This is a genomic window from Sphingopyxis sp. KK2 (assembly GCF_001990265.1).
Classification (GTDB): domain Bacteria; phylum Pseudomonadota; class Alphaproteobacteria; order Sphingomonadales; family Sphingomonadaceae; genus Sphingopyxis.
Genome location: NZ_LYVN01000005.1, coordinates 1 through 57,671, shown reverse-complemented (window position 1 = coordinate 57,671; position 57,671 = coordinate 1). Strand labels below are relative to the sequence as shown.

The window sequence follows — 57,671 nt, the reverse complement described above, 5'->3', positions numbered from 1 at the left end:
AAACCGATCGAGCGGATGATGCCCGCATTGTCGATCGTGCCGCCGCCCTGCAGCACCGCGCCGAACACGGTGCCCTCGATCAGGCCGGTCTCGCTGTTGCTGATCGACCCGGTCGGGGCCGCGCCCGCGGCGATGCGATCGGGGAAGTCGCTGACCGACACGCCGGTGCCGAGCGCGTTATTGCCGGCGTTGCCGGTGAAGCCCTGGATCGTGCCGCTGTTCTCGACGCTGCCGCCACCGGTGAGCGCGACGCCGCTCCCCGCCTCGCCGCGGATCAGGCCCGAATTGACGACGCTGGTGTCGGCGGCAAGCGGCGCGGGCGGCAGATCCTCACCCTCTTCGTCCTCGCCAAAGAAATAGCTGGTCGTGATGCCGTTCGAGCCGCCGATGATCGTGCCGCCGTTGGTGACGCTCGACCCCGGCTGCGCGATCACGATGCCGCCGCTCGGCCGCTGTCCGGGGGTTCCGAGATCGGTGCCTTCGCCGCGGATCGTGCCTTCGTTCCGGACCACCACCGCGCCATTGTCGGCGTAGACGCCGATGATATCGCCCTCGACTTCTTCATCCTCGGCGACGACGACTTCGAGCGTTTCGGGCTGGTCATTGTGGATGCCGAACGCTTCCTGGGCACCTGCCGGCGCCGCCGCCTGCAAGATCGACAGGCCCGCGATGGCGCTGGTCGCCATCAGGCGCGATTTGGAATATTTCGACATGCTCTGGTCACTCCCGAATGAAATCACATGGCAAGCGGCAGCATCGGTGGAGACCGCATGCTTGCGCTCCACCCGATGATCCCGCTCTTTGCTGCGCCCCCACTGCCAACCGCGCGACCAACCCGCTTGGCGTTGTTTCTGCTTGCTAATTCCCCGGCACGCAGAGCGTCTACCCAATGTTTTTTAGGATGGCGGGCGTCGGCCCTTTGCTTCAGCAACACCCATCCCGACCGCACCGCGAGACCCTGTGCGGCGCCGGGACGCGACGACGGCGGAGTGGGGGCCGTCCGTCGTCGCACCCGTGCCAGCCGATCGAGCTAGGGGCTTATTTTCTAATTGAAAATTGACATTACCGGCTATGCGCGCGACAGCTTTTGGCGGATGTCGCAGCGCTTTTGGCCCGCACGATTCTGGTTCGTCCTGCTGGCGATCGTGCTGGCGGGCCTCTCGCCGTCCGCGGCGGCCGCTGCGGAGGAGATTCCGACGGTCGCGCTCCAGCCCGGACAGGATGCGCCATCGCTCGCGCCCTATGTCCGCTACCGCGTCGGTGACGCGGATCCGCTCAAAACCGCCCCCGCAGACCTGCTCGCCGGCCCGCTCCAGCGCGTCACGGGTTCGACGATTCATTTCGGACCGCCCGGCCGCAAGACCGTTGTTGCGGTGCGCGTGCGCAATATGGGGGAGAATCAGGGAAGCTGGATTTTCACCACCGGGCGCGGTTCGCTGGCCTACTTCCGGCTCTACGAGGTGGCCAACGGTAATCTCGACCTGCTCGTCGACGGCGCCGATCCCGAAGCCGCTGGCGACAATCTCCAGACCTACCAGGCGTTCAGCACCGAATTCGTGCTCGATCCGGGGCAGGAAAAATGGCTGCTGATCGATTTCCTGTCCGAAAACTCGACCTACCTGCCGCTCAAGATCAACAGCTACGGCACCTTCTTCAAGGAACGACGATCGAACATCGCGATGGTGTCGGGCGTCGTGTTCGGCGCCGTCGTGCTGATCCTGCTCAACTTCCTCTTCTTCTCGATCACCGGGCATCGCGAATTTGTCTGGCTGGCGGTGGCGCAGGCCTTTTTCGCGCTCAATACCGTCCATTCGGAGGGCTATTTCACCATCTTCTTCCTCGCCGACCATCCGCTGGTCGGGGTCGCGATCGAGGATATCTTCAAATGCGGTTTCGCCGCGGCGATGGCGCAGTTCGGCCGCAGCTTCATCGACACGCCGACCTATTTCCCGCGGCGCGATATGGCCTTGCGGGTGCTGATCGGCGCCGCGCTGCTGATCATGCTGCTCCAGCCCGCGCTCGCACTCTATCCGCCGGCGTTCCGCCATATGCTCCATATCGGCGGCTGGCTCGTCGCGATCGGCGGCGCGCTGTTCCTCCCCTTCGTCGGCTATGCGGCGATGCGCCGGCTCGGGCGCCAACTCTGGCCGCTGTTCGTCGGCTGGGCCAGCCTCGCGCTGTTCATCGTCTATGCCGCCATCGCCTCGATGGGCGTGTTCCGCTGGCTGCCGATCAACTGGCACCTCGCGGGGCCGGTCGGATTGTTCGAATCGATCATGGTGACGCTCGCGCTCGGGCTCAACCTCAAGAAGATCCAGCAGGACAAGCTCGTCGCTGACGGCAATTACGCCCGCTCGATGGCCGAACGCGTCGCGATGAGCGAGCGCGCCGCGCGGCTCGCGGAGGAAAAGGCCTTCGCGCTTGAAACGGTGAATAGCCAGAATGCGCTGCTCCATGCCTCGGGCCATGACAGCAAGCAGGTCATCCTCGCGCTCAACACCGCGATCGACGTGCTCAGGCGCGGCGACGACCGGGGTGCGAACGCCGACCTCACCGACATGCTGCAAAGCTCGTCGACCTATCTCAGCCAGATCGTCTCGACCACCATGTCGGGCGCCAATATCGTCGGCAGTGACACGCATTTCCTCGCGCTCAGCGCCTTCGACGGCCGCGCCCTCGTCGAACCGTTGCAGATGATGTTCAAGACGCCCTTTGCCGACAAGAAGCTGACGCTGGAAACGCATGTTGCCGGCGACGTCATGATGATTTCCGACAAGCCCTTGTTGATGCGCGTGCTGACGAACCTGCTCTCCAATTGCTATAAATATACTGTGTCCGGCGGGGCGAGTGTGACCCTCAGCCGCGACGACGATCAGGCGGTGATCATGATCGCCGACAGCGGCACGGGCATGGCGTCCGATATCGTCGAGACGCTCAACGGCGACGGCGCGACGCGCCTGCGCGCGAATGAAGGCATCGACGGCAGCGGCTCGGGTTATCGCTCGGCAAGGCGGCTTGTCGAAGCGCTATCGGGTTCGCTCGAAATTACGCACTCCTCGCCAGAAGGGACGACGCTCCGCATCATGTTGCCGCTCGCCTGCGATATGCTGACGCCCTGTACGGCGGACGATATACAGGTGAGGCTGGACAAGCGCCTGCTCCTCGACTTCGACCAGCGCCAGGCCTTCGACCAAGCGCTATCGAGCGCGACGTTCCCGCGCGAGCGCCTCATCGCGCTGACCTATGACGACACGACTGTCACGCGCGGGCGGCTCAGCGACCTCGTCGGGGTGATGATCATCAAGCCGCCCTACCGCGAATTGCTGCAGCACCCGGCGCTTGCGGGGTCAGAGCAGCTTTAACTCCTGCGCGCGCTCGACGATCTTGCGATTGTTGGGGACATCGAGCTTGCGGCGCAATTCGGCGATGTGAAAGGACACCGTCGGCTGCGCGATCGAGAGGCGATAGGCGATCTCCTTGTTGCTCTCGCCCTGCCCCAGATAATGGAGGATCGCCATCTGGCGCGACGACAGCGCGACCGGCGGCTGCTGGAACTTGCCGAGCGCTTCACGCATGTGCGGCGACAGGAAGATATCGCCCGCCAGCGCCGCGTCGCAGGCGGCGATGATCTGGTCGGGCGGATCTGCCTTGCTCACCACCGCGCGCGCACCGAGCTTGAGCGCATAGTCGATCTCATTGAGCAAGGTTTCGCCGGTCAGGATGATCACCGTCATGTCGCGCGACCCGATGATTTCGGCGAGCACGTTGATGCCGCGGACATCGGGCAGGTTGAGATCGAGGATGACGAGGTCGACCGGCTGCGACTGGACAAAGGCATTGACCATCGCCCCGCGATCGAGCGCGCCGACGACGGCGTAGCGCGGATGCCCCGCAAACAGCAGCTTGATCCCGCTCTGCGTGATCGCATGGTCGTCGACGATCAGGATATTATGCTTGATGGTCATCGCGGCGTTCCTTCCCCAACGCATGGAAACCGCATGCCCCACAGCAGGCCATGACCACAACCCGAACAATCTTTGGTTCCCGGCTTACCGCGAGGCCGGGTCGATCGCCGACCGGAACCGCCTATTTCGCGGGCGTGACCTTCAACGGCTTGGCGAAGGGCTTGATCCCGATCTTGGCATAGACCTCATCGGGGAAATAGACGGTGCCGTCCTTGACCACCATCGAGATCGCCTTGATCGCCTTGAAATCCTTCACCGGATCGCCCGAAACGAGCAGGAAGTCGGCGAGCTTGCCGCGCTCGACCGACCCGAGCGATTGTTCCTGCCCCATATAGCGGGCCATCTCGAGCGTATCGCGCGCGAGGACATCGGCGTTGCTCATGCCCAGCTTGGTGAACAGTTCGAGCTCGCGGTGCAGCGTGAACGCGCCGCCGGTGTCGGTGCCGGGGATCAGCATGATCCCGCGCTTGTTCATTTCGGTCAGCGTCGCGATGATCTTGGCATAGGCGGCAACGTAGCGTGCCCGCTCGGCGGGGTTCTCGGCGCCGAACAGCGCCTGTTTCAGCTGGCGCTGTTCGGCCGGCGGCATATGGTCGAAATAGTCGAGCGCGCCGGGATTGGGCTGACCGTCGAGCGCGGTGAGCCCGAGTTCGTGGATCGCGATCGTCGGCTCGTGCGTCACGCCGCGCGCGGCCATCGCGTCGAGCGTCTTGGTCACCTTCGCCGACTGGAGGTCGAGTTCGGGGAAGCGCTGCATCGCCTTGAAGCGGAACAGGGTGCGCGTATCCTCGCCCGGCTGCAGCACCCAGCCGAGCATCAACTGGTTGACATGGGTGATCTCGTCGAAGCCCGCCGCGATCATCGCATCGGCATCGGAAAAAGCCGGAATATGGCCCGCGACGCGCAGCCCCAGCCGGTGCGCCTCCTTGACCACAGCGGGCGCCCATTCGGGCTTCATCGAGTTATAGAGCTTGGCCTGCCAATAGCCGCGCGCGGCATACCAGCGGATATGGTCGATCGCCTCCTGCTCGCTGTGCGCCAGCCGCCCGGTCGCCGAGCTGAAGTCGCTGACCCCCTCGATAAAGCCGCTGCGCGTCACGCGCGGCCCGGCGATCTCTCCGCTCTCGATCCGCTTGACCAACTGGTCGAGCACCGCATTGTCATTGCCCATGTCGCGCACCGAGGTCACCCCCGCGAGCACGTTCATCAGCGCATCCTCCGGCCCCAGATGCGCGTGCATCTCATAGAGGCCGGGGATCAACGACCCGCCTGCCCCGTCGATCTCGGTCTCGCCTGGGGTGGCCGCGCTTCCCGCCGCGACGATCTCGCTGATCCGGTTGCCCGAAAAAACGACGTCACGCGGTTCGCTCATCGCCTTGGCGGCGGGGTCGAAAATCCGCACGTTGCGGATGCGCACCGGCCCGTCGAAGCGATGCGCGGCCTCCTTCTGAAGCCGTGCCAGACGCGCCGAGGCCAGTTCCTCGGACATGTCCTGCAGCGTCTTCGACGCCTCCTGCCCCAGCCCCTTGCGCAGGATGATGAAGCCCGGCGACGGCAGCGCGATCATCTCGCCCTTGGCATCGAGCGTGATGTAGGTCGGCGTCGTCGACAGCCCCGAGAGCTCATAGGTGATCGCCTCGAACGGGCCGTCGGCGCCCGCGATGGTGCGCCGGTCGCGTTCGGCGAGCATCGCGGTGCCGGCCGGGGCGACCGCCATGCTGTGGTCGGGATCGGCGAGCAATGCCTTGGCGAGGATCGCGACGTCGAACGGCGATCCGTTCTGCGTCACATAATAGGCGGGAAGCGCCTTGCCCTTCAGCGACCCCGGCCCGGCAAGGTCGGTCCAGCGCACTTCACCGCCCTTGCGCGCGAAATTCTCCTGCACAGTATTGCCGAAGGTCGTGCGCCCCGAAATCTGCCAGCTGACCGGCGCGCCTTCGGGGTCGAGCGCGACCACCTCCTTGATCGTCGGCCCGCGCCCATTCTGCTTGAAATCATAGTCGACATTGGCTTTGCCCGGCGCGCGCTCGATCGTCAGGTGTCCGATGTCGCGATCCTGCATGTATACGCGATATTCGCTCGTTTGCGCCTGGGCATCGGCAACCATCCAGGGCGCCGACAGCCCCAATAACGAAACCGCGGCAAAGGCACTGGCAAATCGCATATCTCGGCGTCCTTCGATTGAAATGATGGCGGACCTTATCGACTTGCGGTCAAAGCGAAAGCAGATTGTCGATGGCCCCCGCGCCCGGCACTTTTCAGGACTTTGCCGGGCATCCGCCCGGACAGGACCGCAGCAAGGCGCGCCCCGCGGTCATCCCGGTCGTGCGGCCGTCTTCGACCGCCAGCACGCCGTTGACAAACAATTTCCGGACCCCGACGCTCAGCTCGCGCGGATGCAGATAGTCGGCGCGCGGCGCAAATTGCTCGGGATCGAAGACAAGCACGTCGGCGAAATAGCCCGGGCGCAAATAGCCGCGCCGGTCGATCTTGTAGATGTCGGCGGTGCGCCCCGTCGACTGGCGGATGAAGGTCGTAAGGTCGATGACCTTCCGCTCGCGCACATAGCGCAGATATTTTTCGGGGAAGGTCGCGAACATGCGCGGATGGCCGTCGGACCCGTCCGACGAGGTCACCATCCACGGCTGCTTCATCAGCAGGTCGACGTCGGCCTGCGCCATGTTGAACGATGCGACCGACGCGCCGCCGCGTTTCGCTTCGCTGCCTTTCGCCTCGACGCTCTGGCGGATGATGCGCAGCGCGGCATCGCGCGGGTCGAGCTTCCACGTCTCGGCGACCTGCTCCAGCGTCTGGCCGGTCCAGGGAAAGCCCTGCGCGATCAGCAGCAGCGCGCTCGCCCCGCCCCGCCGCCGCAGATTGTCGGCCATCTCCTCGCGAATCCGCGCCAGCGTCGCCGGATCGTCAAGCCGCTTCAGCAGCGCAGCGCCGCCGCCATCGACCGCCCAGCGCGGCAGCAGCGACGCATCGAGGCTCGATCCCGATGCCAGCCAGGGATATTGGTCGGCGGTGACCTCGACCCCCGCCGCACGCGCGGCGTCGATCGCCGCGATCACCGCCCCGGCCTGGCCATGGACGTCGACGCCGAGCGCCTTCAGATGCGCGAAATGGACGGGCATGCCCGCCTGCCGGCCGATCTCGATCGCTTCCTCGACCGATCCGAGCAGCCCGATGTTGTAACTCGATTCGTCGCGCTGGTGGGTGTCGTACAGCCCGCCTCGCTTTGCCGCCTCGCGCGCCACCGCCACGACCTCGTCGGTCCTGGCAAAGCTTTGCGGAGCATAAAAGAGGCCCGTTGAAAGCCCGAGTGCGCCTTCGCACATGCCATTTGCGACCAGCGCCTTCATCCGGTCGAGCTCTGCGGCGCTGGGCGCGCGGGCATCCTGGCCGAGCACGCGCTGGCGCACCGAACCGAAGCCGACGAAAAGCGCGACATTGGTGCCGATCCCCGACCCGGCAAGCTTGGCTGCGTCGGCGGCGACATCGGGCGTTCCCGACCCGTCGACACCGATGACGACGCTGCTCACCCCCTGCGTCAGCCAGGCCGCGTTGACGCGCACCGCCTTGTCGGGCGAGCGGATGAAGCTGTCGGCGTGGGTATGCGGATCGATGAACCCCGGCGCGACGATCATGCCCTTGGCGTCGATCACCCGCGGTGCCGAATAGCCGCCCGCCGGTCCGACATGCACGATCCGGTCGCCGCGGATCGCGACATCGCCGACATAGGGTGCGCCTTCGCCGCCGTCATAGATGGTGCCGCCGCGGATGATGACATCGACCGCCTCGTCGGGCTTTGCCGCCGCGCCCGCCACCCAGAAGGCGCCGACGGCCAGCGCCGCCGTCGCCGACAGCGATGCGATCGTCCAGCGGACATGGCGCGGAGCAGGCGGCAGGGTCATCGGCGAAATCCTTCAACAGCGGCGCCCGGCATAAGGTGCGGACCAGCGCTTCGGCAACGAGAATGGCTCCCCAGTCCATACCGCGTCTAGCCAGCGTTGTTGCACCGCCTATAACCGAATGGCATAGAGAGCCCGACGGCCGCCAATTCGGGCCACGACTGCAAGGCCCCACCGCATGAACCTGCGCCAGATCGAGATCTTCCACGCCGTCTTCCTCCACGGCACCGTCAGCGCCGCGGCGCGGTCGCTCAACGTGTCGCAGCCGTCGGTGACCAAGGTGCTGCGCCACGCCGAACGCTCGATCGGCCTGACCCTGTTCGAACGGTCGAAGGGCCGGCTGATCCCGACGCAGGACGCGCATACCCTGTTCGCCGAAGTGTCGGACATCCAGGACCGCGTGCGCTCGCTGCGCCAGGCGTGCCAGAATTTGCGCCACGGACGCGGCGGGCTGCTTCGCATCTCGGCGCTCCCCTCGCTCGGCCTCGGCGCGATCCCCGAGGCGGTGTCGCGCTTCCTCGGCGAGCATGAGAATGTCATGTTCGACCTCCAGACGCTCCATCACGACGAGATGGTCCGCAAGCTCTACGAGCATGAAACCGACATCGCGATCAGCTTCGAGGTCCCGCTGTCGGCGCCGGTCGCGCACCAGGTCATCGGCGAAGGCGAGCTGGTCGTCATCTATCGCGAGGACGACATGCCCGGCGCGCCGGCGCGCGTGCGGCTCGACGAATTATGCGGGCACAAGGTCATCAGCCCCGCGCAAAGCGGCCCGATCGGCCGGATGCTATCGAGCGAACTCAACCGCCTCGAAGTCGTGCTCGACGAGGTGGTGTCGGCGCGGACCTATTATGTCGCGGCCGCGCTCGTCGGCGCCGGCGTCGGCATGGCGATCGTCGACAATTTCACTGCCCATGCCGCGCTGCCGCCCGGGCTGGTGAGCCGCCCGCTGCAGCCCGCGATCACCTTCGACATCAACGCCGTCTATCTGCAGAACCGTCCGCCATCGCGAACCGCCTCGGCCTTCCTCGAAGTGCTCGCGACCGTGATCGAAGGACTATAGCGCTCGGTTATAGGATAGCGGGCGCTAGATATTGGGGTCGCGCCGCCGGTGAGGATATTGTCGCCCCTTTCTTATCACGCAGGTTCCTGACCCATGATCGAAACGCCCTATCTTCTCTACCTCGGCCATTCGAGCGACCCCGCCGACATCAAGACCTCGCGCGGGCTCGCGGTGTTCCGGCCCGACATCTGCGTCGGCGAATTTCGCCACGACGATTGCCCGCTGACGCTCGACCTGCCGCGCCTCGATTTCGCCGCCGCGCACGCCGCCGGTGCGCGCACGCTGGTGCTCGGCATCGCCAATGCCGGGGGCAAGCTCGGCGAAGCGTTGATCGTCGATGCGCTTGCGGCGATGGAGGCCGGGCTCGACATCGCGTCGGGGCTACACCATCGGCTCAATGCCGAACCGCGGCTGGTCGAAACCGCCGCGCGGCTCGGCCGCCAGCTCCACGATGTCCGCGACCCGCGTCCCGACATTCCGATCGGCAACGGCAAGAAGCGCGCGGGCAAGCGCCTCCTCACCGTCGGCACCGATTGCTCGGTGGGCAAGATGTACACGACGCTCTGCCTCGCGAGCGCGCTCCAGCAGCGCGGCGTGAAGGCCGATTTCCGCGCCACCGGACAGACGGGCATCCTCGTCGCGGGCGACGGCGTCCCCCTCGACGCCGTGGTCGCCGACTTCATCTCGGGCGCGATCGAACAGGTCTCGCCTGCACGCGACGATGGCGGCTGGGACCTGATCGAGGGGCAGGGTTCGCTCTATCACCCCTCCTTTGCGGGCGTCTCGACGGGCCTGCTCCACGGCGCCCAGCCCGATGCGCTCGTGCTGTGCCATGATCCGGTGCGCCCGCATATGCGCGGCCTGCCGCATTATCCGCTGCCCGGCATCGCCCCGACGATCGAGGCCAATCTGGCCGCGGCGCGCCTGACCAACGCCGATGTCCGCGTCGTGGGCATCGCGCTCAACACCTCGGCGATGGCCGAAGCCGATGCGCGCGCGCTGTGCGCCGAGGTCGAGGCCGAATATGGCCTGCCGACGAGCGACCCCTATCGCTTCGGGGTCGAGGCGATCCTCGACCGGCTGCTCGAAACCGAAACGGCCGCACCCAGCGTCGCCGAAACCGCCTGACGCTGCCGATATGACGCGCAGCCTGACGACATTCGGCGAGATTCTGCCGCTCCACACACCCTTTCGCATCTCGCGCGGGGTGAAGACCGCGGCGCAGGTCGTGACCGTCGCGATCGCGCAGGACGGCGTCACCGGGCGCGGCGAATGCGTGCCTTATCCGCGTTACGGCGAAAATGCCGAAAGCACGGTGCTCGCGATCGAGGCGGCGCGCGGCGCGGTCGAAGCGGGCGCGACCCGGCACGATCTGCTCGACCTGATGCCCGCCGGCGCCGCGCGCAATGCGATCGACTGCGCGCTGTGGGACCTCGAACTGCGCCTCGCCGGAAGCGATATCGCGACCGCGCTGGGGCTCGAAAAGCCGTTGCGCCCGATCGTCACCGCGATGACGATCAGCCTCGATACCCCCGATCGTATGGCGGCGGCTGCCGCCGCGCTCGCCGACGCCCCGCTGCTCAAGGTCAAGGTCGACCGCAACGACCCCGCCGCGCAGATCAAGGCCGTCCGCGCCGCGGCGCCGAACCCGAAGATGATCGTCGATCCCAATGAAAGCTGGACCATTGCAGAAGTGCGGGGCCTCCAGGACCTGTTGATCGAACTGCGCATCGACCTGCTCGAACAGCCGCTGCCCGCCGACGCCGACGACGATCTGCGCGGCTTCCGCTCGGCGATCCCGATTGCCGGCGACGAAGCGGTGCATGTCGCCGCCGATTTGGGCACGCTGCCCGACGGCTATGGCGTCGTGAACATCAAGCTCGACAAGACCGGCGGCCTCACCGCCGCGCTCGATCTCGCCCGCGCCGCGCGCGAACGCGGGCTGGGCGTGATGACCGGCTGCATGATCTGTTCGTCGCTGTCGATCGCCCCCGCCTGGGCGATCGCTGCACAAAGCAGCTTCGTCGATCTTGACGGACCGCTCTGGCTTGCCGAGGATCGCGCGGGCGGGGTCCGCGCGGCGCATGGCATCATGTCGCCGCCGCAGCCCGGTTTCTGGGGCGGCCTTTGACGGGATCGGGGCCAAGGGGGGAATGACGACGATGCTTCGCCGCTGGGTCGCGGTGCCGCTATGGCAAAGGGTGCTCGGCGCGCTGGCGATCGGCGTGATGCTGGGGCTCGTCTGGCCCGCCGCCAGCGAAGCCATCGCGATTGTCGGCGAACTTTTCGTCCGGCTGATCCGGATGCTCGTCGTCCCGATCGTCTTCATCAGCATCGCCTCGGGTGTCACCGCGCTCGCCGACCCGCGCAAGCTGGGGTCGGTCGGCGCGCGCACCGTCGGGCTGTTCGCGGCGACGACCTTCTTCGCGGTGTCGATCGGCATCCTCGTGGGCCTGCTGCTCGAACCCGGCAAGGGCGCCGCGCTCGCCGGCGCGGTCCCGCATGCGCTCGGCGACCCCAAGTCGCTCCACGACCAGCTTGTCGGCATCATCCCGACCAACATCGTCCAGTCGCTCGTCGACGGCGACATGCTCGCGATCATCTTCTTCTCGATCCTCTTCGGCTTCGGCGTTATCCTCGCCGGCGACGAGGGAAAGCCGATGGCCGACCTCCTGCAATCGGCGGGCAAGGCGCTGTTCCACGTCGTGCGCATCGTCATGGAAGTCACCCCCTTCGGCGTCCTCGCGCTGATCGCCAAGGCGGTCGCCGATAACGGCGTCGCGGTCTTCGCCAATATCGGCTGGCTCGCGGTCGGGGTCGCTGCCGGGGTGCTGCTCCAGATCCTGATCGTGCATGTGCCGCTGCTCGCCCTCGTCGCGCGGCGGCCGGTTCTGGCCTTCTATCGCACGATCGTCGATGCGCTCGCGGTCGCCTTCTCGACCGCTTCGTCGGCCGCCACCCTGCCCGTCGCGCTGCGCATCGCGCTCGAGGATCTCAAGATCGCCCCCGGCGTCGCCAAGACCGTGCTGCCCATCGGCGCGAGCATCGGCAAGGACGGCACCGCCATGTATGTCGGCCTGCTCAGCATCTTCGCGCTGCAGGCGGTAGGGGTCGAACCCGACCTCCAGATGCTCGCTATCGTCCTGCTCACCGGCGCCCTCGCCGCCTTCGGCACCGCGCCGATCCCGTCGGCCTCGCTGTTCATGCTCGCTGCGGTGCTCTCGGCGGTCGGCGTGTCGGCAGAACAGACCGCGCTCGTCGTCGGCTTCGTCCTGCCCTTCGACCGCCTCCTCGACATGACGCGCACCGTCGCCAGCGCGAGCGCCAACCTCACCGTCACCAGCACCGTCGCGCGCTGGGAAAAGGCGGTCGATGCACCGTCCGCCGAGGCGGAACCGGCGCGATGACGGCAAACGCCGTCCCTGTCGGCGAACGGGACCTCCCAGCCAGGCCCTCCGCACGCCGCCTGTTCGGCCTCTACCTGCTGCTCGGCTTCGCCGCCGGCCTGCCCTTCTACATGTTCAACGCGGTGCTCACGCTGCGCCTGTCGAAGCATGGCGTCGACATCGTCATCATCGGCTTCTTCGCCTGGATCGCGCTGCTCCCGACCTTCAAATTCGCTTGGGCGCCGCTGGTCGAGAAATATGACGTGCCGGGTTTCGCGCGCTTCTGGGGCCGGCGGCGCGGCTGGATCATGCTGTCGCAGCTCGGCATCTTCACCGCGATGGTCGCCATGGCCTTCACATCGAACGACAAGAGCCTGCCGCTCACCGCGCTGTTCGCGATCCTGCTCGCCTTCTGGACGACCACATTGGAGGTCGCCGCCGACGGCTGGCGCATCGAGCTCGCGCCGACGCAGGCCGAACAGGCGCCGATCGTTGCCGCGAACCTGTGGGGCTATCGCAGCGCGATGGTCGCGGCGGGCAGCGGCGCGATCCTCGTCGCGGCGCGCGCCGACTGGACGATCGCCTATCTCGTCATCGCCTTCGCCGCCTTCCTGCCCTTTCCGATCCTCGCCGCGATGCGCCCCGAACAGCCCGGCACGCGCGGCCGCCTGACCTCGCTGGTCGGCGGCACCCTCGCCAGCCTCGCCATCCTGCTCGCGGCGGCGCTCGCCACGGCGGCGGTCGGCTGGCTCCTCCTGTCGGCCGCCGAAAGCGCCGGCATCTCGGCCAGGAGCAACGTCACCCCCGTCGTCCTCGCCATCGCGCTGCTGCCCTTCGTCGCGCTGGCGCTTGCATTGCCGCGCATCAACCGTCTGCCCGCCGCCGCGCTGACCAGCAAGCCGGGCTTCGCCACCGCCTATGTCGAGATTTTCTGGCGCTACGGCTATGCCGTGCTCGCGGTGCTCGCCTTCGTCTCGCTCTATCGCATGGGCGACGTGCTGACGCTGACGCTGTCGCACCCCTTGTGGAACGAGGCAGGCTACAGCCTCGACCAGATCGGGGTCGCCGACGGCGTCGTCGCGCTGTCGGCAAGCATGGCGGGGGTCGCGCTCGGCGGCTGGCTGTCGACGCGGCTGTCGCTCGGCTGGACGCTCGGCATCGGCGCGGTGACAGCTGCGCTCGGCAACTGGATCTATGTCTGGCTGTGGCATAGCGAGCCATCGTCCTTCATCCTCTACACCTCGGTCGCGGTCGACCAGTTCGGCAACGGCTTCGCGGGCGCGGTGTTCGTCATCTATCTCTCGATGCTCGTCAGCCCGACCTATCCGGGCGCGCAATATGCCCTGCTCTCGGGCTTTGCTTTCCTGCTTCCGCGCCTGCTCGCGGGCGCGTCGGGATCGATGCAGACGCAGATCGGCTATGACGGCTTTTTCCTGCTGTCGGGCGCGCTCAGCTTCGCCGCGATCTTCCTGCTGCCCGTCATTGTCCGCGTGAAGGCGCGCGCAACGCCATGACGCTGGCGGCGATCTGCGACGCGGGTTTCGCGCCCGCCCTCGAAGCCGTCGAAAGCGGCCGCATCCCCGGAGCGGCGCTCGGCGTCGTCGATGCCAGCGGCGATCATGCCATACGCTTTATAGGCATGGCCGCGCTCGTCCCCGAGCGCGAGACGCTGACCCGCGACCATTGGTTCGACCTCGCCTCGCTCAGCAAGGTGATCGCGACGACGACGATTATCCTGACCCTCGCCGAACAGGGCCATCTCGACCTCGATCGCCCGCTGACCGACGCGATTCCGGACCTGCGCCAATATGACGTCGCGAACGCCGCCGAGCGACGGCTGACCTTCCGCGACTGCCTGATGCACCGCAGCTTCTTGCCCGCGGTCGAACCCATCTACACCTATGGCGACGATCCGGCGCGGCTGCGCGCTTTCGTCCTCCAGCGCGAATGGCGTCACGGCCCGCCCGTCTATTCGGACATCAACTTCATCCTCCTCGGCATCGCGATCGAACGGCTCACCGGCGCGCCGCTCTCCGCCTGGCCGCTCGGCGAAGGGCTCGGTTTCGGCCCGCCCCCCGGCCCCGCCGTCGCGACCGAAAATTGCAGCTGGCGCGGCCGCGTGATGAAGGGAGAAGTCCACGACGAAAACGCTTTTGCGCTCGGCGGCGCACCGGGTCATGCCGGGCTGTTCGGCACCGTCGACGGCGTGCTGGGCTTCGCCGCCGCGATGCTGCGCGGCGACATGCTGTCGCCCGCGATGATGGCCGAGGTTCGCACCGCGGGCGCGAATCACCGGACCTGCGGCTGGGAACGCGCCTTCGCCGGCTGGCACGGCGGCGACACCTGTTCGGCCGACAGCATCGGCCACACCGGCTTCACCGGCACCGGCCTGTGGCTCGATTTCGAGCGCGGCCTTGCCTGGACCCTGCTCACCAACCGGGTCCACCCGACCCGCCACTTCGACAGCGGCATCGTGGCGCTACGCCCCGCCACGGGCAACGCCCTCATCACCGCATGCGACGAACGGACAGACAGATGAACATGACGATCAAGAGCTTCGCGCCCGCAACGGTTTTGGCCTCCGCCCTCGCGCTGTCGCTTGCCACGGCGCAGGCCCAGACCACCACCACCGCACCGCTGCTCGCCACGGTCGAACACACGCTCGCCACCGGCCCCGAAGGCACGCGCTACGGCCTGCTCGTAACGACGCTCGACGGCGAAGTGCTGCTGTCGATCGCCCCCGACCAGCGCTTCATCCCGGCCTCGAACACCAAGATGTTCACCACCGCCATCGCCTATGCCGAACTGCCCCTGCTTCAGCAGACCGCCAAGGGGACCGGCGTAAGACTCGAAACGGGAACCGGCGGCGCCATCGACGTCATCCTCCACGGTCGCGGCGATGCGGTGCTTTCCAGCGCCGACGACTGCAAGACCGACTGCCTCCAGACGCTCGCCGATGCGGTCGCGGCGAAAACGCGCCACGTCCGCAACATCGTCGGCGACGACAGCTGGTTTCCCGACGAACGCTGGAGCCCGGGGATGAGCTGGAACAATATCCAGTCGCGCTATGGCACCGGCATTTCGGCGCTGACGCTCGACGACAATGAGCTCGTGGTCAGGCTCGCCCCCGGCGCGCCCGGCGCCGCTCCGGCCGTTCAAACCTCGGGCTACTACAGCATCGAAAATCACGTCACGACCGTCGCGGGCAAGGAAGACAAGGTCTCCGCCGACCGCATGCCGAACAGCCGCGTCCTCCGCCTCACCGGCACCATCGGTGCGGAGGCGGCCCCGATGACGCTGCGCTACGGCATCGACGACCCCGCGCATTATGCCGCCTGGCGGATGGGCGAATTGCTGCGCGCACGCGGTGTGAAGGTCGATGGCGATATCGCCGCGCGCCACCGGCCGCTGACCGCCGCCGACGATCCCAAGACGCGCGACGGCGCGCCCGCCGCATGGCCCGCCGAACCCGCGATGCTCGCCGAACTGCCCGCCCCGTCGCTCGCCGAGAATATGATCCGCATCAACAAGGAGAGCCAGAATCTCCACACCGAACTGATGCTGCGCCGCGTGTCGCGCGCCTCGGGCAGCGGCTCGATCGCCGACGGTCAGGCGGTGATGCGCAAGGTGATGGGCGAAGCGGGTCTCCCCGCGACCGGATATTTCTTCGCCGACGGGTCGGGCATGTCGAGCTACAACCGCATTTCGCCGCGCGGCGCTGTTGGCCTGCTGAGCTGGATATCGCGCCAGCCGTGGGCCATGGCCTGGCGCGAGACGCTGCCGATCGCCGGCCGCGACGGCACCTTGCAGAACCGCTTCAAGGGCACGATCCTCGAGGGCAAGCTCTTCGCCAAGACCGGCTCGCTCAACGCCTCGCGCGCGCTCTCGGGCTATCTCACCACGCGCAGCGGCAAGACCCTGATCTTCTCGGTGCTAGCCAACGATATCCCTGACGAACGCGACAGCCAGGCCACCGCCGCCGTCGACCGCGCGCTGGTCGCGATTGCAGAGGCGCTTTAGGCCCCCACCCTAAGCGGGTGTCAGCGTCAGCCGCCCTGCGGCATGGCGGTCGACCGCCGCCTTGCTGTACCAGAGCGGCTGCATCGTCCCCGCCAGCCAGAGCGGGTAGAAGTCGCGGTAACGCGGCGAGCGCGGATCGGCCGACTGGCCGGGCAGCAGCAGGAAGCGGCTGTTGTCCCACGCGCCGACATCGGCGACGAACAAATAGCTCGCGCCGTGCGACACGTCGAAAGTCCGCCGCGCGTTGAAGCCGCGTGCCATCGGCGTGTTCCAGTCGCCGCCCGAACGGCCGCCCATGATCTTCGGAAAGGCTTCCGCGATCTTGCGGTTCGACGCCGCGAGCGGATGCTCGATCGTCACCCGGTGCAGGTCGCCCCAGCGCCAGCTTGCCGGATCGGCCCCGCCGACCTCGACCGCCTTTTTCCACCCCGCGACCAAGGCGCCATCGACCAGCGCATCGCGCGCTGCGGCGGGGTTGTCGCCGAGCCGCTTGTCGAGCGTCGTCAGCATGCGCAACATCTCGGCCAGGTTGAGCGATGTCACCAGGTCGCGCGCGGCGGCGGGCACGACGCGATCGTAAACCGCGGTCGACAGCAAGGGCAGCACCATCTCGTATAGCAAGGCCGCGCCGCTGTCGGCCTCGATCCCGCAATCCCAGCGCTTGAGCAGCGCCGCCGCTTCGACAGCTTCGGCCGAAGGCGCGGCGGGCAGCATCTTGACGAGGGCCCGCGCCGGCAGCGACTGGACGTCATGCTGGAGCGCGATGCTGTCCTCGATCCGGTGCTTGGGCTGCGCGCGCAGCACTTCGGCGCAGCGATCGTAGCGGAAGGGATCGCTCCAACTAAAACTGATGATCCGCTCGCGATACGGATAATCCTTCGGCAGGTTCATCTGGTTGGCCGAGGCGAACCAGCCTCCGGCCGGGTTATAGACGTGCGGCATATCCTCGACCGGCAGGATGCCCGCCCAGTCGAAATCGCCGTCGCCGGGCGCGGGGAACAGCCCGTCGTGCTTCGGCCGACGCGGGGTAAAGCCGATCGTCTGCCAACCGGTGTTTCCGTCGATATCGGCATAATGGAAATTGGTCGGCGAGACGTGCAGCTTGAACGCCTTGCGCAGCGACGCCCAATCGGTCGCCAGGTTGATCGCGATCATCGCAAAGCGCGCATTGGCGCCGGGCAGCATCGCGACGGCGGCAAAGGCGACCGCGCGGTTCCGCGCCGCATCCGCCGACACGATCGGGCGGCCGCCCGCATAGCGCAAAGTCACGCGCTCGGCCGGCGCGCCCTTGACGAGAATCTCGTCCTCGAAGCTCTCGAACGCCTTCCATTCGCCCTTGTGCCAGTAGCGGCCGGGGTCGCCCTCCTTGGTGCGCAGGATGAACAGATCGCTCTGGTCGATGTGGAAATTGGTGCGGCCAAAAGCGAAGCGATCGGTGTGCCCCTGCATGATCCCGGGCAGCCCCGGCGCGCCCGCGCCGATCACGTCGAGCCCCGGAGCCGACAAATGGCACATGTGGCGCGGGCTCGACCGCCCGATGCCGAGGTGCGGGTCGTTGGCGAGGATCGGGCGCCCCGTCGCGGTGCGCGACGGCGCCACCGTCCAGGCGTTGCTGCCGAGCGCAAAACGGTCTTCGCGGCGCGCCTCGGGGTCGAACCAGGCGTCCTGCAGCGGCTCGAAGCCCCCCGGCCGATTGGCAGGGTCGAGCAGGCCGAGGTCGGCCTCGCTCACCGCTGCGGTGTCGAGCCCTTCGGGCACCGTGAACGACCAGGCCGGACGCAGCGGCGCCATCAGCAGGTCGGCGTCGAGCAGCCCGCGCGCGTGGAGCATCGCGCGGCGCACCTCGTCGTCGGCGTCGCCCATGCCGATACCCCGGCCCCGCACCAGGTCGCGGACGTCCCAGCGCAGCGGGCTGATCCCCAAAATGCCATATTCGAGCGGCAGCAACGACGGATCGGCGGCCAGCTCGTCGATGCGCGCGTTGACGCCCGCGACATAGCCCTCGGCGCATTCGCGTACCTCGGGCGGTATGGCCGCGAGCTCGGCGTCGATGTCGCCGCGATAGAGGAAGAGCCGCGCCGCCGTGTCGGCGGCGACGAAGCGCGGGCCGAAAGCCTCGGCCATGCGACCCATGTCGCGGCGACGCTCCATGTCGATCTGGAACAAACGGTCGCGCGCGACCAGATAGCCCTGCCCGAAAAAGGCGTCATATTTCGAAGCCGCGCGGATATGCGGCACGCCCAGCTCGTCCTCGATGACCTCGATCGGCGCCCGCGCGCCCGACAGCCGCGCCGTCGTGGCGCCCTTGACCTGCGGTTTCGCCAGCAGGCTCGCCGGCATCGCGACCAGCGCGGCGGAAGCCAGAAGGAACGCACGGCGCTGGATCAACAGGGCCTCCCCGAAAAATGATGACAAGCCCCGACCCTATCGCAGCGCGGTGCCGCCAACCCATAGCAAGCGGGCCACCGCCTATAACTGCAAGCTATCCGCACCGCATTTTCGGCGATTCCAGCGGTACTATTCCCTCGGGCTATATGTCCATATAGCCGGGTTAGCCGCGAAGCGGTTGACGGTCTGCGGCCACCCTGTAACCTCGCTGTCATGGAACCGGCTGTCCCCGCGCCTTGATATGTGGCGATAGCCGGGCCGGCAGGACGATTATCACCAAAAACATAAGATGGCGGGAAAAATACCCGCCAGGTGACCAGGTGGGACAAAGTGGGCAAGCCAACCCGGCGCAGCATGCCGGGGCACGCACAAGGGCGGCGTGCGGCTGGGCCCTCGGTATAAGGGGACTCTGTAAATGCGTGATTTTGGACAAATTCGCCGGCCGCTGGGCCGCTTCGGCGCCGCCATGACGGCTCTGGCCCTCGTGCACAGCGCACCCGCGCTCGCGCAGGAGGCCGCCGCGCCCGCCGACAGCAGCGAAGCCGCATCCGGCGACCAGATCGTCGTCACCGGTTCGCGCATCGCACGCGACGGGTTCCAGGCGCCGACCCCGGTCATCGTGCTGACGCAGGAAGATATCCAGAACACCTCGCCGTCGAACAATATCGCCGACTTCGTCAACCAGCTGCCGCAACTCGCGGGCTCGACCAAGCCGGCGAACTCGCGCCTCAACATCTCCAACGGTTCGGCGGGCGTCAACGCGCTCAACCTGCGCAATCTCGGTGAGAACCGCGTGCTCGTCCTCATCGACGGTCGCCGCTCGGTCGGGTCGACGATCTTCGGCTGGGTCGACATCAACACGATCCCGCAGGCGCTGATCGAACGCGTCGAGCTGGTCACCGGCGGCGCCTCTTCGGCTTATGGTTCGGACGCCGTCACCGGCGTGGTCAACTTCATCCTCAACAAGAAGCTTGAGGGGCTGCGGATCACCGGCGACATCGGCGTCACCCATGTCGGCGACGGCTTCAACTATTCGGGCAGCATCGCGGGCGGCAAGTCGTTCGCCGACGGTCGCGGCCATGTCGTCTTCAACGCAGAGATCGCGCATCAGGACGGCATTTACGAGGTCGACCCGAAAGATCGGCCGTGGAACCACAAGGGCTATCTGGCCTTTGCCAACCCCGCCTATACCGCAACCAACGGCCAGCCGGCCTTCATCACCTTCTACCAGAACGCCGGCCAGACGAACCAGGCACCCGGCGGCTTCATCACCGGTTCGGCGGGGGCCACCGCCAATTCACTGCGCGGCCTCTATTTCGGTCAGAATGGCCAAGTCATCCCCTATCAATATGGCTCGTTCAACTCGCCGGTTCTCGGCGGCGCGGCGGCGGTCACCCGCACCGTCGGCGGCGACTGGCGTCTCAACGATTCGGGCCGTCGCATCGGCCTTGCGCCGAAGGACGACCGCTACGGCTTCTACGGCCGCGCCAGCTTCGACGTTTCTGACGGCGTCACGCTGTTCGCCGAAGGCTCGTTCAACAAGCAGGAAGTCTTCTTCAACGCCGGTCCGAACCTCGGTTCGGCGACGCTCAACACCACCGGCTGTACGGTTGTCCCGACCCCGATCACCTGTAACGCCTTCGCGCTGCAGACGCTCGGTGCCGCGCGCCTGGCCGGCGTTACCAGCGTCAGCATCACCACGACGGCCGCCGACCTGCCCTTCCGCGGGATCAACAACAAGCGCCAGGTCCAGCGCTATGTCATCGGCGCCGAGGGCGAGTTCGATGCGTTCGGCAAGGCGGCACGCTGGGACATCTACGGTCAATACGGCCGCTCGGACGTGCGCGAACAGCTTCGCAACATCATGCACGTCACTAGGATGGCCAATGCGACGAATGCCGCCTTCGCGCCGGCCGGCAACGCCGGCGGCTATGCCGTCGGGTCGATCCAGTGCCTGATCAACCTCGACGCCGACACCACCAACAACGACCCGAGCTGCGTGCCGCTCAACCGCCTGGGCATCGGTGTCGCCGACCCGGCGGCGATCGACTATGTGCTCGGCGACCCCTATCGCAAGCAGGTGCTCGAACAATATGTCACCGGCGCCAACCTGTCGCTGACCCCCTTCGCCACCTGGGCGGGCGACGTCAGCATCGCGATCGGCGGCGAATATCGCGAGGAAAAGATCCGCGGTACCGTCCCGGCGGAGTTCCAGCCGATCATCAACCCCAACGGGACGACGTCGAACCGCTGGTCGGTCGGCAACTATCTGCCGTTCAAGGGCAGCTATAATGTGAAGGAAGCCTATCTCGAAACGCTGATCCCGCTTGGGTTCGGCCTCGAGTTCAACGGCGCGGTGCGCGCGACCGACTATTCGACCTCGGGCTATGTCACGACGTGGAAACTCGGCGCGACCTGGGCCCCGATCGACGATATCCGCCTGCGCGTGACGCGCTCGCGCGATATCCGCGCACCCAATTTGAACGAACTGTTCCAGGCCGGCACCGCGAACAGCGATTCGGTGCGCAACCCCGCCTTCACCCCGGACCTCGCCAATGGCCCGCAATTCTTCCCCTATTCGGGCCTGACGACGGGCAATCCGGCGCTCCAGCCCGAAAAGGCGGATTCGTGGAACATCGGCGGCGTGGTGACCCCGCGCTTCCTGCCGGGCTTCCAGGCGTCGGTCGATTATTTCCGCATCGATCTCGAGGATGCGATCGACTCGATCAGCGCGCAGGAAGTGGTGAACCGCTGCAACGAAGGCGTTCAGGCCTTCTGCGACGCGATCAGCACCGATCCGGTTCGCTCGACCCCGACCACGCCCTATCTGCTGATCCGTACCCAGCCGTTCAACTATGTGCGCCGGCTGGTGCGCGGCATCGACTTCGACGCCGCCTATCGCATCCCCGTGGGCGAGGCGAGCAGCATCACGCTGAAGGGCACCGCGACCCGTTACATCGAGAATCTGGCAGAAACCGGCATCGCCGGCACGACGCCGGTGAACACGGTGGGCGCGAACGGCGGCCAGGCGAGCACGCCCAAGTGGATCTTCCGCGCCAACCTGAATTACTCGACCCCGAGCTTCTCGGGCACGGTGACCGGCCGCGGCGTCAGCTCGGGCAAATATCTGGCCAATGCGATCGAATGCACCAGCGGGTGCCCGACATCGTCCAGCCAGTTCCCGACCTATGCCGACAACCATGTGAAGGGCACCTTCTACGTCGACCTCAACCTTACGCAGAAGATCAAGGTCGGCACCGCATCGGAAGCCGAACTGTTCTTCAACGTCACCAACCTGTTCGACGCCAACCCGCTTCTCCTGCCCGAAACCGGGCTGGCCGCGAACAGCAGCTTCTCGGATCTGCTCGGACGGACGTACCGCGTCGGCTTCCGCTTCAAGCTCGACTGATCGTCGAAAACGAAAAGACGAACAAGAAAGGGCGGGCCCGCGGGTCCGCCCTTTTTTATGCGGCGTTCCCTTGCGCCTTCCGGGCAAGCCTCAAATCTGTGAGGTGCATGATCGCAACCGGCGATACATAGCAGGCAACGACCCAAGGAGGCATGATGGCACGCTTGTTCGAACCGATCGACGTCGGCGCAATGACCCTCGCCAACCGCATCGTGATTGCGCCGATGTGCCAATATTCGGCCGAAGACGGGCGGATGACCGACTGGCACCTGATGCACCTCGGCCAGCTCGCGATATCGGGCGCGGGCGCGCTGACGATCGAGGCGACGGCGGTGTCGCCCGAAGGCCGCATTTCCTACGCCGATGTCGGGCTTTACGACGATGCGACCGAGGCGGCGATGGCGCGCGTGCTGACGACGATCCGGTCATTTTCGGACATGCCGATCGCGATCCAGCTCGCCCACGCCGGCCGCAAGGCGAGCACGGCAAAGCCTTGGGACGGCGGCGGCCAGATCGCCCCCGATGCCGCGAACGGATGGCAGACCGTGGCACCGTCGGCGATCCCGTTCCTCGACAGCGAAAACCCGCCGGCTGCATTGGATGCGGCCGGACTCGACCGCATTCGCACCGCCTTCACCGACGCCGCCGCCCGCGCGGCGCGGCTTGGTATCGACGCGGTCCAGCTCCACGCCGCGCATGGCTATCTGCTCCACCAATTCCTGTCGCCGCTGTCGAACCGCCGCGACGATTCCTATGGCGGCAGCCTCGAAAACCGGATGCGCTTCCCGCTCGAGGTCTTCGATGCGGTGCGCGCGGCCTTCGCCGGGCCGGTCACCGTCCGCGTATCGGGAACCGATTGGGTCGATGGCGGCTGGACGATCGAGGAAACGGTCGCCTTCGCGCAGGCGCTCGAAGCGCGCGGCGGCGCGGGGATCAACGTGTCGAGCGGCGGGCTGCACCCGGCGCAGCAGATCGCGCTGTCACCGGGCTACCAGGTCCCGCTGGCGCGGCAGGTGAAACAAGCGGTCTCGATGCCGGTCATCGCGGTCGGCCTGATCACCGATGCGGCGCAGGCCGAAGCGATCGTCGCCGATGGCGATGCCGACGCGGTCGCGATCGCGCGCGCTGCGCTCTATGATCCGCGCTGGCCCTGGCACGCCGCCGCGGTACTCGGCGCGACGATCGCGGTGCCGTCGCAATATGAACGCAGTGAACCACGCGAGCATCGCGGCCTGTACCGGATCGAGCGGAGCTGAGGCCGTTAAACGCCCATCATGCCGGCGGTCGTCGCGCCGTCGATCACATAGTCGGCGCCCGAAATAAACGCCGCTTCGTCGCTGGCGAGGAAGGCGACCAGCGCGCTCACCTCATCGAGCTGCGCCATGCGCTTCATCGGCGCCATCCCCTCGAACGCCGCGCGCGCGGCGGCGGGATCGGGCGACCGGTCGATGACGCCGCGAATCATGTCGGTTTCGACCACGCCGGGCAGCACCGCGTTGACGCGGATTTTATATCCCTTGCCCGCGCAGTGGATCGCCGCCGACTTGACGAGCGCGACCACCGCCGCCTTGGTCACCGAATAGGCCGCATAATTGCCCATCGCGCGGTGCGCATTCATCGACGAATTGACGATGATCGATCCTGCCGGCCCGTCGGGATTGCGGGCCATCGCACGGATCGCATGCTGGACGGTCAGCATCACCCCGGTCTGGTTCACCCCGACAATATGGTTCCAGGCGTCGATGTCGATATCCTCGACGCTCGCATCGCCCGCTTCGGTCCCGGCATTGGCGAAGGCGATGTCGAGCCGGCCATATTCGGCCTCGATCTCGGCGGTCAGCGCGGGCCAGGCGGCGGCATCCTCGACCCTGTGGGTGCGAAAGACGGCGCCGGTGCCGGACTCGACCTTCGCGGCAGCCTCGGCGTTCGAGCCAGTGAAGATGACCTTCGCGCCCTCGCCCGCCAGCCGTGCCACCGCCGCCGCGCCGATCCCGCTCGTTCCGCCGGTCACCAAAGCGACCTTGCCTCGCAGTCGTTGCTGCATCGCGCCTCTCCTCTCGCCTGCCCTCTTGCCAGCTTCATGGGCATGGGGAACCTATCATTTGAGCAAGGTGACGCGGCGGGAGCGCCCCCGCATGATGGCACCATAATAGAGGAGAGGACCGACGATGAGCGACAGCGAACATCCGCCCCGCATCAACTGCGTGCTGATCTGCGGCGGCGTGTGGCACGACATGGATTTCGCGCGGCTCGAGCTCTTGAAGCTGCTGGCCGAGGACGAGCGCGTGCGCACGCGGGTGTTCGAGAATTACGACAATATCGACGCGATCGCCGCTGCCGACATCCTGATCACCTACACCTGCGACGTCACGCCGTCGCTGCCGGCGCAGGAAGCGCTCCGCGACTGGCTGGCGAAAGGCGGGCGCTGGTACGCCCTTCACGGCACCAACTCGATTCTGCGTCTACTCGACACCGGCCTGTGGAACGCCCCCCGCTGGGCGCCGCTGATGATGGACCTTCTGGGTTCGCAGTTCATCACGCACCCGGCGATCGAACCCTATACGGTTCGCGTCGTCGACCCCGATCATCAGCTCACCAAAGGCATCGAACCGTTCGAGACCACCGACGAACTCTATCACCTCGAAACACATGGCGACCTGCATGTGCTGCTCGACACCGAATGCACAGGCCCCGGCACCGGCTTCGTTGAAGCTGAAGATGCCCCCGGCACCTACCCCGTCTTCTACATCAAGCGGCATGGCGCAGGCGCAGTACTCTACCTCACCCTCGGCCATTGCCGGGGGCATTACGACCTGCAGCCAATGATGGACTGGTGGCCGACGGTCGACCGCTGCGCCTGGGACCTTCCGGTCTTTTACGACCTGCTGCGTCGCGGGATCGGCTGGATCAAGGAGCGCGAGGCGGCCTAGGCCACCGCCCGCAACCGCCGCCGGTCCTCGCGGATCAGCTCGGCCGCGCGCAGCGCCAGCGCCATCGCGGGCGCATTGGTGTTGCCCGTCACCGTTGACGGCATCACCGAGCAATCGACGACGCGCAGCCCCCCGACGCCGTTGACGCGCAGCCGCGCATCGGTGACCGCGCGATTGTCGCTGCCCATCCGGCAGGTCCCCACTCCGTGCAGCCCGCAGGTCGCGAGGCGGCGGAAGGCGGCGAGGATTTCGGCGTCGCTCTGCACCGCGGCGCCGGGCAGCAGTTCGCTTTCGACCAGATCGGCGAGCGCCGGCTGCGCCATGTAGCGGCGCATCGCGTGGACCGCCGCGATGGCGGTGCGCTCGTCCTCGCGCGTCGACAGCCAGTTGGGCTTGATATCGGCGGGGGCGTCGCTGCCCGGTCCGGTGATATGGATGCTTCCCTCGCTCGTCAGGCGGAGGAGCTGGCCATAGATGGTCATGCCGGGTTTGCGATCGATGCTGTTCAGCGGCACCGGGTGCTTTTCGTCGCCCAGCGCAAAGGTGTAGCCGCCGAGGTAGAGTTGCAGGTCGGGACGCAGGTCGCGGCTGGTGAGGTTGAGGAAGGCGCCGACCTCGAACGGCCCGGTCGCCATGATCCCGCCGCGCGTCAGCATATATTGCGCCATCGCGCGCATCAGTCCGACGCCGAAGAAGCTGCGGTTGCTGCCGACATCGCGCGACAGGCGGTGCGGCATCGAAAAGCCGAGATGCTCGCGCAGCCGCCCGCCGACGTCGGGCGCGTCGATCACGGGTTCGACCCCGGCCGCGCGCATCACATCGGCCGGCCCGATGCCCGAGCGCTGGAGCAGCAAGGGACTTTCCAGCGTCCCGCCCGCGACGATCACTTCGCCGTGACAGTGGAAACGTTGCGGCTGGCCCGCGACCTTCGCCTCGACCCCGGTCACCCGTCCGTTCTCGATCATCAGCCGCTCGGCCATCGCATGCGTCACGACATTCAGGTTCGGCCGCTTTTTCGCCCGTGCCAAAAAGGTCGTCGCCGCGCTCTCGCGCCGCCCGCGCCGGACATTGTGCGAATAGAAACCGACGCGATCGGACGTCGATCCGTTAAGGTCGTCGACCGGCTTCAGCCCCATCTCGACCCCCGCCTGCACCATCGTTTCGGCGAGCGGATAGCTGTGGATCTTGGGCGCCACCCCCACCGGGCCGCCCGCCCCGCGCATTTCGCTCGCGCCGAGGCCATGATCCTCAAGGCTGCGAAACGCCTCGGTCATCGCGTCGCCATTCCAGCCGGTGCAGCCGAGCCTTTCCCACTCGTCATAATCGGCGGGCTCGCCGCGGCTCCAGATCATGCCGTTGACCGCCGACGATCCGCCCAGCCCCTTGCCGCGGATCCACACCTCGCTGGGCGCCGCGCCGTCGCCGCGCGGCTGCGACACGCCATAGGCCCAGATATGGTCGGGGTTGGTGACGAGCTTCGCGACGCCCTTGGGGATCGCGACCCAGCGGCTGTCGTTGCGGCCGCCCGCCTCGAGCAACAGCACGCGGATCTGCGGATCGGCGCTCAATTGCTCGGCGACGACGCATCCCGCCGAACCTGCTCCCACGACGATATAGTCCCAGCTGTCCGTCATGCCGCCTCTCCTGTCCCGGCACGATGTGGAACCGACAGCGCGTCCGCCGCACCTAGCGCAATAACTAGTCCCCTCGCCCCGTCGCCGGCATGATAGTGCCGTAACAAAAAGAGGGAGGTCAGGATGGCAGGGCAAGGCCGCATCGCGGGCAAGATCGCGTTCGTCACCGGCGGCGCATCGGGGCTGGGGCTCGATATCGTCCGCCGCTTCGTTGCGGAGGGCGCGAGCGTCGTCATCGCCGACATCGACGTCGCAGCGGGCGAAGCGCTCGCCGCCGAACTCGGCCAGCGCTTCGTGAAGCTCGACGTGTCGGACGAAGGCGAATGGCTTGCCGCGCTCGGCACCTGCGACCGGATCGACATCCTCGTCAACAACGCCGGCATCACCACCATGGGGTCGATCGAGGACCTGACGCTTGAGGCCTTTCGCCACGAATTCGCCGTCGATGTCGACGGGGTATTCCTCGGCTGCAAGCATGTCATTCCGAAGATGAAGGACCATGGCGGTTCGGTGATCAACATGTCGTCGATGTGCGGCGTCCGCGCGCAGGCCGACCTCGCCGGCTATAATGCGGCCAAGGCGGCGGTCACCCACCTCACCAAGTCGGTCGCGCTTCATTACGCTGCCAAAGGCTATGGCATCCGCTGCAACTCTGTACATCCGGGTGCGATCCACACCGCGATGATCGACAAGGTAATGGCGCAGGTCGACAACCCCGAAGCGCTCTACGCCGGTTTCGTCGCCACGCATCCCGTCGGCAGGCTCGGCAGGCCCGAAGAGGTTTCGTCGATCGTCCTTTATCTCGCGTCCGACGAGTCCTCCTTCGCGACCGGAGCCGAGTTCCGGATCGATGGCGGCAGCTCGCTCTGATGGCGGAGCGCCTCGAAGACCGCGCCGCGCTCGTCACGGGTGCCGGATCGGGCATAGGCCTCGCCACCGCGAGGCGGCTGGCGGCCGACGGCGCGCGCGTCCTCACCACAGACCGCGCTGGCGATGTCGATATTCGCGCCGACGTGACCGAGCCGGGGATCAACGCCAAGCTGGTCGCGGAAGCCGAGGCCCGACTGGGCAAGCTCGACATCGTCGTCGCCTGCGCCGGCATCACCGGGATGCAGATGCTCGACGGCGCGAGCGACGAATTCTTCGATCAGATGATGGCGGTCAATGTCACCGCGGTGTTCCGGCTGATGCGCGATGCACTGCCTTTGCTCAAGGCCTCGCCGCACGGCCGGATCATCCTGATCGGTTCGGTGATGTCGAGCTTCGGCGAGGCGGGCATGGCCGCCTATAGCGCGTCGAAGCATGCGGTGCTGGGGATGACCAAATCGGTCGCGGCCGAGGTTGGCGCGTTCGGCATCACGGTCAATTGCATCCAACCCGGCGCCATCGCCACGCCGATGACCGCCCCCGCCTTTTCGGCGATGCCCGAGTTCCGGCAGCGCTGGATCGACAAGGCGTCGCTCGGTCGGCTCGGCGAGCCCGAAGACATCGCCGACGTCGCCGCCTTCCTCGCCAGTGACGACGCGCGTTTCATGTCCGGACACGGCCTGTTCGTCGATGGCGGCGCCACGCAGCGGCAATAGAATCTCCCAGATTCAAGGGCTTTTCTGCCGTTGTGCCACGCCTGATATTTTTGATGATTGTTCAAAATCGCCATTAAGCAGACCTTCCCTTTAACGTGACCGGCGAGCCTATGCGTCGGCACGAGAGGGAGGATTGACGATGACCACGCATGCCCGAATGCTGCCCGCCGTCTACGCGACCGTGTCGCTTGTCGCACTAGCCATTGCCACGCCGGCCTTCGCACAGGAGGCCCCGGTCGAAGACGAAAACAGCGGCGCGCTCCGCGAAATCGTCGTCACCGCGCAGAAGCGCGAGGAGAGCGTCCAGTCGATCCCGATCGCGGTCACCGCGCTCGACCAGACCGCGCTGGAATCGGCGACCATCGACGACATTCGCGACATCGCCGGCCGCGTCCCCAGCCTCGTCGTCGATTCGGTCGGCGCGGGTCCCAGCGCCGCCGCCATCTCGATCCGCGGCATCAGCTTCGAGGATATCGAAAAGAGCTTCGACCCCGCGGTCGGCGTCGTCGTCGACGGCGTGTTCATCGGCACCAACACCGGGCAATTGCTCGACAGCTTCGACCTCGAACGGCTCGAAGTGCTGCGCGGCCCGCAGGGGACGCTGTTCGGACGGAACACGATCGGCGGCGTCATCAACGTCACGCGCACCAAGCCGACCGACGATTTCGGCGTCCGCGGCCAGTTCGCCTACAGCAATTTCGACACCAAGCGCGGCCGCCTGGTCGTCAACACCGGCACGCTCGGCGGCTTCATCGCGCTCAAAGCCTTCGGCTATTATGACAAGACCGACGGTTATTACTTCAACGTCACCAAGAACAAGCGTGAAGGCGCCTATGAGACGCTGACCGGCGGCGTCACCGCGCTGATCACCCCCAGCGACGCGATCACCGCCCAGATCACCTATCAGCACAGCCGCGAGCGCGGCGAGACGATCGTCGCGCCGCTGTCCGAAACGGGCCGCGACATCATCTGTGCCGCCCCCGGCGCGCCCGGCTTCTCGCCGGTCGCGCAGTGCAACCGCTCGACCCAGCCCGCGCGCGGGCTGTACACGACGTACAGCAGCATCGACACGCCGGTGCGCAACGATGTCGACAGCATCACCGGCAATATCGACATCGAACTCAGCGACAATCTGACGCTGTCGTCGGTCACCGGTTACATCAAGAACAAGGAATCGGTGACGCAGGATTTCGACGCCAGTTCGGTCAATTTCTTCGAGACCAAACGCGACCAGAAATATCACCAGTTCAGCCAGGAACTGCGCCTGCTCGCCGATTTCGACATGGTCAACCTGCTCGTCGGCGGCTATTATTTCGACAGTGGCTACACGCTCGACCAGTCGACCAATTTCGGCGTCGTGCTCGGCCAGGGATCGACCGCCGTGCTGCGCCAATATGTCGAGCATGACGCACGCTCCTACGCGGGCTTCGCCGACGCGCAGATCAGCCTGTCGGACCAGTTCAAGATCTCGCTCGGCGCGCGCTACACCGACGACAAGAAGTCGATCTTCAACAACTACGGCCGCATCGGTGCGCTTGTCCGGATCACGCAGCCAACCTTCGACGGCCAGTCGTGCGTCGCGGTGACCGGCACCTTCAGCCCCGCTCCCGGCGTCGTCCTGCCGGTCTACTCGCCTGCCAATAACTGTTCGGGCAGCGACAGCTTCGGCAAGTTCACCTGGCGGGCCAACGCAGAATATACGATCGAGCCGGGCAAGCTCGTCTACGCCTCCTTCTCGCGTGGCTTCCGCTCGGGCGGTTTCAACGGCCGCGCGGCGTCGCCGACCTCGCTCGGGCCGTACCAGCCCGAAACGGTCGACGCCTATGAAGTCGGGCTGAAGGCCGACTGGCTCGACCGCACGCTGCGCACCAACCTCGCTTTCTATTACACCAAATATAACAACAAGCAGGAAGAGGTGGTGCAGCCGTCGCCCCCGGGGTCTTCGAGCCCGCAGGAAACGGTGGTTCGCAACGCATCGTCGGCTGACATCAAGGGCTTCGAGGCCGAAATCATCGCGCAGATGTCCGAGGAGTTCAGCTTCAACGCCTCGTTCAGCTACACCGACGCGCAGTATAACCGCTTCTTCAACGACATCGTCGGTCTGACCCCGGGCAGCGCCGCCGACGGCGTACCCGACGATGTGTCGACGCTGACGCTGCGCCGTGCGCCGAAATATCAATGGTCGGCGGGGCTGAACTACAGCAAGGAACTCGGCTCGGGCCGCATCGATGCCTCGACGCTGCTCCGCTACCAGAGCAAATATGTGACCTGCATCGCACCGAACCGCCCGGTGATCCCCGGCAATGTCGTCAACGACAACCGCTGCTTCACCGAGGATCGCGAAAATCTGTCGGCGCAGCTTGGCTACACGCATTTCCTCGGCGAAGGGCGCGAAGTCAGCCTGGCACTGTTCGGGCGCAACCTCACCAACCACAAGGGTCTGTCGTCGACCCTGCCGGTGGCCGGCCTCTTCACCTTCGGCGCGGCAGTCCAGCCGCGTACCTACGGCGTCGAGCTGGGCTTCAAATTCTGACGGCTGGCGCTCCCGCCACGGGCACGGCGGGAGCGTAAAGGGGGGCCCGAAGAGCACAAGGGGCGGCGCATTGCACCGCCCCTTGTTTGATGGATTAACCGACGATCGGAGGGATCAGATGACGCAGGCCTTTTTCGACCACCCCTATCTGTCGGGCCATCACCAGCCGGTGCGCTTCGAAGGCACCGCGCCCGACCTGATCGTCGAGGGCGAGATCCCCGCGGATCTCGTCGGCGTCTTTTACCGCAACGGCCCCGAGCCGCTCTATCCGACGCGCGAGGGCGAGTATCACTGGTTCGACGGCGACGGCATGGTCTATGCCTTCCACATCGAGGGCGGCCGCGCCTCGATGCTCAACCGTTGGGTGCGGACCGAGAAGTTCGAGATGGAGAAAGCCGCGGGCAAGCGCCTGTTCGGCATGTTCGGCAACCCGATGACCGCCGATCCGTCGGTGCAGGGCAAGCGCTACAACACCGCCAACACTAACATCATCGTCCATGGCGGCAAGCTGCTCGCGCTGATGGAGGGCGCACCGGCGGTCGAACTCGACCCGCGCACGCTCGAAACGCTGGGCGAGGAACATTATGGCGGGGCGATCACCACAACCTTCTCCGCCCACCCCAAGATCGACCATTATACCGGCGAGCTCGTCAACATCGGCATGGCGATCAACGGCCCGATGGGTGCCCCGCAATTGCGGTACGACGTGATCGCCGCCGATGGCAATGTGCGCAAGGCCGAGATCATCGACATGCCGCACAACGCATTGATGCACACATTCTTCCTGACCGAGAATTGGGTCGTCTTCCCCGTCATTCCGATCGACGCCGATCTCGGCCGGTTCATGAAGGGCGGCCCGATGACCGCCTGGGTAAACGGCCGCCCGACCAAATTCGGCGTGATGCCGCGCGAGGGATCGGCGAGCGACCTTCGCTGGTTCGACTATGAGCCACGCCATATGTTCCACGAACTCAATGTGTGGGAACAGGAAGGCAAGATCGTCGCCGACGTCGCCGCCGCGAATGGCACCGCGCTCTTCCCCGACGAAACCGGGGTCAGGAAGACGCACGGCGACACGCAGCAAAGTCTGCGTCGCTGGACAATCGATCCGGGCACCAATGGCAATGGGACGTGGATCAGGGAAGAGACGCTCAACGACCGCGACATCCAGTTCCCGCGTCCAGACGACCGTTTCATGACGCGCGCCTCGCGCCACAGCTTTGCGAACATCAACCTCAACAGCCGCGACGGCCGCGCCGAGGGGATGGATGGCGTGCTGCGCTTCGACACGGTGAGTGGCACGGAAGACTATTACCACTTCGGCAACGGCGCCTCGTGCGGCGAACTGATCTTTGCACCGAAGATGGGATCGGCCGGCGAAGGCGACGGTTATGCGATGACCCTCGTCCACCGCGCCGGAGCCGCGACGAGCGAGCTCGCGATCTTCGACGCGCTCGACATTGCGGCGGGCCCGGTCGCGACGATCCAAGTCCCCTTCCGCGTTCCGTCGGGATTCCATTGCAATTTCTATGCGGCGGACTCCATGCTCTACCGGCAGGCGCTAGGAGCAGCATAGGGAGAGAAGGCCGGTGAAGGTCGCAGCATTTGAACGTGTCGCCGACGTCGCGCGACGCAATGGTCAGGAACGTCCCGACAAGATCCTGTCCCATTTCGAAGGTCGCGCAACGACCTACGCAGAGTTCGATGAAAACAGCAATCGTGCGGCCAACGCCCTGATTTCATTTGGACTTAAACCCGACGGCCGCGTTGCCTATCTCGGCAAGAACAGCGACCTTTATTTCGAACTGGTGATGGCAGTCGCCAAAGCTGGCGGCGTGATGACGCCGGTCAACTGGCGGCTCGCAGTACCCGAGATCGCGTGGATCATCGACGATTGCGGCGCCCGCATCCTCTGCGTCGGACCCGAGTTCACCGAGCTAGTGGCGACGAACCGTACCGCCTTTCCCGGCGTCGAACATGTCGTCGCCGTCGAAGGCGATTACCAGGTCTGGCGCAACACCTTCCCCGCCACCGATCCCGACGTGCCGCGCGGCGAAAATCACGCGGTGATCCAGATGTACACCTCGGGCACCACCGGCAAGCCCAAGGGCGCGGTGCTCACCAACGGATCGGTGCTGCGCTCCAGGCTCGACCGCGATCCCGCGTTGCAGGCCGACTGGGAACGCTGGGACGAAGGCGACGTCGGCCTCGTCGCCATGCCTTGCTTCCACATCGGCGGCACCGGTTACGGCATCACCGTGATGACCAACGGTGCGACCGGCGTCATCACGCGCGAGTTCGATCCGGGCGGGGTGCTCGACCTGATCGAGGCCTATGGCATCTCGAAAATCTTCATGGTCCCGGCGGCGATGCAGATCATCGTCAATCAGCCGCGGGCGCGCGAGGTCGATTTCTCGCGCCTCCGCCACATCGCCTATGGCGCCTCGCCGATCCCGCTCGACCTGCTGCGCCAATGCATCGACGTGTTCCAGTGCGGCTTCGTCCAGATGTACGGCATGACCGAAACGTCGGGCACGATCGCCGCACTGCCGCCCGAGGATCACGACCCGGCGGGCAATGAACGGATGCGATCGGTCGGCAAGCCTTTGCGCGGGGTCGAGATGCAAGTGATCGACGCTGACGGCCACCCCCTGCCCCCGCGCGAAATCGGTGAAATTGCGATCCGCGCGCAGGCGAATATGCGCGAATATTGGGGCCGTCCCGAAGCGACCGCGGAAACGATCGACGGCGACGGCTGGCTGCGCACCGGCGACGCCGGCTACACCGACGAGGCCGGCTATTTCTACCTCCACGACCGGGTGAAGGACATGATCATCTCGGGCGGAGAGAATGTCTATCCGGCGGAGGTCGAGAATGCGATCTACGGCCACCCCGCCGTCGCCGACGTCGCCGTGGTCGGCGTTCCCGACGACAAATGGGGCGAGGCTGTGAAGGCGTGCGTCGTGCTGCGCGAGGGCCAGAGCGCCGAGGCAGGCGAGATCATCGGCTGGGCGCGCGAGCGGATCGCGGGCTATAAATGCCCGAAGTCGGTCGATTTCATCCCGGCGCTACCGCGCAATCCGTCGGGCAAGATTTTGCGACGCGAATTGCGGGCGCCCTATTGGGAAGGGCGCGAGCGGCAGATCAGCTAAAAAGATCCTCCCTGTGGCGAAGCCATGGGGAGGTGGCAGCGCGAAGCGCTGACAGAGGGGCTATGACGCTGCCCCTCCACCACTCGCTACGCGAGCGGTCCCCCTCCCCATCGCTGCGCGACAGGGAGGATTTTCATTTCTGCAACTTCGCCATCGCCGCGCCCACCGCCATAGCAATATCACCCTCCTGCGGGTTCCCCCGCAACGCCAGCCCGCCGTTCGGCTGCAGATTCTCGCCGGTCACGAACGCCTCATCGCTTGCGAGCCACAGGCATGCATTGGCGACATCCTGCGACGTGTTGAGCCGCCCGAGCGGATAGCGCGGCAGGAAGGCGTCGACCAACCCCGGCGTCGCGAACGCACCCTCGGTCATCGGCGACTCGGTAAAGGCCGGCGACACGATGTTCGCGCGTATCCCCGCGGCGCCGAAATCATTGGCTACGCAGCGGATCAGCGCCTCCGACCCTGTCTTGGTGCCGATATAGGCCGCATGATTGCTGATCGGCGAGCGCGTCGTCGCCGACGAAATCTGGATGATCGATCCGCCGGGCGGCTCGTTCGTCAACATCGCGCCGACGAACGCCTGCAGGAAATGATGAACCCCGGTGAACTGCAGCGCGACGATGGCGCTCAGCTCCTCCTCGGTTACATCGAGCAGCGGCTTGAGCAGCCCCCAGCCGCTCGCGTTCAGCGCGACGTCGACCCCGCCCATCTTTGCCTTCGCCGCATCGGCGAGCGCGAAGACCGACGCCTTGTCGGTGATGTCGCAGATCGCGGCATGGCCGCCGATCTCCCCCGCGAGCGCGTCCAACGGTTCTTGCTTGCGCCCCGCAACCATCACCGTCGCGCCCTCGCGCGCGAACAGTCGCGCGGTGACCTGCGCCATATTTCCCGTCGATGCCGCGCCAATGATGACGGCGCGCTTGCCGGCCAGCCTCCCCATGTCGACCTCCTTCAGAGTTTCAAAAGTTGTTTGCCGCGGTTCTGGCCGCTGAACAGGCGCTTCAGCGTGTCGGGCGCATTCTCGAACCCGTGCTGTACATCCTCGCGATAGTTGAGCCGGCCATCGAGCACGAAGCCCTCCAGCCGCTTGCGGATCTCGGGAAACTCGCTCGCCCAGTCGAGGACGATGAAGCCCGCCATCGAGCCGCGGCGGAAGATCAGGTTGAAATAATTCTGCGGCCCCGCGGGCAATGTTCCCATCTCGTACCGGCTGATCCCGCCGCACACCGCGACACGCGCGCCGGTCGCGATCTCGCCGAGCATGTCGTTCAGGATCTTGCCCCCGACATTGTCGAAGATGACATTCACGCCGCCGGGGCAATGTTCCTTGATCTGGCCGCGGACATTGTCGGCCTTATAATCGATCGCCGCGTCGTAACCGGCTTCCTCAACGAGCCAGCGGCACTTGTCCTCGCCCCCCGCGATACCGACCGCGCGGCACCCGGCGATCTTGGCAAGCTGGCCGACGACCGATCCCGTCGCCCCCGCCGCGCCCGACACCAGCACGGTGTCGCCCGGCACCGGCCGCCCGACCTTGAACAGCCCGCAATAGGCGGTGACCCCGGTGGTCCCGAGCACCGACAGCATCGCAGTCGGCGGCAATTTCGTGTCGATCTTCACCAGCCCCTCGCCCGTCGAGCGATGCCATTCGGTCCAGCCGGTCGATCCCATCACCAGATCACCGACCGTGAAGCCCGGATGGTTGCTCTCGATGACTTCGCTGATCCCGCTGCCGCGCATCACGTCGCCGATCGCCATCGGTGCGACATAGTCGGCGATATTCTCCATCCAGCCCTTCTGTGCCGGATCGAAGCCGAGATAGAGCGTCCTGAGGAGCAATTCGCCCTCGCCCGGCGCGCCGATATCGGTCTCGACGAGCCGGAAATCGCCATCCTCGATCCCGCGCCCGCGCGGATGTCCGTTCAGCAGCCACTGGCGCGATGTCGGCATCGATACTCTCCCCATTGTTGGCACGAAACTGCGCCCGCACGGCCGGGGCAACCACCGCCAAAAGTGCCAGTCGCTTGGGCCGCAACGCGGGCTAGGTTGCGATCAGGGAGAGAAAAGATGCCCGAGGTCCGCCGCAGTTTCTGCCGCTTTTGCCACGCCAATTGCGCGATGCTCGTCACCGTCGACGAGGGCCGTGTTACCAAGGTCCAGGGGGACGCCAGCGACCCGGTGTTCGGCGGTTACACCTGCATCAAGGGCCGCCAGCTCGCCGAGGCGCACAACGGCCCGCAGCGGTTGACGGTATCGCAGAAACGCGTCGGTGGCGCGTTCGCGGACATCACGATGGACACCGCGCTCGACGAAATCGGCGCGAAGCTCTCGGTCATCATCGCAGAACACGGCCCGCACGCGGTCGCCATCTATGGCGGCACCTACGCCTTCCAGAACAGCGCCGGGGTCGGCAGCGCGATGTCCTTCGCGCAGGGGCTGGGCACGCGCAACATCTACACCTCGGTGACGCTCGACCAGCCCGCGAAAGTCTATACGACGATGCGCTACGGCAGCTGGATGGGCGGTATGCACACTTTTGCCGACGCCGACGTCGCGTTCTTCATCGGCAACAATCCGATCGTCTCGCATTATGGCCCGCCCGGCGGCCTGCCGCCCTTCTCTCCCTCCCGCCGCCTGCGCGACGCGCTCGAAGCCGGGCTGAAGCTGATCGTCGCCGACCCGCGCCAGAGCGACGTCGCGGCGCTCGCGCATATCCACCTGCCCGTCCGGCCCGGCGAAGACCCCGCGCTGCTCGCCGGGATCGTCAACGTCATCCTGACCGAGGGACTCTACGACAAGGCCTTCGTCCAGCGCCATGTCGATGGCCTCGACGAGCTGCAGCGCGCCGTCGCGGGCTTCACCCCCGACGTCGCTGCCGCGCGCGCGGGGGTCGAGGAAAGCCAGCTCGTCGCCGCGGCGCGGATGTTCGCGAACGGCACCAAGGGCGTCGTCTCGACTGGCACGGGCCCCGAGATGGCGGGCAACGGCACGCTCACCCAATATCTCGTCTCGTCGCTCAACATCATCTGCGGGCGTTTCTGCCGCGAGGGCGAATTGAGCTCGATCCCGCGCGTCTTCACCCCAGTCACTCCGCGCCGCGCACAGGTCGCGCCGCCGATGGCGCTCTATGGCGATGGCTTTCCCGCTTCGCGCATTCGCGGCCTCACGCATCTCGGCATGGAAATGCCCTGCAACGTGCTCGCCGACGAGATGCTGACCCCCGGCGAAGGACAGGTCCGCGCGCTGATCGTGATTGGGGGCAATCCGGTGGTCGCCTTCCCCGATCAGGACAAGATGACCCGCGCGATCGATGGCCTCGACCTGCTCGTCTGCGTCGACGTCAACGCCGAGTCCGCGACCGCCAAGCGCGCCGATTACATCCTCGCGCCCAAGATGTGCCTCGAGCGCGAGGACATCAGCAATCTTTCCGAATGGTGGTACGAAATCCCCTACGCCCGCTATACCGAGGCGATGATCGAAGCGCCCGACGGGCTGCTCGAGGAGTGGGAAATGCTCTGGGAGCTTGCCCACCGCCTCGGCACCGGCCTGCCGCTCGCGGGCGGCGCCTGCCCAATGGACGAACGCCCCACGAAAGAAGCTTTCCTCGACCTGATGGTCGCGGGCTGCTCGGTCGCGCCGAGCAAGGTGCGCCGCGACACGGTCGACGGCAAGGCGGTGATCTATGCCGATCTCCACCCGGTGGTCGAGGCGGGCGATCCCGATGCGCTCGGCCGTTTCGACCTGACGGCGGGCATGATGCCCGACCAGCTCATCGCCTATGGCGGCGCCGATCAGCCGACACCCGACTTCCCCTGGCGCATGGTCTCGCGCCGCAGCCGCCACCGTTTCAATTCGACCGGACAGAATCTGCCCGCGCTGCGCGCCAAGCGCACGACCAACCCCGCCTTTCTGCATCCCGACGATCTCGCGCGCGTCCCCTGCGCCGACGGCGACACCGTGCGCATCCGCTCGGCGGTCGGCGAAGTCGTCGCGGTCGCGCGCGCGGCGGAGAATATGCGCCCCGGCGTCGTGTCGATGGCGCATGCCTTCGGCGGCCCCGACATCGGCCCCGACGGCGTCCACGAGCATGGCGCGTCGACCAACCGCCTCGTCAGCGAGAGCGTGTCCTACGACCCCATCACCGGCCAGTCGCTGCAGAGCGCGATCCCGGTTTCCATCGTCCCCGCCTGAGGAGTTTTCATGCCTGACAATCGCCGCTTCCTGCTGACCCGCCGCCCCAATGGCGAGCCCGTGCAGGCGGATTTCTCGCTCGTCACCGAACCGACGCCCGAGCTTGCCGACGGGCAATTTCTGATCCGCAACCATTATGCCTCGCTCGACCCCGCGATCCGCGGCTGGATGGACGATGCGCCTAGCTATATGCCTCCGATCTCGCTCGGCGATCCCGTGCGCGCTTCGACCGTCGGCATCGTCGAGGCGAGCAAGGCCGAGGGTTTCGCCCCGGGCCAATGGGTGATGGGGCTCAACGGGATCGAGGATTATTCGGTCGGCACCGTCGGCGGCTTCACCCAGCCGATCGACGCCAGCCTCGTCCCATCGGTGACCAACTATCTCTCGGTGCTCGGCGCGGTCGGGATGACCGCCTATTTCGGCTATATCGACGTGTGCGAGCCGAAACCCGGCGACGTCGTGCTCGTCACCGGCGCGGCGGGCGCGGTCGGCTCGCTCGTCGGCCAGATCGCGAAGATCAAGGGCGCGAGCAAGGTCATCGGCATCGCGGGCGGGCCCGATAAATGCGCAAAGCTGATCGATCGCTACGGCTTCGACGCCGCGATCGACTATCGCGGCAAGGATCTTGCGGCGCTCTCCGCCGCGATCCGCGCCGAGGCGGAGGGCGGCGTCGACATCATCTTCGAAAATGTCGGCGGCGACATCCTCGACGCCGGGCTCAACAACCTGCGCCATGGCGCGCGCATCGGGCTGTGCGGCCTGATCAGCGAATATAATAGCGTGGAGAAGATCGGCGCGCGCAACATCTGGCAGCTCATCGTCCACCGCGCCTCGATCCGCGGGCTGCTCGTCGCCGACTATATCGCGCGCTTCGCCGAGGGCGGTGCCGAGATGGCGACATGGTTGCAACAGGGCAGACTGATCGCCGACGAGCATGTCGACGAGGGCATCGAAAACAGCTTCGACGCCTTCATGCGGCTGTTTGCCGGGAGCAACCAAGGCAAGATGATCCTCAAGATCGCATGAGCGCGACGCGCCGCCTTCTCGTCCTGTCGGGCGGCCATCCTTACGAAGCAGAACCCTTCGCCGACCTGCTCGCGAGCTTCGCCGGCTGGACAGTCACGCACCTGATCCACCCCGACGCCGAAGTCGCCGTCGCGGAGGGGGCGGCGAAAAATGCCGACGCGATCCTCTTCTACGACATGCCCGGCTACCGCTTCGAGGGTGGCAAGGCGACAACACGGCCCCCGTCCTTCACCTACCGCCGAGCGATCGCCGACTATTTCGCGCGCGGCGGCGGGGCAATCGCGATGCACCACGCAATCGCCGGTTGGGCCGAATGGCCCGAGTGGGCCGACATGCTGGGCGGACGCTTCCTCTACGAGCCCGGCGAAGCGCATGGCGAGACGCATCTCGACTCGGGCTACCGCCACAACGTGCGTTACGACGCGGTCGTGCTCGATCCCGACCATCCGGTGACGGCAGGCCTCCCACCCCGCTTCCCGCTCTGCGACGAACTTTATCTCGTGCCGGTCTGGGGCGCCGCAAAGCCCCTGCTCCGCGCCGATCACGCCTTCGTCCGCGACAATTTCTATTCGGCGGCGCAGGCGGTCGCGGGAACGATGTTCAGCAATGACGGCTGGGATCATTGCCCCGAAAGCGACCTGATCGCTTGGGAGAAACCCGTCGGTGCCGGCCGTCTGGTCTATCTCCAGCCCGGCGACGGACCCGCGGCCTATGCCGATCCGAACCTCCGCCGCCTCCTCGCCAATACCCTCGCGCACGTCGCAGCCGCCTAACGAAAATGTGCATCGCGCGGTGGGAGCCGCTGCATATAGTCGGGCGTATAAAGAGAAGATCGAGGGAAGAGGCGCGTGAACGATATCGCCGCAAGCAGTTTTTTCGAACCGCAGGTCATAGCCGACCCGTTCGACTATTATCGCGCCTGGATGCCCAAAAGCCCGGTCGTGCAATTGTCGCCGGGCATGTTCCTCGTCCTCTCCTATGAATTGTGCAGCCAAGCGACGGGCGACGTCGAGACCTTCTCGAACAATTTCCAGGGCACGCTTTCGGGCGCGATGGCCGAGGATGGCGACGTCTCGGCGATCCTTGCCGAGGGCTGGCCGCAGGTCGACACATTGCTGACCGCCGACCCGCCAACCCACACCCGCTTCCGCAAACTCGTCAATCTCGCCTTCTCGATGAAGCGCGTCGCTGCGATCGAAGAGGATATGCGCGGCGTCGTGATCGACCTGATCGAGAATATGGCGGCGAAAGGCGAAGCCGATTTCGTCCGCGATTTCGGCATTCCCCTGCCCGTCGCGATGATCGCAAGCCAGATCGGCATGACCAAGGACGATCTGGGCAAGGTCAAGCGCTGGTCCGATGCCTTCGTCGATCGGCTCGGGCGGATGATCCCCAAGGAGCGCGAGCTCGAATGCGCGCGCGAGGTCGTCGAATTCCAGCATTTCGTGAAAGCGAAGATCGACGAACGCCGCGCCCACCGCACCGAGGACCTGCTCTCCGACCTCGTCTATGCCGAGGTCGATGGCGAGCGCCCGCTCGAGGATGCCGAGATCCTCTCGATCATGCAGCAGCTGATGGTCGCCGGGAACGAGACGACGACCTCGGCGCTCGCCGGCGGATTGCTCCAGCTGATCGAGAATCCCGACCAGATGGCGAAGGCCGTCACGGCGGTCGACGAAGGCAATGAACGCGCGATCCTCAACCTCGTCGAGGAAGTGCTGCGCACCGAAAGCCCGACCGCAGGCATGTGGCGCATGGTGCTCAAGGATAGCGAACTCGGCGGCGTCGCGATCCCCAAGGGCGCAATGGTGCAACTGCGCTACGCCGCAGCGAACCGCGACCCCGCCAAATATCCCGACCCCGATCGCTTCGACATGGAACGCGCCAATGCGCGCAGCCATCTCGCCTTCGGCAAGGGCATCCATATGTGCGTCGGCAACATGCTGAGCCGCAAGGAAATGGCGGTCGCCTATACCGAATTGCTGCGCCGCCTGACCCGCTTCCGCGTCGCCGACGGGCACCAGCCAAGCTGGCCGCCGAACATGCTGCTGCGCGGGCTCACCACCCTTCCCATCACTTTCGAGCGCCGCGCATGAATTTCGACCTCGACGAAGGCCAGGTCATGGCCCGCGACTCGATTGCCCGCTTCCTCGGCCCGGTCGACGTTGCGGCGCGCCATGCGACACGCAGGCAGGCAGGCGGCTATTCGCGCGACCGCTGGCGGCAACTCGCCGACCTCGGACTGATCGCCTTTGCCGCGCCCGAAGCGATGGGCGGCATGGGCGGAACGATGGTCGATCTCGCGCTTGTCGCCGAAGCGCTCGGCAAGGGGCTCGCAATCGACCCATGGCTCGAAAATGGCGTGCTGCCGATCCGCCTCGCCGCGGCAGCGGGCGATGCAGCGCTGGTCGGCGAGCTGCTCGCGGGCGAGTGCTTCGCTTCGGTCGCCTTTGCCGAACCCGGCCGCCGCTACGAGACCGATGCCGCCGGGACCAAGGCGGACGGCGACCAGGTCGCCGGCGCCAAGACCTTCGTTCTCGGTGCGCCGCTCGCCGATACGCTGCTCGTGACGCTGGCCGGCGGCAAGCTCGCGAAGATTGCGAGCGACGCCGCTGGCGTCGTGCGGCAGGATTATCCGGTCATAGACGGATCGAACGCGGCAACCATCGACCTGCACCGCGCGCCCGCCGAGATCCTCAACCTGCCGCGCGCCGCCTTCGACCGCGCCATCGGCGATGTCCGGCTGCTCGCCGCCGCCGAGATGCTCGGCCTCGCCCAGACGATGTTCGACGATACGCTCGCCTATGTCGGCGAGCGCCAGCAGTTCGGCGCCGCGATCGGTAGTTTCCAGGCGCTCCAGCACCGCCTCGTCGAATGCTATGCCGCGCTCGAACAGGCGCGCTCGATGGTGCTGCGCACCGCGATGCTCGATCCCACGACCGACGATGCCCACTGGCCGCGGATAGCCGCAGGCGCCAAGGCCTTCGTCGGTGAGGCCGCGACAAAGATCGGGCTCGAAGCGGTGCAGATGCACGGTGGCATGGGCCAGACCGACGAACTGGCAATCGGCCATGCGCTGAAGCGCGTGATGCTGCTCGACAAGCTCTTCGGCGACCAGGATCATTGTCTGCGCAGCTATGCGAGGGCGGCATGAGCGTGCTCGCCCCTATCGCCCCCGGCCTGTGGACCGACGAGGCCGAACCCCGGTTGATCGGCGGACGCCGCGCCAATGGCGAGATCATCTTTCCGGTCCCCGACGGCGACGCCGCCGCGCTGGTCGAGCCCGTCGCGCTGTCGCGCAAGGGCACGCTCTGGTCGTGGACGACGCAAGGCTTCGAACCGAAAGAGCCATACAGCGGCCCGCAACCCTTCCAGCCTTTCCTCGTCGGTTATGTCGAACTGCCCGGCGAAGTAATCGTCGAGACACGCATCGTCGATGCGACCGCCGCCGACATGGTCATCGGCATGCCAATGACCTTCGCCGTCGTCCCCTTCGACGACACGCGATCTACCTATGCATTCCGCCCGGAGCGCTCAGCATGAACGACGACGTCTACATCATCGGCGCCGGCATCCACCCCTTCGGCCGCACCGACGGTCGCTCGGGCCGCGATCAGGGCGTATTCGCCGTCCAGCAGGCGCTAGGCGACGCGGGTGTTGCATGGAGCGACGTCGAATTCGCTTATGGCGGCTCGGCGGCGGCGGGATCGGCCGACATCATGGTCAACGAACTCGGGCTGACCAGCGTGCCCTTCATCAATGTCGCCAACGGCTGTGCCACGGGCGGCAGCGCGCTCACCGCCGCGCGCAACGCCATTGCGGCGGGCGCCTGCGACATCGCGCTCGCGGTCGGCTTCGACAAGCATCCGCGCGGCGCCTTCAACGCCAAACCCTCCGATTACGGCCTGCCCTTATGGTATGGCGAGACGGGCCTGATGCTGACGACGCAGTTCTTCGCGCTCAAGATCCAGCGCTATATGGCACTCCACGGGATCAGCCGCCGCACCCTCGGCCTCGTTGCCGAAAAGGCATTTCGGAACGGCACGCTGTGTGACCACGCCTGGCGGCGTTCGCCGGTCGATCTCGACACCATCCTCAACGCACCGATGGTCAACGATCCGCTGACCAAATATATGTTCTGCTCGCCCGCCGAGGGCGCCGTCGCGCTGATCCTCGCAAGCGGCAAGAAGGTCCGCGAACTCGGCTCCGACGCGGTGCGGATCGCCAGTGTCGCCTTCCGCACCCGCCCCGAAGGATCGTTCGAGGTGTTCGCGCCGTCGATCAACGTGGGCGGCGGCGGCAAGCCGACCCAGATTGCCAGCAAGGCCGCCTTCGAAATGGCGGGCATCGGGCCCGAGGACGTCTCGGTCGCACAATTGCAGGACACCGAAAGCGGCGCCGAGATCATGCATATGGCCGAAAACGGCTTCTGCGCCGACGGCGAGCAGGAACAATGGTTCGCCGAAGGGTGGAGCGAGATCGGCGGCAAGCTGCCGATCAACACCGACGGCGGCTGCCTCGCCTGCGGCGAACCGATCGGCGCCTCGGGCCTCCGCCAGGTTTACGAAAACACGGTGCAACTACGCGGTCGCGGCGGCGATCGACAGGTGCCGAACGACCCCAAAGTCGGTTATTCCCATGTCTATGGAGCGCCCGGCCTGTCGGCGGTGGCGATCCTCGAACGCTAGAAGAAATATGGATCTGGATCTTACCAAGGACGAACTGGAATTTCGCGAGGAGGTGCGCGACTTCCTCCGCACCTCGCTCCCCGATTATGTCCGCGACGGCGCCAAACGCACGCCAGGGGTCTTCGTCGAACCCGATATCGGCCTCGTCTGGCACCGGATCCTCAACGACAAGGGCTGGGTCGCCTATCACTGGCCCGAGGATTGCGGCGGCACCGGCTGGACGCCGATGCAGCGCTATATCTTCGAAAAGGAATGCGCGGTCGCGGGCGCCCCGGCGCTGTCGGTGCTGGGCCTCCGCCTCGTCGGACCCGTGATCTGCGCCTTTGGCACGCAGGAGCAGAAGGATCGCTTCCTGCCCGCGATCCGCGCCGGCACCGACTATTGGTGCCAGGGCTATTCCGAACCGCAAAGCGGCTCCGACCTCGCCTCGCTCCGCACCCGCGCGCGGCGCGACGGCGATGACTATGTCGTCGACGGCACCAAGATCTGGACCACCCACGCCCACCACGCCAACTGGATCTTCTGCCTCGTCCGCACCGACGGCGAGGTGAAGAAACAGGCAGGGATCAGCTTCCTGCTCATTCCAATGGAGCAGCCCGGCGTCACCGTCACGCCGATCATCACCATGGCCGGCGACCATGAGGTCAACCAGGTATTCCTCGACGCCGCGCGCACGTCGGTCGACAACCGGATCGGCGAAGAAGGACAAGGCTGGACAATCGCCAAATTCCTGCTCGAGAATGAACGCGGCGGGTCGTTCCACGCGCCGCGCCTGATCCGCGCGATCGATCATCTCGAGCAACTCGCGGGGGTCGCGCCGAGCGGGCACAATGGCCCGCTCGGCGGCGACATCCAGATCGCGACGCGCATTGCCAAGCTGCGGCTCGAGGCCGAGGCGCTTGAGACCACCGAACTCCGCATCCTCGCGGACATCGCCAAGGGCCGCCCCGCCGGACCGCAGACCTCGCTCGTCAAACTGCTCTCGTCCGAAATCCACCAACGGATCGACGGGCTGGCGATGGACCTGCATGGCTATGACGGGCTGCAACTGCCCACCATCCGGCCGCTCTACGGCAATGAAGCGCCCGCGCCGGTCGGCGACGAGGACGCGCAGGTTGCCGCCGCCCGCTATCTCAACAGTCGTGCCTGGACCGTATTCGGCGGTTCGAGCGAGGTTCAGAAGAACATCATAGCAAAGACGGTGCTCCGCTTATGACTCCTGCATTGCGACTTGCCAGCCACTATGAAATAGTCCCCGCCATGGGAGAACAGGCAGAAAAGCTGCCGGTCGACGGGTTCGCACCTCCAATGGATGCAAGGACGCTCGTCGATGCGGTCACGATCCGCTGCGTGGAGGATATCCACCGGGCTGCGGAGGCGCTTCGCGACTATGCAGCCGCTTATGGACTGCGCGCCGCTTTGTGCGACGATATCGCGTCCAAGGAAACGATGGTCGATGCCGACGGCGCGGTGCTTGCCGCCGACCTTTTTGGCTGGCTAGGCGACGGCGAACGCTGGTGGGAAGACCACAGGCTGGCGCTCCACTCGCCGTTGCCGCGTTCGTGCCGCTACGAGAGCGAGCCCTTCTGGTGCAACGGCGACGGTTTCCGCACCGCGCAGCCGAACCCCTATCTCGACGACATCGACCTCTCGCGCTATTTTTCGGCGCATGAGCGCTACAAGGCGGCGATCGTCGTTCCGGTGCACCTGCCCTTCGGACAGATTTCGGCGAACAGCTATCAGCCGTCCGACCCGACGCTCACCGACCTTTCGGACATGTTTGCCGAGATCGGCGATACGCTTGCGCTCGCGACGCGGCGTTTCATTTCGGGCTACACAGCGGCGATGCGGACCAAGCGGCGCATTCCGTCGGACTGCGAATTGTCGAAGCGCGAGGTCGAATGCCTGCGCTGGGCGGCGATCGGCAAGACCGACCGCGAGATCGGCATGATCATCTCGCTGAGCCACGCGACGGTCCGCTATCATGTCCACCGCGCGGGCGAGAAACTTAACTCGGTCAACCGCGCGCAGACGATCTTCAAGGCCGGCCAGCTGGGGTATCTCGGCGCGAACAGCTGATTGCTACCCCTCCCGCCCGCGGGAGGGGAGTATCACCCCAATGACCGCAGCGGCTCGCTGCCATCCCAGCCCTTCGCCGCGTCGCGCATCATCGCGAACAATTCGCGCGTTCCCGCTTGCGGCTCCAGCAGCTCAACCAGCGTTCCCGGCCCGGTGCCGGGATCGGCGTATATCACGCCACCGGCGTCGCCGACCGGCGCCTCGAAGATTATCTCCGCACCTACCGCCGCACAGTGCGCCCGCGCCTCGGCGATTGAATCGACCAGTACGCAGATATGGTGCAGCCCCTCACCCACCGCATATTCGCCGCGATAGAGCGACTTCGCGTCATTCTCGGGCCGGATCAGTTCGATCTGCATATCGCCCCAATAGCCGAGCGCCATCGTGAAGACCGGGTCGGTCGCCTCGCCGCGATAGCGACCGCCGGGGAGCGACATATTCGGCAGGAGGAAGAAGGGGCCCGCGCCCATCACTTCGGTCCAATGCTTCACCGCCGCGTCAAAGTCCGAAGGCACGAACGCCAGCTGCATGATGTCGCCAAGCGACGCGAGCGATCCGGGTGCGGGCATCTGTCTCTCCCCTCAAAAGCGATAGCGCACAAGCGCCGGGCTTTGTGCGATAAGCTAGCCGAGACCCGGAGTCATACTGGGCAAAATGTGAGGGAATGCCATGGCCGAGTCCGATCCGAAGATCGCACCGCAGGACTGGTTCGCTGTCCGCAAGCGCAACGCGCGCACCGGGCTGCGCAAGCTGGTCGAAATCGTCACCGAAAATCGTACCGACCGCGCCGAGGGCCCGCTGCCTCTGCACAAATCCATCTATATGGGCGGGGCGCGCCACGCCGCCGAGATGGAGCATATCTTTCGCAATGAGCCGATCGTCGCGGGCCTCTCCGGCGATATCCCGAAAACCGGCGACACGCTCGTCTTCGACTCGGTCGGCCCGTCGATCCTCGTCACCCGCGGCAAGGACGGCGTCGCGCGCGCTTTCCTGAACATGTGCACCCATCGCGGCGCCAAGCTGGTCGAGGAAAAGGAACCGTGGAGTGGCCCGCGCCCGCGGCTCGTCTGCCCCTTCCATGCCTGGACCTTCGATCCCGCGGGCCAGCTCGTCGGCCAGCCGGGCAAGGAAGGTTTCGCCAATTGCGAGATCGGCGCCCGCAACCTGATCGAACTCCCCTGCGCCGAGCATCTCGGCCTGATCTTCGTGCGCGCCAATCCCGATGGCGAACCGATCGATGCCGCGGCGCATCTCGGCGACTTCGGCCCCGTCCTCGCGCAGCTAGAGCTCCACCGCGCCGAGCCGGTGAAAAAGGGCATCCTCACCGCCGATTCCAACTGGAAGTTCGCGCTCGACACCTATGGCGAGAGCTATCATTTCAAGATGCTCCACGCCTCGACGATCGGCGGCACCCATTACAGCGACCGCAACGTCTATGAGCCGATCGGCCGCCACCACCGGGTGAGCTTTCCCGACCTGTCGATCGGCAACCTCGTCGGCAAGGACGAGAGCGAATGGCCCGAGACCGATTATGGCGGGGTCCATTTCCTGTTCCCGAACACGGTCGTCTTTTTCGGCGCGGTAACCCCCGGTGTCTATTTTACGCAGCTTTTCCGCCTGTTCCCCGATGGGGCGGGCAAGACGGTCTGCCAGTTCGCCGTCTATGCACCCTTCGGGGTCGAGAGCGAGGAGCATCGCAAGATGTGCGAGATGGCTTACGACATGACCGCCACCGTCGTGCAGACCGAGGATTATCGCGTCGCCAGCAACGGTTATGCGAACCTCGCGACCGCGCCCGCCGACTTCCACGTCGTGCTCGGCGCGAACGAGCCGGCGCTGCACGGCGTCCACCGCTCGATCGCTGCCGCGTGCAAGATGCCGCTCGACCAGATCGCCTGACCCTTCGGAGTTTATCGATGAACGACCTTTCGCCTCCCCAGGACCAGAACCGCGACGATCGCTGCCCGGGCACCAGCTATACCGACATGCTCAACGCCGACACGCGGCGCGTTCCCGACTATCTGTTCGCCGAATCCAACCAAGAGCTTGGCGACGGACCGATCGCGATCGAGCGTTATGTCAGCGAGGATTGGGCGAAGCTCGAGCGCGAAAAAATGTGGCCGAACATCTGGCAATTCGCCGCGCGCGAAGAGGATATGCCGAACCCCGGCGACACCGTCGTTTATGACATCAACGAAAAGAGCATCCTGCTCGTTCGTCAGAAGGATCTGTCGGTAAAGGCCTTCTACAACGTCTGCCTCCACCGCGGCCGCAAGCTGCGCACCGAGAGCGGGCCCGCGGTGAACCTGCGCTGCCCCTTCCACGGCTTTTCCTGGCACCATGACGGCCGCTTCAAGGAAGCGCCCTGCGCGTGGGACTTCAAGCATCTCGAAGACAAGGACATGAGCCTGCCCGAGCTGAAGGTCGAGAGCTGGCAGGGCTTCCTGCTCGTCACCGAGAATCACGACCTGCCGGGCTTCCGCGACTGGGTCGGCCCCGGCGTCGAACATTATGACAATTGGCGGCTCGACGAATGCCATACCGCCGCGTGGGTCGGCCGCGTCATCCCCGCGAACTGGAAGGCGGTCGCCGAAGCGTTCATGGAGGCGTGGCACAGCATCGTCACCCATCCGCAAATCCTGGGCTTCACCGCCGATGCCAACACGCGCTACGACCTTTACGGCGATTTCCTCAATCGCGCGATCACGCCCGCGGGCGCGATGTCGCCGCACATCAAGGGGAAGGATCAATTCTATGTTCTGAAAACGCTCGAGGAGTTCATCGGCGGCGGCGACAGCCGCGCGCGCCGCGCGACGGGCGACCCCGCCGACCTGAAGGGCTTCGATGCCGACGATCCGATGCTCGCGCGCAAGGTGCTCGCGCAAGCGAACCGCGACGCCTTTACGGCGATGAACGGGCATGATTATTCGCAGGCCACCGACAGCGAGATGCTCGACAATTTCACCTATAACGTCTTCCCCAACTGGGCGCCGTGGGGCGGGCTGGTGCCGAACATCGTCTATCGCTGGCGCCCGTGGGGCGACACCGACCACAGCCTGATGGAAGTCCGCATCCTGATGCGCACGCCGAAGGGCGAAAAGCCGCCCAAGTCGGCGCCGATGCATCTGATCCCCGACGACCAACCCTTCGCCAGCGCCAGCCATCTGATCGGCGCCGCGCTTGCCGGGGTCTTCGACCAGGATATGGAAAATCTGCCCTATGTGCAGGAGGGGATGAAATCCTCGCCCAACGGCGTGATCGAACTCGGCCATTATCAGGAAAGCCGCATCCGGCATTTCCACCGGACGCTGAGCAAATATATCGACGGTGAGCTGCCCGGCTGATGGGGCGCACGGCGCCCCTGCTGTCGCTGGCGGCGGGGGTGCTGCCCGAATTTTCGCCCGAGCAGACGGTCGCCGCGGCGATTGAGGGTGGCTGGCGGGCGACCGGCATCTGGTACGATCCCGAAACCTGGACGACCGCGACGACGGCCGCGGTGCGCGATCGCGCCGCTGACGCCGGGCTGGCGATCCTCGATATCGAAGTGATCTGGCTGAAACCCGGTGCCGACGATCCGGCACATTTCGCCGCGATCGATGCGGGCGCTGCGATCGGCGCGCGCAATGTACTGATCGTGAGTTCGGAGGATGATAGCGGACGCGCGGCGGCGAAGCTGAACCGACTCGGCGATCATGCGGCAGCCGCGGGCCTGCGCGCATGTCTGGAGTTCGCGGCCTTCACTACGGTCGGCAGCTTGGAGCGCGCTATCAATCTTGTCGATGCCGCCGATTGCGACAATCTGGGCCTGCTGATCGACCCACTGCATCTTGCGCGGACCGGCGGTTCGCCCACCGACCTCGACGCGGTCGATCCGCAGCGCTTCCCCTATGCTCAATTCTGCGATGCGCCGGCCAGCGGCCCCCCGCCGAGCGACATTCCGGAAATCATCCGCGAAGCGCTCGATCTGCGCCTGATGCCGGGAGAGGGGGCATTGCCGTTGGCAGAACTGCTCGACGCGTTACCGCAGGAAACATCACTCAGTATCGAACTGCGCAGCGCAGCGCTCCGCGAAAACCACCCCGATCCGGCCGACCGCGCCCGTGCGCTGCTCGCGGCAACGCAGCGCTGGTTCGCCGCCTAGCTCCAGTCCTGCCGCTTCGCCCATTCCGAAAACGATGTCGGCGTCACCCCCAGCAGCCGCGCCGCGGGTATCGCGTCGAGCGCGACGGGCGAAACGGGCTGATCGTTATACCAGCGATAGAATTTCGCCATCCCGTCATAGATGCTCGCGGGTTGCACCTCGCGCGAGCCGGTGACGAGTTCACTCATCCGCGCGGCGAATTCATCGGGCGACAGGCTCTGGAAACGCACCGGCTTGCCGATCGCGACGCTCAACCGCTCGGCCACTTCGGCCCCGACCAGCGCCTCCGGCCCACCCACCGCGATCCGGTCGGCGATCAGATCCTCGTGCAGCAAGGCCGAGACCATATAGGCGGCAACATCTTCCAGGCAGACCCAGCTGATCTTCAGCGTCTCGGCCGCCGGGTAAGCGAACACCCCGCTGTTGACGATCGCAGGGCGCGACCAGATGCGGGTGATATTGTCCATGAACACCATCGGCTCGATGACGACATAGGGCACGCCGCTATCGTGGATCGCGCGTTCGATATCGCGACGTCCATCGTGTGCCGACAAGTCGAGGTCGCGATCGGCGACAAAACAACTGGTGTTGAAGACAATCTTTTTCAGTCCCGCGATCCGCGCCGCCTCGGCGATATTGCGCCCCATCGTCGCCGCGCGCGCGCGGTCGAATTCGAACGGCAGGTGCATCGTGAGCGCATCCTGTCCCACAAAGGCCGCGGTCAGGCTCGCGACATCGTACAGATCGGCCGCGACCTCGGGGACATAGGGATGTGCCGTCATCGCCATCGCACCCGGCCGCCGCACGCCGGCGGCCGGCTCCAGCCCGCGCGCCTTCAACGCGGTGAGCAACGGAATCCCCTGATCGGCGGGCGCGCCGAGGACGAGAACTTTCTTCATGCCGCACCCTCCAGCTGCTTCGCCGAAACCGTCGCGGCATGGCGCCCCGCGAGAAAACCGAACACCATCCCCGGCGCGATCGTCCCGCCGGGGCCGCCGTAAGTCATGCCCATCGCCGAGGCCATGACATTGCCCGCCGCATAAAGCCCCGCGATCAGCCCGCCGTCGACGCTGAGCACCTGCGCGTTCGCGTCGGTCTGCGGCCCGCCCTTGGTGCCGAGCGCGCCGCTCTTGATCTCGATCGCGAAGAAAGGCCCTTGCCCGATCGGGCCCAATGTCGCCGCGGTCGAACCGCGCCCATCGGGATCGCCCCACCATTGGTCGTGCGCGGCATCGCCGCGGCCGAAATCGGGATCGCGCCCGGTCGCACAATGCGCGTTGAAGCGCTCGACCGTCGCGCCCAGCGCGTCGGCATCGATCCCGAGCCGTCTCGCCAGTTCGGGCAGGCTTTCGGCGCGCATCGCCCATTGCGGCGGCGCGACGCCGCGTTCGCCGCTGATCATCCCGAAGCCGAAGCGGTCGATATATTGCTGGTCGAAAATCAGCCAGCACGGCAGGTTGGCATAATCGAACGCGCTGACGTCCTGATCGTGGAACGCCGCGCCGATCGCATTGTAATTCGCCGCCTCGTTGGTGAAGCGTTTGCCGGCGCGGTTGACCATGATCGAGTGCGGCAGGCTACGCTGCCCCGCGACGAGCGTCTTGCTCATCGAACAATCGCTCTCAGGCACCTCGGCGACCGGCATCCACCACGCCTCGCGCATATTGCCGAGCATCGCGCCGACGCGCATCGCCATCTTGAGCCCGTCGCCGGTGTTCGTCTTCGGGCTGAGCGGGTGCGTTAGCGGGCCGCGAATGAAGGCGCGGAGCAGATCGGCGTCCCATTCGAACCCGCCGGTCGCGAGCACTACCGCGTCGGCCGCAACCTCGACTTCGCCATCGGCGGTTTCGAACATCACGCCTGCCACGCGCTCGCCATCCATCAGCAACCGCGCCGCCCTATGCCCCGTCTGAGGTTCAATCCCGCGATCGAGACATGCGCGCAGCAAGCGCCCGACCAGCGCCTGCCCGCTGCCGCGCAGATCGCCGTCGATGCGGCGCTGCAACTCTTCGGACGCCAGCGGCTGCGGCTTCGCCTGTCCGAGCGGCGTGTCGTAGATCGAGAAATGCGGCGACGGATAATAGGGCGATTTGGTCACCTTGTCCGCCCATTCGCCGAGCTCGTGGAAGGAATAGAGCGGACAGTCGAGCGAGCGCCCGCCGTTAGGCATCCCGCCCGGGAACTCGGCGTGATAGTCGGGAAATTCGGGGATAGGCCGGAACTGCACCGGCGTGTTGGCCTCGAGAAACGCCACCATCTCTGGCCCATGGTCGAGAAAGGCCTCGACCAGATGCTGCTGCATCAGCCCATGCGACATCGACATGAGGTAGGTCAACGCCTTGGCACGGCTGTCCTCGACGCCGAGTGTGGCTTCATGATGATTGTTCGGGATCCAGATCATCCCGCCCGACCAGGCGGTCGTCCCGCCGACCTGCTCGCCCTTTTCGAACAGCGAGACCCGCGCCCCGGCTTCATGCGCCGAGATTGCGGCGGTGAAGCCCGCGCCGCCGGTGCCGAGGACGATGACGTGCGGCGCTTGGTTCATCTGTTATGCCTTCAATTGTTCGACCATATGCGCGGTGTCGAAATAATGGATGCGCATCGACGCCATCTTGCCCGCGTCGTCGAATTCGGTGACCTCGGCGATATGCGTCTCGAAGCGCTTGCCGCTCGATTTCGCGGTCACGGTGAAATGGAGCAAGGCGACGGCATATTTATCGCCGCCGACCAGTTCCATCCATCTGACCACCGGGTCTTCCCAATAGCCCATGACATGTGCGTAGAGTTTCTGCAGCGCATCGCGCCCGCGCCATTCGCCGCCGTAGGGCAGCGAGGTCGGCTCGTGGATGACGAGATCGTCTGACATGAATTCCGCGACGGTATCCCACTCGCCGCGCGCGACTGCGGCGTACATCGCCTTGCTGGCTTCGAGCGGCGTCATTCGATCGTGCCGACGAGCGCACCGACCGGATAGACCTCGCCCTCGACGCCGGTCGGGCGGATCGTGCCCGCGACCTGCGCCTCGATCTCGACCGTCGTCTTGTCGGTCTCGACCGTATAGATGATATCGCCGACCTCGACGCGTTCACCGTCGCCGACCATCCATTCGTTCAGCGTCATTTCGGTCGCCGACATGCCGATCTTCGGGATGCGCAATTCCTCCGCCATCGCCTCAGCCCTTCCAGTTCATGGCGGCGCGGATCGCATCGGCGATGGCATCCTTGTTCGGGATCCACGCCTGTTCGAGCGCATTCGCCATCGGCACGGCCGAGAAGGCGCCGCCGATGCGCGTCACCGGGGCTTTCAGCTTGCCGAAGAGCTTCTCATTGAGGCGCGAGGCGATCTCGGCGCCGGTGCCATATTGCTTCACCGCCTCGTGCAGCACGACCGCGCGGCCGGTCTTTTCGACCGACGCCGTCACCGTCGCCTCGTCGTACGGCGCGATAGTGCGAAGATCGATCACCTCGACCGAAATGCCCTCGTCGGCCAGCTTACCAGCGACTTCGAGCGCGTCGAGAACGGTGCGGCCATAGGTGACAATCGTGCAATCGCTGCCCGCGCGCGCGACCGCCGCCTTGCCGAGCGGGACGATATGTCCCGGCCCCGGGTCGTCGGATTTCAGCCCATAACAAAGGATATTCTCGATGAAGATCACCGGGTCGTTGCACGCGATCGCCGCGCGCATCAGCCCCTGTGCGTCGGCGGCGTTCGACGGGGTCACGATCTTCAGCCCCGGCACATGCGCAAACCAGGCCTCGAGCATATCCGAATGCTGGCCTCCGAAGCCGACCCCGACGCCCGTCGTCGTGCGGATCACGAGCGGGACATTGGTCTGCCCGCCCGACATGAAGCGCAGCTTCGCGGCATGGTTGACGATCTGGTCCATCGCGACGGTGACGAAGTTCATCAGCATGATTTCGGCGATCGGGCGGAAGCCCGCGAGCGCCGCGCCGACGCACGCGCCGACGATCGCCTGCTCCGAAATCGGCGTCGCGCGGATGCGCTGCTCGCCATATTTCTCGGTCAGCCCCGACGAGATCTTGAACACCCCGCCGCCCTGCTTCGCGGCGACATCCTCACCGAGCAGGATCACGCCTTCGTCCTCGGCCATCGCTTCGTCGATCGCGCGGTTGAGCGCCTGCGTCATCGTGATCTGGCTCATGCCGCAATCTCCTCTTCGAAGACATCCTTGCGGATTTCCTCGGGCCCCGGCAGCGGGCTGTTCGCGGCATATTCGGCGGCGGCGTCCATCTGCACGTCGAGATCGGCGACGATCGCGTCGAGCTCGGCCTCGGTGAATTGATGGTCGAGCATCAGCTGGCGGAGGCGTGGCAACGGATCCTCCGCCGCCATCTCGGCCAGATGTTCCTTCGGCATGTAGGAGAAGTCCGAGCCGAAGAAATGCCCCATCATGCGGTAGCACATCGCCTCGATCAGCGTCGGCCCCTCGCCCGCGCGGGCGCGGTCGACGGCGGCTTTGGTGGTGTTGTACATCGCGATCGCGTCGTTCCCGTCGACATGCACGCCGGCCATCCCATAGGCCTTGGCGCGGGTGACGATCGAATCGACCTTGGTGTGGTCGGCGAAGGCGGTGTGCTCGCCGTAACGGTTGTTCTGGCAGAGGAAGATCACCGGCAGCTTCCACAGCTGTGCCATGTTCATCGCCTCATGGAACGCACCGATATTGGTTGCGCCGTCGCCGAAGCAGACCATCGTCACCTTGCCGTCGCCGCGGTTCTGCGATGCGAGCGCAAGGCCGTTGGCGATCGGCAGCCCCGATCCGACGACGCCGGTCGTAACCATCACCCCGGTCTCGGGATGGGTGATGTGCATCGATCCGCCCTTGCCGCGGCAGGTGCCGCCGACCTTGCCGGCAATTTCGGCGAACAGCGGATTGAGCGGCACGCCCTTGGCGATCTGGTCGTGCTGGCCGCGATAGGTGGTAACGAGATAATCGCTGGGCTCGAGCGCCGCCATTGCCGCCGCCGACACCAGTTCCTGCCCGCGCACGGTGTAATAGATCACCGCGAGTTTGCCGGTCATCAGCAGCGAGCGGAATTTCTCGTCGGCCCGCGCCACACGCATCGTGCGGGTGTAGATATCGCGCAGCTTGTCGCGGTCGATCGTCGTATCGGTCATGCAGGCTCTCCGATGCCCAGTTTGGGGTTGGCGCTGGCGGGCGCGCTAGGTCGGGCGGCGACGCGGTCGCGCCAGGCGGCAAGGTTCGTCAGTACGGGATCGAGCGGCTGGCCGACCATCGCGCCGAACTCGACGAAGCTATAAAGCAGGATGTCGGCCAGGCTGAAGCGGTCGCCCGCGAGCCACGGCCCTGCACCGACGATCCGGTCGACTTGCGCCAGCCCGTCGGCGGCCAGCCGTTTCAGGTCGGCCGCCGCATCGGGCAGGCAGAGCAACCGGCTCTGGAACATCGGCAGCCCCTCGGCGCCGCGAAAGCCTGCGGTCATCGGCACGACGACGAGCTGGTCGACGATCCGCACCAGCATTCGCGTCCGCCCGCGCTCTTCGGCGCTTGCCCCGAGCAAGGCGTGCGCGGTCTGCGTCTCGTCGAGATATTCGCAGATCGCGATGCTCTCGGCGATGCAGCTGCCGTCGTCGAGTTCGAGCAAGGGCGTGTGCCCGAGCGGACTCTTCGCGCAGAAATTGGGCTGGCGGTTCTCGGCCGCCATGATGTCGACGAAGTGGCGTTCGACAGCGACACCGGTCTCGGCGAGGTACATCAGCACCACGCGCGGATTGGGGCCGAGCGATTGGTAAAGCTTCATCGCATACGCCCTTAGAACTGGACGCGCTTGGTGAAGCCGCCGTCGATGACGAGATGCGCGCCGGTCATGTACGGACAGGCGGGGGATGCCATGAAGACGATGCCCTTTGCCACTTCCTCGGCCTCGCCGAAACGGCCCATCGGCATCTGCGCGAGCGTCGCGTCGTAAAGCGCGGGGACAGCCGATTTGATGACTTCCCAATTGCCGCCCGGATAATAGATGGCGCCGGGCGATACGATGTTGACGCGGATATTCTGCGCAGCGAGCGCTTGGCTCAGCTGCGAGCCGTATGTGATCAGCGCGGCCTTCAGCGCGTTGAACGCCTGCGGCACGATGAAGGTCTCAACCGCCGCGGTCGACGACATGAAGATGATGGAGCCCGACCCCGATGCCGCGAGCGCCTCGGTCAGCGTCTCGACCCCGTGCACCGCGCCCATCACGTCCATGTCGAGCCCGCGCTGCCAGTCGCCCGTCGCGCCCTGCCCCGACGAGCTCGCGGTGTGGATGAAGATGTCGCAGCCGCCGAGCGCATCGCGCGCCTTTTCCAGCCAGGCGCGATAGCCATCGGGATTGCCGGTCATGTCGAACTGTTCGCCGAACACCTTGCCCGGCCCGGCGGCGTCGATCGCAGTCACCGCCGCCGCCACCTTTTCTGCATCGCGCGAGAAGAATGCGACATCGGCGCCCTCGGCGGCGAAAATCTTGAGCGACGCGAGTCCCAGGCCATGGGCACCGCCATTCATGATCACCTTCTTGCCTTTGAGACCCAGGTCCATCGCATCCTCCTCTTGTGATTTTGACAAGGAGAGTATCGCGGGCGCCGGTGTCGGGACATCAGCAAAAATGGGAGCGGTGAGGTCAGGACGCTCCGGTCGGCAACAGCAGGCGCGACAGATAGGCGCCGATCGGCGCCGGGAGGGCAATCCGGCCGGCGTGACCGGTCGCAACGACGACGGTATCGGCGCATCCGATGCAATGGCCGCCCACGAACAGCCCCTGTCCGATGACCAGCGAGCGCTCGCCGATACCGACGATGCCGGTCGCAACGTCGATCGTGCCCGGATAGCGCGCCTGTCCGAGGAACGCGGTGTCGACATTGGCGACCACCAGCGCGGGGCTGTCGTCCTTGGCAACCTGCACGCGCGCCTCGGCGAGCAGTTCGAAGCGCGCCTCCTCGTAGAATTGCCCCGTCGCAACGTTGTTGAGGTGGCGGAACATGTCGACGTCGGAAAAACGGATCGGGACCAGCTTGTGCAGCGGGTAGCTGGCAGGATCGAGGCGTGCGGAGGCGGGTTTCACGGGGTCATCCTTTCACGCCAGCGCAGCAGCATCGCGCGCGTGACATCGGGGGCCTCGCGCTGCGGGACATGGCCGCATTCGGGGACCATCGCGAGCGTAGCATCGGGAATGACCTCCGCCATTTCGCGCGAGCGATCGGGCGCGACGATCGCATCCTGCGCTCCGGCGAGGATCGTCGCAGGTACCGCAAGGCGCGGCAGCAGGTCGCAGCGATCGACGCGCGTCGCGGTCGCCGCCTGCTGTTCGGCAAAGCGGTCGGCGCCGCAGCGCAGGATCATCGCGTGGGTGTCGGCGAGCAGCGCGGCATCGGCGCGACTGCTGCGCGAGAGCATGGCGCGAGCAAGGCGGTCGGCGAGGGCCGGGAAATCGGTGCGCGCCTGCTCGATCGCGATCTGGCGCCCAGCCTTCGTCTCTTCGCTGTCGGCGGTGCAAGCCGTGCTGAGCAGCGCGTGCGCCCGAACGACTGGCGGGCCTCGCGCTGCTC

At 66.1% G+C, this 57,671-nt stretch carries 48 protein-coding genes (1 of these 48 running past the window's edge); 28 read left to right on the top strand and 20 right to left on the bottom strand.

Going from position 1 to position 57,671, the window contains the following annotated elements:
• Positions 1-713 carry the 5' end (the start) of an autotransporter domain-containing protein gene (locus tag B1A78_RS01750; protein ID WP_077145328.1) on the bottom strand. Its footprint begins 5,257 nt before the window's first position, so the window shows 713 of its 5,970 coding nt (coding positions 1-713); it begins with the start codon at positions 711-713; its stop codon lies off the left edge, out of view.
• A 336-nt stretch (positions 714-1,049) separates the two neighbouring features.
• Between B1A78_RS01750 and B1A78_RS01745 the strand changes: the two genes are divergently transcribed.
• Entirely contained in the window at positions 1,050-3,362 is a 2,313-nt protein-coding gene (locus B1A78_RS01745) for a sensor histidine kinase (RefSeq protein WP_077145327.1), read from the top strand.
• Here the strand turns inward: B1A78_RS01745 and B1A78_RS01740 are convergent.
• The 3 genes from B1A78_RS01740 to B1A78_RS01730 all read right to left on the bottom strand — a co-directional run bounded on the left by B1A78_RS01740 (position 3,348) and on the right by B1A78_RS01730 (position 7,882).
• A complete protein-coding gene (locus B1A78_RS01740) occupies positions 3,348-3,965 on the bottom strand; it encodes a response regulator transcription factor (RefSeq protein ID WP_077145326.1) in 618 nt (205 codons plus the stop codon). The genes B1A78_RS01745 and B1A78_RS01740 overlap by 15 nt on opposite strands.
• A gap of 121 nt (positions 3,966-4,086) precedes the next feature.
• Positions 4,087-6,129 carry an amidohydrolase family protein gene (locus B1A78_RS01735; protein ID WP_077145325.1) on the bottom strand — a complete coding sequence of 681 codons (2,043 nt, stop codon included), beginning with the start codon at positions 6,127-6,129 and terminating at the stop codon, positions 4,087-4,089.
• A 94-nt stretch (positions 6,130-6,223) separates the two neighbouring features.
• The gene (locus B1A78_RS01730; protein ID WP_077145324.1) at positions 6,224-7,882 is read right to left on the bottom strand and encodes an amidohydrolase family protein; all 1,659 of its coding nucleotides are present in this window, start codon (positions 7,880-7,882) and stop codon (positions 6,224-6,226) included.
• A 175-nt stretch (positions 7,883-8,057) separates the two neighbouring features.
• Here B1A78_RS01730 and B1A78_RS01725 point away from each other — a divergent pair, with 175 nt between their 5' ends.
• From B1A78_RS01725 to dacB, 7 genes are all read left to right on the top strand, one after another.
• Positions 8,058-8,942: a LysR family transcriptional regulator gene (locus B1A78_RS01725; RefSeq protein ID WP_077145323.1), complete on the top strand. Its 885-nt coding sequence runs from the start codon at positions 8,058-8,060 to the stop codon at positions 8,940-8,942.
• Positions 8,943-9,035: 93 nt separating this feature from the next.
• Positions 9,036-10,070 (top strand): N-acetyltransferase DgcN, encoded by a 1,035-nt coding sequence (gene dgcN, locus B1A78_RS01720; protein WP_077145322.1) that lies wholly within the window; start codon positions 9,036-9,038, stop codon positions 10,068-10,070.
• Between the two features lie 10 nt (positions 10,071-10,080).
• Complete coding sequence (gene dgcA, locus B1A78_RS01715; protein ID WP_077145321.1) at positions 10,081-11,073, top strand: N-acetyl-D-Glu racemase DgcA; 993 nt, start codon at positions 10,081-10,083, stop codon at positions 11,071-11,073.
• A gap of 22 nt (positions 11,074-11,095) precedes the next feature.
• Positions 11,096-12,349: a dicarboxylate/amino acid:cation symporter gene (locus B1A78_RS01710; protein WP_306171638.1), complete on the top strand. Its 1,254-nt coding sequence runs from the start codon at positions 11,096-11,098 to the stop codon at positions 12,347-12,349.
• A complete protein-coding gene (locus tag B1A78_RS01705; protein WP_077145320.1) occupies positions 12,346-13,842 on the top strand; it encodes a permease in 1,497 nt (498 codons plus the stop codon). The genes B1A78_RS01710 and B1A78_RS01705 overlap by 4 nt, the downstream gene beginning before the upstream one ends.
• On the top strand, positions 13,839-14,867 hold the full coding sequence (locus tag B1A78_RS01700) for a serine hydrolase (protein WP_077145319.1): 1,029 nt from the start codon (positions 13,839-13,841) through the stop codon (positions 14,865-14,867). The genes B1A78_RS01705 and B1A78_RS01700 overlap by 4 nt, the downstream gene beginning before the upstream one ends.
• Positions 14,864-16,348 (top strand): D-alanyl-D-alanine carboxypeptidase/D-alanyl-D-alanine-endopeptidase, encoded by a 1,485-nt coding sequence (dacB, locus tag B1A78_RS01695; protein ID WP_256837398.1) that lies wholly within the window; start codon positions 14,864-14,866, stop codon positions 16,346-16,348. The genes B1A78_RS01700 and dacB overlap by 4 nt, the downstream gene beginning before the upstream one ends.
• Positions 16,349-16,357: 9 nt before the next feature.
• Here dacB and B1A78_RS01690 read toward each other — a convergent pair whose 3' ends face one another.
• On the bottom strand, positions 16,358-18,736 hold the full coding sequence (locus B1A78_RS01690; RefSeq protein ID WP_077145317.1) for a penicillin acylase family protein: 2,379 nt from the start codon (positions 18,734-18,736) through the stop codon (positions 16,358-16,360).
• A 466-nt stretch (positions 18,737-19,202) separates the two neighbouring features.
• On the opposite strand from B1A78_RS01690, the gene B1A78_RS01685 reads away from it, so the two are divergent.
• Both B1A78_RS01685 and B1A78_RS01680 read left to right on the top strand, forming a co-directional pair.
• The gene (locus tag B1A78_RS01685) at positions 19,203-22,145 is read left to right on the top strand and encodes a TonB-dependent siderophore receptor (protein WP_256837397.1); all 2,943 of its coding nucleotides are present in this window, start codon (positions 19,203-19,205) and stop codon (positions 22,143-22,145) included.
• 155 nt (positions 22,146-22,300) lie between these two features.
• Positions 22,301-23,401, top strand: a complete 1,101-nt coding sequence (locus B1A78_RS01680; protein ID WP_077145315.1) for an NADH:flavin oxidoreductase/NADH oxidase — start codon at positions 22,301-22,303, stop codon at positions 23,399-23,401.
• Between the two features lie 5 nt (positions 23,402-23,406).
• Here the strand turns inward: B1A78_RS01680 and B1A78_RS01675 are convergent, their stop codons facing one another.
• On the bottom strand, positions 23,407-24,189 hold the full coding sequence (locus B1A78_RS01675; RefSeq protein ID WP_077145314.1) for an SDR family NAD(P)-dependent oxidoreductase: 783 nt from the start codon (positions 24,187-24,189) through the stop codon (positions 23,407-23,409).
• 124 nt (positions 24,190-24,313) lie between these two features.
• Between B1A78_RS01675 and B1A78_RS01670 the strand changes: the two genes are divergently transcribed.
• Positions 24,314-25,075 (top strand): ThuA domain-containing protein, encoded by a 762-nt coding sequence (locus B1A78_RS01670; protein WP_077145313.1) that lies wholly within the window; start codon positions 24,314-24,316, stop codon positions 25,073-25,075.
• On the opposite strand, the gene B1A78_RS01665 is transcribed toward B1A78_RS01670, so the two are convergent.
• Positions 25,072-26,709: a GMC family oxidoreductase gene (locus tag B1A78_RS01665; protein ID WP_077145312.1), complete on the bottom strand. Its 1,638-nt coding sequence runs from the start codon at positions 26,707-26,709 to the stop codon at positions 25,072-25,074. The genes B1A78_RS01670 and B1A78_RS01665 overlap by 4 nt on opposite strands.
• A 123-nt stretch (positions 26,710-26,832) precedes the next feature.
• Here B1A78_RS01665 and B1A78_RS01660 point away from each other — a divergent pair, with 123 nt between their 5' ends.
• The 5 genes from B1A78_RS01660 to B1A78_RS01640 all read left to right on the top strand — a co-directional run bounded on the left by B1A78_RS01660 (position 26,833) and on the right by B1A78_RS01640 (position 33,977).
• On the top strand, positions 26,833-27,579 hold the full coding sequence (locus tag B1A78_RS01660; protein WP_077145311.1) for a glucose 1-dehydrogenase: 747 nt from the start codon (positions 26,833-26,835) through the stop codon (positions 27,577-27,579).
• Complete coding sequence (locus B1A78_RS01655) at positions 27,579-28,292, top strand: SDR family NAD(P)-dependent oxidoreductase (RefSeq protein WP_077145310.1); 714 nt, start codon at positions 27,579-27,581, stop codon at positions 28,290-28,292. Before B1A78_RS01660 ends, B1A78_RS01655 begins: the two co-directional genes overlap by 1 nt.
• 139 nt (positions 28,293-28,431) lie before the next feature.
• The gene (locus tag B1A78_RS01650; RefSeq protein WP_083733718.1) at positions 28,432-30,825 is read left to right on the top strand and encodes a TonB-dependent receptor; all 2,394 of its coding nucleotides are present in this window, start codon (positions 28,432-28,434) and stop codon (positions 30,823-30,825) included.
• A gap of 118 nt (positions 30,826-30,943) precedes the next feature.
• The gene (locus B1A78_RS01645; RefSeq protein WP_077145308.1) at positions 30,944-32,401 is read left to right on the top strand and encodes a carotenoid oxygenase family protein; all 1,458 of its coding nucleotides are present in this window, start codon (positions 30,944-30,946) and stop codon (positions 32,399-32,401) included.
• A gap of 13 nt (positions 32,402-32,414) precedes the next feature.
• A complete protein-coding gene (locus B1A78_RS01640) occupies positions 32,415-33,977 on the top strand; it encodes a fatty acid--CoA ligase (RefSeq protein WP_077145307.1) in 1,563 nt (520 codons plus the stop codon).
• 133 nt (positions 33,978-34,110) lie between these two features.
• On the opposite strand, the gene B1A78_RS01635 is transcribed toward B1A78_RS01640, so the two are convergent.
• Together B1A78_RS01635 and B1A78_RS01630 are read right to left on the bottom strand one after the other, a co-directional pair.
• Positions 34,111-34,920 carry an SDR family NAD(P)-dependent oxidoreductase gene (locus tag B1A78_RS01635; RefSeq protein WP_077145306.1) on the bottom strand — a complete coding sequence of 270 codons (810 nt, stop codon included), beginning with the start codon at positions 34,918-34,920 and terminating at the stop codon, positions 34,111-34,113.
• Between the two features lie 11 nt (positions 34,921-34,931).
• Positions 34,932-35,930, bottom strand: a complete 999-nt coding sequence (locus B1A78_RS01630) for an NADP-dependent oxidoreductase (RefSeq protein ID WP_077145305.1) — start codon at positions 35,928-35,930, stop codon at positions 34,932-34,934.
• Between the two features lie 117 nt (positions 35,931-36,047).
• On the opposite strand from B1A78_RS01630, the gene B1A78_RS01625 reads away from it, so the two are divergent.
• The 9 genes from B1A78_RS01625 to B1A78_RS01585 all read left to right on the top strand — a co-directional run bounded on the left by B1A78_RS01625 (position 36,048) and on the right by B1A78_RS01585 (position 45,964).
• Positions 36,048-38,171 (top strand): molybdopterin-dependent oxidoreductase, encoded by a 2,124-nt coding sequence (locus B1A78_RS01625; protein WP_077145304.1) that lies wholly within the window; start codon positions 36,048-36,050, stop codon positions 38,169-38,171.
• Between the two features lie 9 nt (positions 38,172-38,180).
• Positions 38,181-39,197, top strand: a complete 1,017-nt coding sequence (locus B1A78_RS01620) for an NADP-dependent oxidoreductase (RefSeq protein WP_077145303.1) — start codon at positions 38,181-38,183, stop codon at positions 39,195-39,197.
• Positions 39,194-39,970: a ThuA domain-containing protein gene (locus B1A78_RS01615; RefSeq protein ID WP_077145302.1), complete on the top strand. Its 777-nt coding sequence runs from the start codon at positions 39,194-39,196 to the stop codon at positions 39,968-39,970. Before B1A78_RS01620 ends, B1A78_RS01615 begins: the two co-directional genes overlap by 4 nt.
• A gap of 75 nt (positions 39,971-40,045) precedes the next feature.
• Positions 40,046-41,293 (top strand): cytochrome P450, encoded by a 1,248-nt coding sequence (locus B1A78_RS01610; RefSeq protein WP_077145301.1) that lies wholly within the window; start codon positions 40,046-40,048, stop codon positions 41,291-41,293.
• Positions 41,290-42,351: an acyl-CoA dehydrogenase family protein gene (locus tag B1A78_RS01605; RefSeq protein ID WP_077145300.1), complete on the top strand. Its 1,062-nt coding sequence runs from the start codon at positions 41,290-41,292 to the stop codon at positions 42,349-42,351. The genes B1A78_RS01610 and B1A78_RS01605 overlap by 4 nt, the downstream gene beginning before the upstream one ends.
• A complete protein-coding gene (locus B1A78_RS01600) occupies positions 42,348-42,740 on the top strand; it encodes a Zn-ribbon domain-containing OB-fold protein (RefSeq protein ID WP_077145299.1) in 393 nt (130 codons plus the stop codon). The genes B1A78_RS01605 and B1A78_RS01600 overlap by 4 nt, the downstream gene beginning before the upstream one ends.
• Positions 42,737-43,885, top strand: coding sequence for a thiolase family protein (locus B1A78_RS01595; RefSeq protein ID WP_077145298.1), 1,149 nt, complete (start codon positions 42,737-42,739; stop codon positions 43,883-43,885). Before B1A78_RS01600 ends, B1A78_RS01595 begins: the two co-directional genes overlap by 4 nt.
• A gap of 7 nt (positions 43,886-43,892) precedes the next feature.
• Entirely contained in the window at positions 43,893-45,101 is a 1,209-nt protein-coding gene (locus B1A78_RS01590; protein ID WP_077145297.1) for an acyl-CoA dehydrogenase family protein, read from the top strand.
• Positions 45,102-45,145: 44 nt separating this feature from the next.
• A complete protein-coding gene (locus tag B1A78_RS01585; RefSeq protein ID WP_256837391.1) occupies positions 45,146-45,964 on the top strand; it encodes a helix-turn-helix transcriptional regulator in 819 nt (272 codons plus the stop codon).
• 32 nt (positions 45,965-45,996) lie between these two features.
• Here the strand turns inward: B1A78_RS01585 and B1A78_RS01580 are convergent, their stop codons facing one another.
• Positions 45,997-46,533, bottom strand: coding sequence for a VOC family protein (locus B1A78_RS01580; RefSeq protein ID WP_077145295.1), 537 nt, complete (start codon positions 46,531-46,533; stop codon positions 45,997-45,999).
• Positions 46,534-46,633: 100 nt separating this feature from the next.
• On the opposite strand from B1A78_RS01580, the gene B1A78_RS01575 reads away from it, so the two are divergent.
• From B1A78_RS01575 to B1A78_RS01565, 3 genes are read left to right on the top strand one after another with little or no spacing between them, the layout of a single operon-like run.
• Positions 46,634-47,863 (top strand): aromatic ring-hydroxylating dioxygenase subunit alpha, encoded by a 1,230-nt coding sequence (locus tag B1A78_RS01575; protein WP_077145294.1) that lies wholly within the window; start codon positions 46,634-46,636, stop codon positions 47,861-47,863.
• Positions 47,864-47,880: 17 nt separating this feature from the next.
• Positions 47,881-49,308, top strand: coding sequence for an SRPBCC family protein (locus B1A78_RS01570; protein ID WP_077145293.1), 1,428 nt, complete (start codon positions 47,881-47,883; stop codon positions 49,306-49,308).
• Entirely contained in the window at positions 49,308-50,105 is a 798-nt protein-coding gene (locus tag B1A78_RS01565) for a sugar phosphate isomerase/epimerase (RefSeq protein ID WP_077145292.1), read from the top strand. Before B1A78_RS01570 ends, B1A78_RS01565 begins: the two co-directional genes overlap by 1 nt.
• On the opposite strand, the gene B1A78_RS01560 is transcribed toward B1A78_RS01565, so the two are convergent.
• The 10 genes from B1A78_RS01560 to B1A78_RS22475 form a co-directional block, all read right to left on the bottom strand.
• A complete protein-coding gene (locus B1A78_RS01560; protein WP_077145291.1) occupies positions 50,102-51,004 on the bottom strand; it encodes an SDR family oxidoreductase in 903 nt (300 codons plus the stop codon). The genes B1A78_RS01565 and B1A78_RS01560 overlap by 4 nt on opposite strands.
• A complete protein-coding gene (locus tag B1A78_RS01555; RefSeq protein WP_077145290.1) occupies positions 51,001-52,650 on the bottom strand; it encodes an FAD-dependent oxidoreductase in 1,650 nt (549 codons plus the stop codon). Before B1A78_RS01555 ends, B1A78_RS01560 begins: the two co-directional genes overlap by 4 nt.
• A gap of 3 nt (positions 52,651-52,653) precedes the next feature.
• Positions 52,654-53,046 carry a nuclear transport factor 2 family protein gene (locus B1A78_RS01550; RefSeq protein WP_077145289.1) on the bottom strand — a complete coding sequence of 131 codons (393 nt, stop codon included), beginning with the start codon at positions 53,044-53,046 and terminating at the stop codon, positions 52,654-52,656.
• Positions 53,043-53,273 carry a biotin/lipoyl-containing protein gene (locus B1A78_RS01545; protein ID WP_077145288.1) on the bottom strand — a complete coding sequence of 77 codons (231 nt, stop codon included), beginning with the start codon at positions 53,271-53,273 and terminating at the stop codon, positions 53,043-53,045. Before B1A78_RS01545 ends, B1A78_RS01550 begins: the two co-directional genes overlap by 4 nt.
• A 4-nt stretch (positions 53,274-53,277) precedes the next feature.
• A complete protein-coding gene (locus tag B1A78_RS01540; RefSeq protein ID WP_077145287.1) occupies positions 53,278-54,267 on the bottom strand; it encodes an alpha-ketoacid dehydrogenase subunit beta in 990 nt (329 codons plus the stop codon).
• Positions 54,264-55,244, bottom strand: a complete 981-nt coding sequence (locus B1A78_RS01535) for a thiamine pyrophosphate-dependent dehydrogenase E1 component subunit alpha (protein ID WP_077145286.1) — start codon at positions 55,242-55,244, stop codon at positions 54,264-54,266. The genes B1A78_RS01540 and B1A78_RS01535 overlap by 4 nt, the downstream gene beginning before the upstream one ends.
• Positions 55,241-55,888, bottom strand: a complete 648-nt coding sequence (locus B1A78_RS01530; protein ID WP_077145285.1) for a glutathione S-transferase family protein — start codon at positions 55,886-55,888, stop codon at positions 55,241-55,243. Before B1A78_RS01530 ends, B1A78_RS01535 begins: the two co-directional genes overlap by 4 nt.
• Positions 55,889-55,899: 11 nt before the next feature.
• Complete coding sequence (locus B1A78_RS01525) at positions 55,900-56,664, bottom strand: SDR family NAD(P)-dependent oxidoreductase (RefSeq protein ID WP_077145284.1); 765 nt, start codon at positions 56,662-56,664, stop codon at positions 55,900-55,902.
• 82 nt (positions 56,665-56,746) lie between these two features.
• A complete protein-coding gene (locus B1A78_RS01520; protein WP_077145283.1) occupies positions 56,747-57,187 on the bottom strand; it encodes a thioesterase family protein in 441 nt (146 codons plus the stop codon).
• A partial coding sequence (locus tag B1A78_RS22475) for an alpha/beta fold hydrolase (protein ID WP_077145282.1) occupies positions 57,184-57,671 on the bottom strand: 488 nt, incomplete at its 5' end. The genes B1A78_RS01520 and B1A78_RS22475, both read right to left, overlap by 4 nt.

What these genes read in the sequence shown, in the direction of transcription:
- B1A78_RS01740 (WP_077145326.1), bottom strand. Translation starts at nt 3,965, where the DNA reads ATGACCATCAAGCATAATATCCTGATCGTCGACGACCATGCGATCACG.
- B1A78_RS01735 (WP_077145325.1), bottom strand. Translation starts at nt 6,129, where the DNA reads ATGCGATTTGCCAGTGCCTTTGCCGCGGTTTCGTTATTGGGGCTGTCG.
- B1A78_RS01730 (WP_077145324.1), bottom strand. Translation starts at nt 7,882, where the DNA reads ATGACCCTGCCGCCTGCTCCGCGCCATGTCCGCTGGACGATCGCATCG.
- B1A78_RS01725 (WP_077145323.1), top strand. Translation starts at nt 8,058, where the DNA reads ATGAACCTGCGCCAGATCGAGATCTTCCACGCCGTCTTCCTCCACGGC.
- dgcN (WP_077145322.1), top strand. Translation starts at nt 9,036, where the DNA reads ATGATCGAAACGCCCTATCTTCTCTACCTCGGCCATTCGAGCGACCCC.
- dgcA (WP_077145321.1), top strand. Translation starts at nt 10,081, where the DNA reads ATGACGCGCAGCCTGACGACATTCGGCGAGATTCTGCCGCTCCACACA.
- B1A78_RS01710 (WP_306171638.1), top strand. Translation starts at nt 11,096, where the DNA reads ATGACGACGATGCTTCGCCGCTGGGTCGCGGTGCCGCTATGGCAAAGG.
- B1A78_RS01705 (WP_077145320.1), top strand. Translation starts at nt 12,346, where the DNA reads ATGACGGCAAACGCCGTCCCTGTCGGCGAACGGGACCTCCCAGCCAGG.
- B1A78_RS01700 (WP_077145319.1), top strand. Translation starts at nt 13,839, where the DNA reads ATGACGCTGGCGGCGATCTGCGACGCGGGTTTCGCGCCCGCCCTCGAA.
- dacB (WP_256837398.1), top strand. Translation starts at nt 14,864, where the DNA reads ATGAACATGACGATCAAGAGCTTCGCGCCCGCAACGGTTTTGGCCTCC.
- B1A78_RS01685 (WP_256837397.1), top strand. Translation starts at nt 19,203, where the DNA reads ATGACGGCTCTGGCCCTCGTGCACAGCGCACCCGCGCTCGCGCAGGAG.
- B1A78_RS01680 (WP_077145315.1), top strand. Translation starts at nt 22,301, where the DNA reads ATGGCACGCTTGTTCGAACCGATCGACGTCGGCGCAATGACCCTCGCC.
- B1A78_RS01675 (WP_077145314.1), bottom strand. Translation starts at nt 24,189, where the DNA reads ATGCAGCAACGACTGCGAGGCAAGGTCGCTTTGGTGACCGGCGGAACG.
- B1A78_RS01670 (WP_077145313.1), top strand. Translation starts at nt 24,314, where the DNA reads ATGAGCGACAGCGAACATCCGCCCCGCATCAACTGCGTGCTGATCTGC.
- B1A78_RS01665 (WP_077145312.1), bottom strand. Translation starts at nt 26,709, where the DNA reads ATGACGGACAGCTGGGACTATATCGTCGTGGGAGCAGGTTCGGCGGGA.
- B1A78_RS01660 (WP_077145311.1), top strand. Translation starts at nt 26,833, where the DNA reads ATGGCAGGGCAAGGCCGCATCGCGGGCAAGATCGCGTTCGTCACCGGC.
- B1A78_RS01655 (WP_077145310.1), top strand. Translation starts at nt 27,579, where the DNA reads ATGGCGGAGCGCCTCGAAGACCGCGCCGCGCTCGTCACGGGTGCCGGA.
- B1A78_RS01650 (WP_083733718.1), top strand. Translation starts at nt 28,432, where the DNA reads ATGACCACGCATGCCCGAATGCTGCCCGCCGTCTACGCGACCGTGTCG.
- B1A78_RS01645 (WP_077145308.1), top strand. Translation starts at nt 30,944, where the DNA reads ATGACGCAGGCCTTTTTCGACCACCCCTATCTGTCGGGCCATCACCAG.
- B1A78_RS01635 (WP_077145306.1), bottom strand. Translation starts at nt 34,920, where the DNA reads ATGGGGAGGCTGGCCGGCAAGCGCGCCGTCATCATTGGCGCGGCATCG.
- B1A78_RS01630 (WP_077145305.1), bottom strand. Translation starts at nt 35,930, where the DNA reads ATGCCGACATCGCGCCAGTGGCTGCTGAACGGACATCCGCGCGGGCGC.
- B1A78_RS01625 (WP_077145304.1), top strand. Translation starts at nt 36,048, where the DNA reads ATGCCCGAGGTCCGCCGCAGTTTCTGCCGCTTTTGCCACGCCAATTGC.
- B1A78_RS01620 (WP_077145303.1), top strand. Translation starts at nt 38,181, where the DNA reads ATGCCTGACAATCGCCGCTTCCTGCTGACCCGCCGCCCCAATGGCGAG.
- B1A78_RS01615 (WP_077145302.1), top strand. Translation starts at nt 39,194, where the DNA reads ATGAGCGCGACGCGCCGCCTTCTCGTCCTGTCGGGCGGCCATCCTTAC.
- B1A78_RS01605 (WP_077145300.1), top strand. Translation starts at nt 41,290, where the DNA reads ATGAATTTCGACCTCGACGAAGGCCAGGTCATGGCCCGCGACTCGATT.
- B1A78_RS01600 (WP_077145299.1), top strand. Translation starts at nt 42,348, where the DNA reads ATGAGCGTGCTCGCCCCTATCGCCCCCGGCCTGTGGACCGACGAGGCC.
- B1A78_RS01595 (WP_077145298.1), top strand. Translation starts at nt 42,737, where the DNA reads ATGAACGACGACGTCTACATCATCGGCGCCGGCATCCACCCCTTCGGC.
- B1A78_RS01590 (WP_077145297.1), top strand. Translation starts at nt 43,893, where the DNA reads ATGGATCTGGATCTTACCAAGGACGAACTGGAATTTCGCGAGGAGGTG.
- B1A78_RS01585 (WP_256837391.1), top strand. Translation starts at nt 45,146, where the DNA reads ATGGGAGAACAGGCAGAAAAGCTGCCGGTCGACGGGTTCGCACCTCCA.
- B1A78_RS01580 (WP_077145295.1), bottom strand. Translation starts at nt 46,533, where the DNA reads ATGCCCGCACCCGGATCGCTCGCGTCGCTTGGCGACATCATGCAGCTG.
- B1A78_RS01575 (WP_077145294.1), top strand. Translation starts at nt 46,634, where the DNA reads ATGGCCGAGTCCGATCCGAAGATCGCACCGCAGGACTGGTTCGCTGTC.
- B1A78_RS01570 (WP_077145293.1), top strand. Translation starts at nt 47,881, where the DNA reads ATGAACGACCTTTCGCCTCCCCAGGACCAGAACCGCGACGATCGCTGC.
- B1A78_RS01565 (WP_077145292.1), top strand. Translation starts at nt 49,308, where the DNA reads ATGGGGCGCACGGCGCCCCTGCTGTCGCTGGCGGCGGGGGTGCTGCCC.
- B1A78_RS01560 (WP_077145291.1), bottom strand. Translation starts at nt 51,004, where the DNA reads ATGAAGAAAGTTCTCGTCCTCGGCGCGCCCGCCGATCAGGGGATTCCG.
- B1A78_RS01555 (WP_077145290.1), bottom strand. Translation starts at nt 52,650, where the DNA reads ATGAACCAAGCGCCGCACGTCATCGTCCTCGGCACCGGCGGCGCGGGC.
- B1A78_RS01550 (WP_077145289.1), bottom strand. Translation starts at nt 53,046, where the DNA reads ATGACGCCGCTCGAAGCCAGCAAGGCGATGTACGCCGCAGTCGCGCGC.
- B1A78_RS01545 (WP_077145288.1), bottom strand. Translation starts at nt 53,273, where the DNA reads ATGGCGGAGGAATTGCGCATCCCGAAGATCGGCATGTCGGCGACCGAA.
- B1A78_RS01540 (WP_077145287.1), bottom strand. Translation starts at nt 54,267, where the DNA reads ATGAGCCAGATCACGATGACGCAGGCGCTCAACCGCGCGATCGACGAA.
- B1A78_RS01535 (WP_077145286.1), bottom strand. Translation starts at nt 55,244, where the DNA reads ATGACCGATACGACGATCGACCGCGACAAGCTGCGCGATATCTACACC.
- B1A78_RS01530 (WP_077145285.1), bottom strand. Translation starts at nt 55,888, where the DNA reads ATGAAGCTTTACCAATCGCTCGGCCCCAATCCGCGCGTGGTGCTGATG.
- B1A78_RS01525 (WP_077145284.1), bottom strand. Translation starts at nt 56,664, where the DNA reads ATGGACCTGGGTCTCAAAGGCAAGAAGGTGATCATGAATGGCGGTGCC.